At 46.3% G+C, this 57,671-nt stretch carries 53 protein-coding genes, 2 tRNA genes and 1 pseudogene (1 of these 56 running past the window's edge); 43 read left to right on the top strand and 13 right to left on the bottom strand.

Going from position 1 to position 57,671, the window contains the following annotated elements; translation table 11 throughout:
* Both AC06L3_RS03170 and AC06L3_RS03165 read left to right on the top strand, forming a co-directional pair.
* Window positions 1-759, top strand: partial view of an MFS transporter gene (locus AC06L3_RS03170; RefSeq protein ID WP_475669173.1) — the 3' portion only. 534 nt of this gene lie to the left of the window's left edge; 759 of the gene's 1,293 nt are visible here — the last part of the coding sequence; its start codon lies beyond the left edge, outside the window; it ends in the stop codon at window positions 757-759.
* A gap of 1 nt (window position 760) precedes the next feature.
* On the top strand, window positions 761-1,729 hold the full coding sequence (locus AC06L3_RS03165) for an ROK family protein (RefSeq protein ID WP_475669172.1): 969 nt from the start codon (window positions 761-763) through the stop codon (window positions 1,727-1,729).
* Window positions 1,730-1,759: 30 nt separating this feature from the next.
* Here the strand turns inward: AC06L3_RS03165 and xerA are convergent, their stop codons facing one another.
* Genes xerA through AC06L3_RS03150 form a run of 3 tightly spaced genes read right to left on the bottom strand, consistent with a single transcriptional unit; the run spans window position 1,760 to window position 4,112 of the window.
* Window positions 1,760-2,710 (bottom strand): site-specific tyrosine recombinase/integron integrase, encoded by a 951-nt coding sequence (gene xerA / locus AC06L3_RS03160; protein WP_475669171.1) that lies wholly within the window; start codon window positions 2,708-2,710, stop codon window positions 1,760-1,762.
* An 8-nt stretch (window positions 2,711-2,718) separates the two neighbouring features.
* Window positions 2,719-3,384, bottom strand: coding sequence for an endonuclease III (nth, locus tag AC06L3_RS03155; RefSeq protein ID WP_475669170.1), 666 nt, complete (start codon window positions 3,382-3,384; stop codon window positions 2,719-2,721).
* The gene (locus tag AC06L3_RS03150) at window positions 3,381-4,112 is read right to left on the bottom strand and encodes a cell division ATP-binding protein FtsE (RefSeq protein ID WP_475669169.1); all 732 of its coding nucleotides are present in this window, start codon (window positions 4,110-4,112) and stop codon (window positions 3,381-3,383) included. Before AC06L3_RS03150 ends, nth begins: the two co-directional genes overlap by 4 nt.
* Before the next feature lie 310 nt (window positions 4,113-4,422).
* Here AC06L3_RS03150 and gyrB point away from each other — a divergent pair, with 310 nt between their 5' ends.
* The 10 genes from gyrB to AC06L3_RS03100 all read left to right on the top strand — a co-directional run bounded on the left by gyrB (window position 4,423) and on the right by AC06L3_RS03100 (window position 15,046).
* Entirely contained in the window at window positions 4,423-6,462 is a 2,040-nt protein-coding gene (gene gyrB, locus AC06L3_RS03145) for a DNA topoisomerase (ATP-hydrolyzing) subunit B (protein ID WP_475669168.1), read from the top strand.
* A 3-nt stretch (window positions 6,463-6,465) separates the two neighbouring features.
* The gene (locus AC06L3_RS03140; RefSeq protein ID WP_475669167.1) at window positions 6,466-7,578 is read left to right on the top strand and encodes a peptidoglycan DD-metalloendopeptidase family protein; all 1,113 of its coding nucleotides are present in this window, start codon (window positions 6,466-6,468) and stop codon (window positions 7,576-7,578) included.
* Window positions 7,579-7,607: 29 nt separating this feature from the next.
* Window positions 7,608-8,876 (top strand): aminotransferase class I/II-fold pyridoxal phosphate-dependent enzyme, encoded by a 1,269-nt coding sequence (locus AC06L3_RS03135; RefSeq protein ID WP_475669166.1) that lies wholly within the window; start codon window positions 7,608-7,610, stop codon window positions 8,874-8,876.
* Window positions 8,877-8,892: 16 nt separating this feature from the next.
* Window positions 8,893-9,720, top strand: a complete 828-nt coding sequence (locus AC06L3_RS03130; RefSeq protein ID WP_475669165.1) for an SDR family oxidoreductase — start codon at window positions 8,893-8,895, stop codon at window positions 9,718-9,720.
* 12 nt (window positions 9,721-9,732) lie between these two features.
* The gene (locus tag AC06L3_RS03125; RefSeq protein ID WP_475669164.1) at window positions 9,733-10,671 is read left to right on the top strand and encodes a D-2-hydroxyacid dehydrogenase; all 939 of its coding nucleotides are present in this window, start codon (window positions 9,733-9,735) and stop codon (window positions 10,669-10,671) included.
* Window positions 10,655-12,463 carry a translational GTPase TypA gene (gene typA, locus AC06L3_RS03120; RefSeq protein WP_475669163.1) on the top strand — a complete coding sequence of 603 codons (1,809 nt, stop codon included), beginning with the start codon at window positions 10,655-10,657 and terminating at the stop codon, window positions 12,461-12,463. The genes AC06L3_RS03125 and typA overlap by 17 nt, the downstream gene beginning before the upstream one ends.
* 56 nt (window positions 12,464-12,519) lie before the next feature.
* A complete protein-coding gene (locus AC06L3_RS03115) occupies window positions 12,520-13,068 on the top strand; it encodes a YceD family protein (RefSeq protein WP_475669162.1) in 549 nt (182 codons plus the stop codon).
* Window positions 13,069-13,087: 19 nt separating this feature from the next.
* Window positions 13,088-13,276, top strand: coding sequence for a 50S ribosomal protein L32 (rpmF, locus tag AC06L3_RS03110; RefSeq protein ID WP_475669161.1), 189 nt, complete (start codon window positions 13,088-13,090; stop codon window positions 13,274-13,276).
* Window positions 13,277-13,295: 19 nt separating this feature from the next.
* Window positions 13,296-13,367: transfer RNA gene (locus AC06L3_RS03105), tRNA-Arg, on the top strand.
* A gap of 416 nt (window positions 13,368-13,783) precedes the next feature.
* Window positions 13,784-15,046, top strand: coding sequence for an ATP-binding protein (locus AC06L3_RS03100; protein WP_475669160.1), 1,263 nt, complete (start codon window positions 13,784-13,786; stop codon window positions 15,044-15,046).
* Window positions 15,047-15,175: 129 nt separating this feature from the next.
* On the opposite strand, the gene AC06L3_RS03095 is transcribed toward AC06L3_RS03100, so the two are convergent.
* Both AC06L3_RS03095 and preA read right to left on the bottom strand, forming a co-directional pair.
* A complete protein-coding gene (locus AC06L3_RS03095) occupies window positions 15,176-16,189 on the bottom strand; it encodes a glycoside hydrolase family 18 protein (RefSeq protein WP_475669159.1) in 1,014 nt (337 codons plus the stop codon).
* A 3-nt stretch (window positions 16,190-16,192) separates the two neighbouring features.
* Window positions 16,193-17,653 (bottom strand): NAD-dependent dihydropyrimidine dehydrogenase subunit PreA, encoded by a 1,461-nt coding sequence (gene preA / locus AC06L3_RS03090; RefSeq protein WP_475669158.1) that lies wholly within the window; start codon window positions 17,651-17,653, stop codon window positions 16,193-16,195.
* Window positions 17,654-17,850: 197 nt separating this feature from the next.
* Between preA and AC06L3_RS03085 the strand changes: the two genes are divergently transcribed.
* Both AC06L3_RS03085 and AC06L3_RS03080 read left to right on the top strand, forming a co-directional pair.
* Window positions 17,851-17,970: an antibiotic biosynthesis monooxygenase family protein gene (locus tag AC06L3_RS03085; protein ID WP_475669157.1), complete on the top strand. Its 120-nt coding sequence runs from the start codon at window positions 17,851-17,853 to the stop codon at window positions 17,968-17,970.
* Window positions 17,971-17,981: 11 nt separating this feature from the next.
* Entirely contained in the window at window positions 17,982-18,158 is a 177-nt protein-coding gene (locus AC06L3_RS03080) for a Dabb family protein (protein WP_475669156.1), read from the top strand.
* A 3-nt stretch (window positions 18,159-18,161) separates the two neighbouring features.
* Here the strand turns inward: AC06L3_RS03080 and guaA are convergent.
* The 3 genes and pseudogenes from guaA to AC06L3_RS03065 all read right to left on the bottom strand — a co-directional run.
* A pseudogene (gene guaA / locus AC06L3_RS03075) lies at window positions 18,162-19,100 on the bottom strand (glutamine-hydrolyzing GMP synthase); the annotation flags it as partial.
* A 74-nt stretch (window positions 19,101-19,174) separates the two neighbouring features.
* Window positions 19,175-20,434, bottom strand: a complete 1,260-nt coding sequence (locus AC06L3_RS03070) for a glycoside hydrolase family protein (RefSeq protein WP_475669155.1) — start codon at window positions 20,432-20,434, stop codon at window positions 19,175-19,177.
* Between the two features lie 20 nt (window positions 20,435-20,454).
* Complete coding sequence (locus AC06L3_RS03065; RefSeq protein ID WP_475669154.1) at window positions 20,455-22,701, bottom strand: monovalent cation:proton antiporter family protein; 2,247 nt, start codon at window positions 22,699-22,701, stop codon at window positions 20,455-20,457.
* 120 nt (window positions 22,702-22,821) lie between these two features.
* Here AC06L3_RS03065 and AC06L3_RS03060 point away from each other — a divergent pair, with 120 nt between their 5' ends.
* The 4 genes from AC06L3_RS03060 (at window position 22,822) to AC06L3_RS03045 (ending at window position 29,187) form a co-directional block, all read left to right on the top strand.
* Window positions 22,822-22,989: a 4Fe-4S binding protein gene (locus tag AC06L3_RS03060; RefSeq protein WP_475669153.1), complete on the top strand. Its 168-nt coding sequence runs from the start codon at window positions 22,822-22,824 to the stop codon at window positions 22,987-22,989.
* Between the two features lie 151 nt (window positions 22,990-23,140).
* Complete coding sequence (gene secA, locus AC06L3_RS03055) at window positions 23,141-26,488, top strand: preprotein translocase subunit SecA (RefSeq protein WP_475669152.1); 3,348 nt, start codon at window positions 23,141-23,143, stop codon at window positions 26,486-26,488.
* Window positions 26,489-26,536: 48 nt separating this feature from the next.
* Window positions 26,537-27,937 (top strand): dihydrolipoyl dehydrogenase, encoded by a 1,401-nt coding sequence (lpdA, locus tag AC06L3_RS03050; protein WP_475669151.1) that lies wholly within the window; start codon window positions 26,537-26,539, stop codon window positions 27,935-27,937.
* 11 nt (window positions 27,938-27,948) lie between these two features.
* Window positions 27,949-29,187 carry a M64 family metallopeptidase gene (locus AC06L3_RS03045; RefSeq protein WP_475669150.1) on the top strand — a complete coding sequence of 413 codons (1,239 nt, stop codon included), beginning with the start codon at window positions 27,949-27,951 and terminating at the stop codon, window positions 29,185-29,187.
* A 12-nt stretch (window positions 29,188-29,199) separates the two neighbouring features.
* Here AC06L3_RS03045 and AC06L3_RS03040 read toward each other — a convergent pair whose 3' ends face one another.
* Genes AC06L3_RS03040 through AC06L3_RS03030 form a run of 3 tightly spaced genes read right to left on the bottom strand, consistent with a single transcriptional unit; the run spans window position 29,200 to window position 31,565 of the window.
* Window positions 29,200-30,099, bottom strand: coding sequence for a hypothetical protein (locus AC06L3_RS03040; RefSeq protein WP_475669149.1), 900 nt, complete (start codon window positions 30,097-30,099; stop codon window positions 29,200-29,202).
* Complete coding sequence (locus AC06L3_RS03035) at window positions 30,100-31,056, bottom strand: glycosyltransferase family 2 protein (protein WP_475669148.1); 957 nt, start codon at window positions 31,054-31,056, stop codon at window positions 30,100-30,102.
* 5 nt (window positions 31,057-31,061) lie between these two features.
* A complete protein-coding gene (locus AC06L3_RS03030; protein WP_475669147.1) occupies window positions 31,062-31,565 on the bottom strand; it encodes a DUF4199 domain-containing protein in 504 nt (167 codons plus the stop codon).
* Window positions 31,566-31,645: 80 nt separating this feature from the next.
* Between AC06L3_RS03030 and thrS the strand changes: the two genes are divergently transcribed.
* From thrS to deoC, 11 genes are all read left to right on the top strand, one after another.
* Entirely contained in the window at window positions 31,646-33,583 is a 1,938-nt protein-coding gene (gene thrS / locus AC06L3_RS03025; protein ID WP_475669146.1) for a threonine--tRNA ligase, read from the top strand.
* 51 nt (window positions 33,584-33,634) lie between these two features.
* On the top strand, window positions 33,635-34,255 hold the full coding sequence (infC, locus tag AC06L3_RS03020) for a translation initiation factor IF-3 (protein WP_475669195.1): 621 nt from the start codon (window positions 33,635-33,637) through the stop codon (window positions 34,253-34,255).
* A gap of 55 nt (window positions 34,256-34,310) precedes the next feature.
* Window positions 34,311-34,505 carry a 50S ribosomal protein L35 gene (gene rpmI / locus AC06L3_RS03015; RefSeq protein WP_475669145.1) on the top strand — a complete coding sequence of 65 codons (195 nt, stop codon included), beginning with the start codon at window positions 34,311-34,313 and terminating at the stop codon, window positions 34,503-34,505.
* Between the two features lie 86 nt (window positions 34,506-34,591).
* Window positions 34,592-34,936 (top strand): 50S ribosomal protein L20, encoded by a 345-nt coding sequence (gene rplT, locus AC06L3_RS03010; protein ID WP_475669144.1) that lies wholly within the window; start codon window positions 34,592-34,594, stop codon window positions 34,934-34,936.
* Window positions 34,937-34,942: 6 nt separating this feature from the next.
* Entirely contained in the window at window positions 34,943-36,286 is a 1,344-nt protein-coding gene (gene lepB / locus AC06L3_RS03005) for a signal peptidase I (RefSeq protein WP_475669143.1), read from the top strand.
* A gap of 73 nt (window positions 36,287-36,359) precedes the next feature.
* Window positions 36,360-36,602 carry a 50S ribosomal protein L28 gene (gene rpmB / locus AC06L3_RS03000; RefSeq protein ID WP_475669142.1) on the top strand — a complete coding sequence of 81 codons (243 nt, stop codon included), beginning with the start codon at window positions 36,360-36,362 and terminating at the stop codon, window positions 36,600-36,602.
* A 12-nt stretch (window positions 36,603-36,614) separates the two neighbouring features.
* The gene (rpmG, locus tag AC06L3_RS02995) at window positions 36,615-36,800 is read left to right on the top strand and encodes a 50S ribosomal protein L33 (protein WP_475669141.1); all 186 of its coding nucleotides are present in this window, start codon (window positions 36,615-36,617) and stop codon (window positions 36,798-36,800) included.
* A 19-nt stretch (window positions 36,801-36,819) separates the two neighbouring features.
* A complete protein-coding gene (locus AC06L3_RS02990; RefSeq protein WP_475669140.1) occupies window positions 36,820-36,981 on the top strand; it encodes a DUF4295 domain-containing protein in 162 nt (53 codons plus the stop codon).
* Window positions 36,982-37,081: 100 nt separating this feature from the next.
* Window positions 37,082-38,044 carry a signal recognition particle-docking protein FtsY gene (gene ftsY / locus AC06L3_RS02985; RefSeq protein ID WP_475669139.1) on the top strand — a complete coding sequence of 321 codons (963 nt, stop codon included), beginning with the start codon at window positions 37,082-37,084 and terminating at the stop codon, window positions 38,042-38,044.
* A 19-nt stretch (window positions 38,045-38,063) separates the two neighbouring features.
* Complete coding sequence (gene pheT, locus AC06L3_RS02980) at window positions 38,064-40,547, top strand: phenylalanine--tRNA ligase subunit beta (RefSeq protein ID WP_475669138.1); 2,484 nt, start codon at window positions 38,064-38,066, stop codon at window positions 40,545-40,547.
* A 3-nt stretch (window positions 40,548-40,550) separates the two neighbouring features.
* Window positions 40,551-41,345 (top strand): deoxyribose-phosphate aldolase, encoded by a 795-nt coding sequence (gene deoC, locus AC06L3_RS02975; RefSeq protein WP_475669137.1) that lies wholly within the window; start codon window positions 40,551-40,553, stop codon window positions 41,343-41,345.
* A gap of 34 nt (window positions 41,346-41,379) precedes the next feature.
* Here the strand turns inward: deoC and AC06L3_RS02970 are convergent, their stop codons facing one another.
* Entirely contained in the window at window positions 41,380-42,246 is an 867-nt protein-coding gene (locus AC06L3_RS02970; protein WP_475669136.1) for a hypothetical protein, read from the bottom strand.
* 1 nt (window position 42,247) lies between these two features.
* On the bottom strand, window positions 42,248-42,859 hold the full coding sequence (locus AC06L3_RS02965; protein ID WP_475669135.1) for a polysaccharide deacetylase family protein: 612 nt from the start codon (window positions 42,857-42,859) through the stop codon (window positions 42,248-42,250).
* A 77-nt stretch (window positions 42,860-42,936) separates the two neighbouring features.
* Between AC06L3_RS02965 and AC06L3_RS02960 the strand changes: the two genes are divergently transcribed.
* The 14 genes from AC06L3_RS02960 to AC06L3_RS02895 form a co-directional block, all read left to right on the top strand.
* Window positions 42,937-43,515 carry a DUF4296 domain-containing protein gene (locus tag AC06L3_RS02960; RefSeq protein ID WP_475669134.1) on the top strand — a complete coding sequence of 193 codons (579 nt, stop codon included), beginning with the start codon at window positions 42,937-42,939 and terminating at the stop codon, window positions 43,513-43,515.
* A gap of 6 nt (window positions 43,516-43,521) precedes the next feature.
* Window positions 43,522-44,304: a radical SAM protein gene (locus AC06L3_RS02955; protein ID WP_475669133.1), complete on the top strand. Its 783-nt coding sequence runs from the start codon at window positions 43,522-43,524 to the stop codon at window positions 44,302-44,304.
* An 89-nt stretch (window positions 44,305-44,393) separates the two neighbouring features.
* The gene (gene dacB / locus AC06L3_RS02950) at window positions 44,394-45,872 is read left to right on the top strand and encodes a D-alanyl-D-alanine carboxypeptidase/D-alanyl-D-alanine endopeptidase (protein ID WP_475669132.1); all 1,479 of its coding nucleotides are present in this window, start codon (window positions 44,394-44,396) and stop codon (window positions 45,870-45,872) included.
* 37 nt (window positions 45,873-45,909) lie between these two features.
* On the top strand, window positions 45,910-47,112 hold the full coding sequence (locus AC06L3_RS02945) for a pyridoxal phosphate-dependent aminotransferase (RefSeq protein WP_475669131.1): 1,203 nt from the start codon (window positions 45,910-45,912) through the stop codon (window positions 47,110-47,112).
* A 145-nt stretch (window positions 47,113-47,257) separates the two neighbouring features.
* Window positions 47,258-48,748, top strand: a complete 1,491-nt coding sequence (locus tag AC06L3_RS02940; RefSeq protein ID WP_475669130.1) for a glutamate racemase — start codon at window positions 47,258-47,260, stop codon at window positions 48,746-48,748.
* An 8-nt stretch (window positions 48,749-48,756) separates the two neighbouring features.
* Window positions 48,757-49,350 carry a 3'-5' exonuclease gene (locus AC06L3_RS02935; protein WP_475669129.1) on the top strand — a complete coding sequence of 198 codons (594 nt, stop codon included), beginning with the start codon at window positions 48,757-48,759 and terminating at the stop codon, window positions 49,348-49,350.
* A gap of 7 nt (window positions 49,351-49,357) precedes the next feature.
* Entirely contained in the window at window positions 49,358-50,575 is a 1,218-nt protein-coding gene (locus AC06L3_RS02930; RefSeq protein ID WP_475669128.1) for a class I SAM-dependent rRNA methyltransferase, read from the top strand.
* A 20-nt stretch (window positions 50,576-50,595) separates the two neighbouring features.
* Window positions 50,596-51,021: an ATP-binding protein gene (locus tag AC06L3_RS02925; protein WP_475669127.1), complete on the top strand. Its 426-nt coding sequence runs from the start codon at window positions 50,596-50,598 to the stop codon at window positions 51,019-51,021.
* Between the two features lie 8 nt (window positions 51,022-51,029).
* Window positions 51,030-52,055 carry an ABC transporter substrate-binding protein gene (locus AC06L3_RS02920; RefSeq protein WP_475669126.1) on the top strand — a complete coding sequence of 342 codons (1,026 nt, stop codon included), beginning with the start codon at window positions 51,030-51,032 and terminating at the stop codon, window positions 52,053-52,055.
* Complete coding sequence (locus AC06L3_RS02915) at window positions 52,039-53,988, top strand: SpoIIE family protein phosphatase (RefSeq protein WP_475669125.1); 1,950 nt, start codon at window positions 52,039-52,041, stop codon at window positions 53,986-53,988. The genes AC06L3_RS02920 and AC06L3_RS02915 overlap by 17 nt, the downstream gene beginning before the upstream one ends.
* A gap of 22 nt (window positions 53,989-54,010) precedes the next feature.
* Window positions 54,011-54,313, top strand: a complete 303-nt coding sequence (locus tag AC06L3_RS02910; RefSeq protein ID WP_475669124.1) for an STAS domain-containing protein — start codon at window positions 54,011-54,013, stop codon at window positions 54,311-54,313.
* A 23-nt stretch (window positions 54,314-54,336) separates the two neighbouring features.
* Window positions 54,337-56,883, top strand: coding sequence for a DUF5686 and carboxypeptidase-like regulatory domain-containing protein (locus AC06L3_RS02905; RefSeq protein ID WP_475669123.1), 2,547 nt, complete (start codon window positions 54,337-54,339; stop codon window positions 56,881-56,883).
* A gap of 50 nt (window positions 56,884-56,933) precedes the next feature.
* Window positions 56,934-57,007 (top strand) — tRNA-Cys (locus AC06L3_RS02900).
* Window positions 57,008-57,383: 376 nt separating this feature from the next.
* On the top strand, window positions 57,384-57,671 hold a 288-nt coding region (locus tag AC06L3_RS02895; protein WP_475669122.1), incomplete at its 3' end, for an N-acetylmuramoyl-L-alanine amidase.

Raw genomic sequence — 57,671 nt, 5'->3', positions numbered from 1 at the left:
TCTTCAGCAACACCTGCAATGTTCATTGCAATGGGCATCTTTGCACTGGCATTCATTGTGCTTTCAACAATGAGCATCCCTGAGCCTTTCATTGTAAAGAACGAGAAGAAGGACGTGAACGACAAGCACAGTGCATGGAGCTTCCGTCATTTTGTTTTCGGAGCCGTTGCAATTTTCTTCTATGTAGGCATAGAGGTAGGTATTCCTAACATAGGCAACCTGTTCATGACAAACAGTCTTGGAATGGATGCAACAATAGCAGGCAGCATTGCCGGTACATACTGGTTCTGCATGCTTATTGGAAGGCTTGTAGGTGGCGTGGTAGCTTCCAAGGTCAGCAGCAAGGCAATGCTGAGCACTGCTTCACTGATAGCCATTGTATTCCTGCTTCTGGCAATCTTCATACCGGCAAACGTGAATGTTTCAATGCCTGTATTCCAGTCCAATATTTCATTCGGAATGGAGAACGTTCCTATCTGCGTTATGTTCCTTACACTCTGCGGCCTTTGCACCTCAGTCATGTGGGGCGGTATTTTCAACCTTGCAGTTGAGGGGCTGGGCAAATATACGGCAGCGGCTTCCGGCATTTTCATGATGATGGTTTGCGGCGGTGGCGTAATGCCTCTGCTCCAGGCACAGATTGCGGACTGGACCTCATACCTGAGCAGCTATTATCTGGTAATTGCAATGCTTGCATTCCTCTTCTGGTATGCAGTTGCAGGTTCAAGGAATGTTAACAAGGACATCAAGGTAGACTGATATGGAAGAGATAAAGACAAAAGAGTACGTGGTTGGCATTGACGTTGGAGGTCAGACCACAAAAATAGGTATCGTTAACAGAAGAGGCGAGATAGTCAAACAGAGCGTTATCAGCTCAATGTTCGGTGCCGGCGAGGCAGGCCTTTTCGAGGATGCGGTATGCAAGGCAATAAAATCACTGCTTGCCCATGCTGGCCTTGCAGCCGAGCAGATTCAGGGTATAGGTATGGGCGCTCCTGATGCCAATTATTACTCAGGAACAATTCATGATGCTGTGAATCTCGCATGGGCAAAAGGTATAACTGTGCCTATTGCTTCAGATATAGAGAAACGTATAAATATTCCGGTAACAGTCACCAATGACGCCAATGCCGCCGCAATAGGTGAAATGACCTACGGCGCCGCACGCGGTATGAAGGACTTCATCATGATAACGCTTGGAACCGGCGTTGGCAGCGGTATAGTTGTGAACGGCTCACTGGTTTATGGTCACGACGGTTTCGCAGGCGAGCTCGGCCACACCAAGATTATAAGGAACGGTGGAAGAATGTGCGGTTGTGGCCAGTGCGGATGTCTGGAGGCCTACACTTCGGCAATAGGCATTGCACGCACTGCAAGGGAGTGGCTGGAAATGAGCGATGAACCATCGCAGTTGAGAAATCTTTCGGAAATAACTTCAAAGGATATCTTTGTTGCTGCGGAGAATGGTGACAAGCTTGCTGTAAAAGTGTTTGAATATACCGGAAAACTTCTTGGGGAGGCATTTGCGAACTTCATACCTTTCAGCGCACCTGAAGCTATAGTTCTGTTCGGAGGTCTGGCAAGGGCCTGGAAGTACATTGAGAAACCTATTCTCGATGCCATGAACAGCAATGTGGTCTTCCTATGGAAGAACAAGGTGAGGTTGATTCATTCAACCCTCCCTGAGAGCGATGCCGCAATTCTTGGTGCAAGCGCTCTGGCTTGGTAGTCCTGAATTTGCGTTTGACTGAACTCCCGGCTATTTCAGCGGGTGATGCTCAAGGATATTCCTGTGCCACTGAGCTGTGCTTACGTGGGTGTAAATTTCGGTTGTAAGAATACTGCTGTGACCCAGCATTTCCTGAACGGCGCGCAAGTCCGCGCCGTTTTCTATAAGATGGGTGGCAAATGAGTGGCGGAATGTGTGCGGCGATATCTCCTTTGATATCCCGGCCTTTTCCGCCGCTTCCTTTATTATCAGAAACACCATTACACGGGTCAGAGCCTTGCCTCTTCGGCCAAGAATCAGTATGTCTTCATCAATGTTCCGCTTGCGCTTGCTCTGCCGGCAGGAACTTATTATCTGCCATCGCTGTGGAAAATAATTGTTTATGGCGCGGATGGCCGCTTCTCCCACAGGTACCAGACGCTGCTTGTTGCCTTTGCCTATGACTCGGATGAAGCCTTCCTGGAGAAAGAGATCCCCCAGACGCAGGCTTACAAGTTCGCTTACGCGCAGCCCGCAGGAGTATAGCAGTTCTATGATTGTGCGGTTCCTCTGGCCGTTCTCCGCACTGAGGTCGAAACTGTTCAGAATCCTTTCAATCTCTTCAACTGAAAGCACCTGCGGAAGGTATCGGCTTATCTTGGGAGAGTCAACTTTGTCGCAGGGGTTGTCGGTGAGTTCCAGCCACTTGAAGAACATTCTTATGGCGCTCAGCTGTCTGGCCTGTGTCCTTTTGGAAATGTTGGCGTCGGCCTTGCTCTTAAGGAAGTCCCTGATATGTTCGGGCGTAATCTGAATCCCGTCTTTTGCGGTTCCCGATTCAGCTACTGAAATGCATCCGGACTGGCGTTCTTTTCTCACAAATGAGAAAAACTCGTTGAGGTCGCTCCTGTAGGCGCTTATTGTGTTGGGCGATAGTGACCTTTCGAGCTTGAGATAGGTGCAGAAATCAGTTATGGTGTAGTTGGGATCAATCTCTTGCATAGGGCGGTTCAGCTGTTGATGTGCCTGTTTTCAGTAGCGTTTTTCTTTGCAAATTCGGGGCACCAGCCGCTCAGACCGCAGCCGTTGCAGTCAGGCTTGATGGCCTTGCAGACATAGCGGCCGTGGAGTATGAGCCAGTGGTGTGCATCGGCGCACTTTTCTTCCGGTATTATATTGTTGAGGTCATTCTCCACTTCAAGAGGATTCCTGCCCTCGCTCAGCCCCAGCCTGTGCGATACCCTGAACACGTGGGTGTCAACAGCTATCACCGGAGCCCTGAAGATAATTGAGGCAACCACATTGGCCGTTTTCCTTCCCACTCCGGGCAGCTTTTGAAGATCTTCCACTGCCGATGGCATTTCTCCGTTGAACTCGCTGCAGAGCTTCTGTGCCATTCCAATCAGATGCTTTGCCTTGTTATTGGGGAATGACACTGATTTTATGAGATCGTATACCTGCTCGAAACTTGCACACGAAAGCGCCGCCGCCGTTGGAAAGGCCTTGAACAGGGCGGGGGTTACCATATTTACCCGCTTGTCTGTGCATTGCGCCGAAAGAATCACGGCAACAATGAGCTGAAATGGATTCTCAAAATCCAGTTCGCTTTTTGCTCCCTGCATATTGTTTTCAAGCCAGCCAAGAATGTTCTCTATATTTTGTCTTGAATTTGTCATACCTGGAAAATCTCCTCAAGAATGGAATCGTCCAGTTCAAGGATATGTGTGTTCTCCACTGCCTTGAGCCGGCCTTGCTCGCACATGTAGAGCTGATGCGGATATTTGTTGGTCAACTCCATGTTGTGAGTGACCATTATGACCGCCGGCTGCCTCTGCTCGTGAATCTTCATTAGCAGCTGCATTATTTCATCGGTGGTGTCGGGGTCAAGATTGCCTGTAGGCTCATCGGCCAGAATCACAGGAGGATTGTTGAGCAGAGCCCTTGCAATCACAACCCTCTGCTTCTCGCCGCCTGAAAGCTGGTGCGGCATGTTTGCGGACTTTCCTTCCATTCCAACCATCGCCAGTACCTCATTCACCCTTTCCTTCATAAGTTTCTTCTCCTTCCAGCCGGTTGCTCCAAGAACGAACATCAGGTTCTCCTCAACGGTCCTGTCCATAAGAAGCTGGAAGTCCTGGAATACCACGCCTATCTGCCTTCTCAGGTAAGGAATGTCCTTCCTGCGGATTTTCCCAAGATTGTAGCCGCATATTTCTATCTCTCCGTTTTCAAAGGGGAATTCGCAGATCAGCGTCCTTATCAGCGAGCTTTTGCCGCTGCCTACCTTGCCTGCAAGATATATGAACTCGCCTTTGTCAAGCGTAAGTTCAACATTATGAAGTATTACTCCGCTGCCGTTGCGGATGTCTGCGTTGCTTATGCGTATCAGCTGTTTCTCTTCCATTGCCTTATGCTGTTTTGAAGCATTGTTTTCTTATTGGCAAAGATAATATCCGCAGGGTATAATTGCAAGCCGTCCGATTCTTAGGCGCCGCTTCTTGATGTATTTCAACAGCAGTTGAATAATGCAATATTTGCAATCCCAGATGTTGGATAAAAAATGGATTTTTGCTAAATTTGCACGATTTGAGTGCATTTTCTGACAGTGCGCTGCAAATCAATGAAACATCAGGAAATTGCGGAGGGAAGAAGTTTCGCAAGCCTATCGTAAGTTCCTGAAAGAAAATAAATTAAATGCTTGCGAAACTTGTGAAATGAGTGAAGTGGAAAATAACGCAGTAGATAAGCAGGGTAATTATGGTGCGGACAGCATTCAAGTGCTGGAGGGACTGGAGGCAGTGAGAAAGCGTCCGTCAATGTATATTGGAGACATTGGTGCAAGAGGTCTGCATCATCTTGTATATGAGGTTGTTGACAACTCAATAGATGAGGCCCTGGCTGGTTATTGCTCTGAAATAGATGTATATATCAATCAGGATAATTCAATAACCGTAAAGGATAACGGTAGAGGTATCCCTACCGGCATGCATGAGAAGGAGGGCAGAAGCGCCCTGGAGGTTGTTCTCACGGTGCTCCATGCGGGCGGTAAGTTCAGCAAGGACAGCTACAAGGTTTCAGGCGGTCTGCACGGTGTGGGTGTTTCCTGTGTGAATGCATTGTCGGTTCATCTCAAGGCGGAGATTCACAGAGAGGGCAAGGTGTTTGTTCAGGAATATTCAAAGGGCGTTCCATTGTATCCTGTGAAGGTTGCCGGCGAGGCTTCGGACACCGGAACAATCATAAGTTTCAAACCGGATTCCGAAATATTCACACAGTCAACAGTTTATGATTACTACACACTTGCGGCGCGCTTGAGGGAACTGGCTTTCCTGAACAAGGGCGTGCAGCTTTCAATCACCGACTTGCGCACCAAGGGCAAGGCCGATGGAGATGATGAGGAAGGCGCCAGCGTGAATGCGGAAAGTGCGGCAGGCAGCCATCAGGAAGGAGGCATTATGAAGGGAAGGCACGAGGTATTCTACTCCCAGAAAGGTCTTCTTGAGTTTGTACAGTACCTCGATGGCAACAGAGAGAAACTCACCGAGAACCCTATATACCTTGAAACGGACCGTACAGGCATTCCAATTGAGATTGCAATGCAGTACAATACCGATTTCTCGGAGAACATACATTCATACGTAAACAACATCAACACAATAGAGGGCGGTACCCATCTTTCCGGTTTCAGGCGCGGTCTCACTTCCACGCTCAAGTCTTATGCAGACAAGAACGGATTCCTTGCAAAGGCAAAGGTTTCCATTGATCCCGAGGATTTCAGGGAGGGCCTCACCGCTGTGATTTCAGTAAAGGTTGCAGAGCCTCAGTTCGAGGGCCAGACAAAGACCAAACTTGGAAACTCGGAGGTTATGGCAGCCGTTTCAGGCGCTGTGAGCAAGGCTCTGGAACAATATCTGGAAGAAAATCCTAAAGATGCAAAGAATATTGTAGAAAAGGTGATTCTTGCCGCTACGGCCCGTCAGGCCGCCAGAAAGGCAAGGGAGCTTGTCCAGAGGAAAACTGTGATGTCGGGAGCAGGCCTGCCGGGCAAGCTGGCCGATTGCTCGGACAGAAATCCAGAGAACTGCGAGCTCTTCCTTGTTGAGGGAGATTCCGCAGGTGGAACAGCCATCACCGGTAGAAACAGAAAGTTCCAGGCAATCCTTCCTCTCAGGGGAAAGATTCTCAATGTTGAGAAGGCAATGGAGCACAAGGCGTTCGAAAGCGAGGCTATCAGGAACATTTACACGGCTCTTGGTGTTACCATAGGTACTGAGGAGGACAGCAAGGCATTGAATCTCACCAAACTCCGTTATCACAAGGTTATCATTATGACCGATGCCGATGTTGACGGCGCCCATATTTCAACATTGATTCTTACATTCTTCTTCCGCTATATGCCGGACCTTATCAAGAGCGGTTACGTATATTGCGCCACACCTCCATTGTATATGGTAAAGAAAGGCAGCAAGGAGAAATATTGCTGGACAGAGGAGGAAAGGGCCGCACTTGTTGAAGAACTTGGCGGCGGTTCCGAGAAAGGAATGCATATCCAGCGTTACAAAGGTCTTGGTGAAATGAATGCGGTTCAATTGTGGAACACTACAATGGACCCTGAACAGAGAATATTGCGTCAGATAACCATAGAGAATGCGGCGGAGGCAGACAAGGTCTTCTCCATGCTTATGGGAGACGATGTTCCACCAAGAAGAGAATTCATAGAACAGAATGCAAAATATGCAAACATAGACGCATAGCCAATGAAAATGCATTCTACTACATATTTCAGAGGTTTTGTGTCCGTTCTGGTGTTCACGGCAATAGTCCTGGCTTCTCCGTGCTCGTTCGCTCAGACCGGCACCGGAGGCGGGAACACCATCTTGCGCATATTCTCCTCCCGTACACCTGCCAATGAAAAGCTGAGCGGCGAGCAGCAGAATGAGCAGGCCAGGCAGAAGAGAATACAGAGGGAGGAGGAGCGTGAACGCAGGAATCGGCAGGCGGAAGAAAGAAGGCGTTCGAGGAGAAGCAGGAATACTGAAGATCTTTCCGCATACGTTCCGCAGCCGCTTCCAATGTACGCAAAGATACCTTCATATATAGAAAGATGCGGCAATACGTTCGAATATCTCATAATGGATGAAGTTGAGGCAATGTCACTCGAGGATGAGCGCAATATTGATTTCACTCCACTCCCCGATGGATATGACGAACTTGATTCCACATTGGATCCGTTCAAGGCTTCACTGGCCGATACCAGGGACACTTTCAAGATAGACGTGCATTCTTTCTGTGTTCCCACATGCGGCCGCGTTACTTCCGAGTTCGGTTTCCGCCGGTGGAGACATCACAATGGAATAGACCTGAAGGTACATAGAGGCGATACCGTTTACTGTGCTTTTGACGGCGTAGTAAGAATCCGCCGTTATGACCGTAGAGGCTATGGCTATTTCGTGGTTGTAAGGCATACCAATGGACTTGAAACGGTTTACGGCCATTTCTCAAAATTCCTGGTACAGCTTGGCGATGAGGTGAAAGCCGGAACTCCTATAGGACTTGGAGGTTCTACCGGACGTTCAACCGGTCCACATCTGCACCTGGAGTTCAGGTACCTTGGAAATCCTATAAATCCTAGGGATATTGTTGATTTCGATTCAACTTATTCAATAAAGAACAGCACTCTGGTGCTCACAGCATCCAACTTCAAGTACAAGAAGGAACTGTCCAAGATAAAGTACTGGACTGTAAGGAAAGGCGATACCCTTGGAAGAATCTCAAAGCGAACGGGCGTTTCAATAAGCAGAATCTGCAAGTTGAACCGGATAAGCAGGAAAACGATTCTTCGTGTAGGCAGGAGATTGAGATATAATTAGTTGATTATTACAAATTTAAATATTATACTATGGATATTTTTGAAAGAATATTAAAGGATGACGGCGGTCCCCTTGGTCAGTACCGCAAACAGGCTCACGGATATTTTGCATTCCCTAAGCTCGAGGGTCTGAACGAGGGTGAGATAGGCCCGTATATGATGTTCAACGGACAGAAGGTTCTGGCCTGGACATTCAATAACTATCTCGGTCTGGCAAATGAACCTGAGGTTAGAAGAATAGATGCCATGGCAGCTGCAAAATGGGGTCTTGCCTATCCAATGGGCGCACGTCCTATGAGCGGTCACACTTCTCTTCACGAGCAGTTCGAGAGGGAGCTTGCAGAGTTCGAGTGCAAGGAGGATGCATATCTTTTCAATTTCGGTTATCAGGGAATGATTTCGCTCATAGATGCTCTTGTAACACGCCACGATGTCATTGTTTATGACTCCGAGGCTCACGCCTGCATCATGGATGGCGTAAGGCTTCACATGGGCAAGAGGATAGTTTATCCTCACAACGACATAGAGCGTTGCGACAAGGCTCTTGCCAGAGCAACCAAGATAGCTGAAGAGGAAGGTGGCGGAGTCCTTCTCATCACGGAGGGCGTTTACGGTATGACCGGAGCTCTTGGCAAACTTGACAAGATTGTTGAACTCAAGAAGAAATACAATTTCAGAATTCTCATTGATGACGCTCACGGTTTTGGTGTAATGGGCCCTCACGGAAGAGGTACCTCGGAGCACTTCGGAGTAATGGACGGCATTGACCTGTATTTCGGAGCATTTGCAAAGGCAATGGCTCAGATTGGAGGATTTGTTGCTTCCCACAAGTATATAATCGATTATTTGAGATATAATCTCCGTTCTCAGATTTACGCCAAGTCACTTCCTATGGCATTGGTTGAAGGCGGTCTCAAGAGACTTGACATGATACGCAAGGGCGACGAGCGCCGTGCCCAGCTGTGGAAAGTAACCCGCGCCCTTCAGGACGGTTTGAGGAAGAGAGGCTTTGATATCGGTGCCGCCGAGGCATGCGTCACACCTGTATTCATGAAGGGTGAGGTTGCAGAGGCAACAGAGGTTCTGATTGACCTTCGCGAGAACTATCATATCTTCTGCTCCGCAGTTGTTTATCCTGTTGTTCCAAAGGATGTGATAATGTTCAGGCTCATTCCTACCGCAATGCATAACCTGGAGCATGTTGAATACACACTCAATGCATTCGAGGAACTTCAGAAGAAGATCAGCGCCGGAGCCTACAAGGGTGCAAAGGAAGTAAGGAACATGTCAATAGAGTAGTTCTGCCATGCAAAGTATGAAAGGAAAGATTGCTGTTGTTACCGGTGCCTCTTCAGGCATCGGTCTGGCAACAGTAAAGGAGTTCGCCGCACAGGGCGCATACGTTGTCCTTGCTGCCCGCAATGTTGACAAGCTTGAGGAAACCGTTGACACTCTGCGCAAGGCGTACGGCCCTATGGCCAACGGCAAGGAGGGCTTCATTGCGGTAAGGACAGATGTGAGCAGTGAGGAGGACTGCCGTAATCTCATGGAGCGCACGGTGGAACATTTCGGAAGAATAGACATCCTGGTAAACAATGCCGGCATATCAATGCGAGCAATGTTCAAGGATCTGGACCTTTCCGTAATCCGCAGGCTTATGGACACGAACTTCTGGGGAACTGTCTATTGCACGAAATACGCTCTTCCTTACCTTCTTGAAACAAGAGGTTCCGTTGTGGGCGTCATTTCTATCGCCGGCTTCAAGGGACTTCCTGCACGTACCGGATATAGTGCATCCAAGTTCGCAATCTATGGCTTCCTTGATACTTTGCGGGTAGAGCATCTTCACGATGGCCTCCATGTGATGATTTTCGCTCCGGGTTTCACAGCATCCAACATAAGGTTCACTGCATTGGTTGCCGACGGAAGCCAGCAGGGAAGAACCCCGAGGGAGGAAGGTGAAATGATGAGTGCGGAAACCGTTGCCCACAAGATGGCCCTTGGAATAATGAAACGCAAGGCGCAGATCATTCTGACTCCTGTAGGCAAGGCAACCGTTCTGCTGAATAAAATATGCCCCGGACTGCTTGACCGTCTGGAGTACAACTATATGAAGAAGGAGCCTGATTCTCCTTTGAAATAATACTGTCAATAAATGAAAATAGTTTTTCTTGACGCTCATACTCTTGGTTCGGACATAAGTCTTGCACCTATTGCTGCTTGCGGAGAACTGGTATGCTATGATCATACCTCCGACGAGCAGGTATTCGAGCGAATCACGGATTGCGAGGTCCTTATCGTGAACAAGATACAGATAAGGAAGGCGCAGATAGATGCAGCCCCAAAACTCAAGCTTATCTGTGTGGCTGCCACAGGTATGAACAACATTGACCTTGAGTACGCCGCTTTGAAAGGTATTCCTGTGAAGAATGCAGTTGATTATTCAACCAACAGCGTCACCCAGGTGACTTTCAGCATTCTGTTGTCGCTGGCAGGACAGATTCCTCACTTTGACAACTGGGTCAAGAGCGGTTCATACAGCAACTCGAATTCTTTCACACATCTCTCAAAGGTTTTCTGGGAGCTTAAGGGAAAGAGATACGGAGTCATAGGGCTTGGTAACATAGGCAGCAATGTGGCCCGTATTGCCAGGGCTTTCGGCATGGAAGTATATTACTATCCTACCAGCGGCAAGGCACACAGCAGCGAATTCCCGGCTCTCAGCATGGAGGAGCTTCTCTCAACCTGTGATGTGGTGTCCGTTCACGCACCGCTGAATGACAGGACAAAGAATCTTGTCACATACGAAAAGTTGCAGCTCATGAAGAAATCCGCCTATATACTGAACATGGGTCGCGGCGGTATCATTAATGAAGCGGATTTGGTAAAGGCTCTGAATGATAATCTGATAGCCGGTGCCGGCGTTGATGTTTACACTTGCGAGCCTCTCCCTGAAACATCACCATATTTCAATATCGAAGACAAATCCAAGATTATTTTCACTCCGCATATAGGATGGGCAAGTGCAGAGGCTAGGGTGATTCTGGTTGAAAAAATAGCCCGCAATATAGAAGAGTATGCAGCAAAACATTAGAAATATTGCTATTATAGCTCACGTTGACCATGGCAAGACCACATTGGTTGACAAAATGATTCTCCATGCGCAGCTCATGCGTAATGCCGAGAAACTTGGAGGTCTGATTCTGGACAACAACGATCTTGAAAGGGAGCGTGGAATCACCATCCTTGCAAAGAACGTGAGCGTCCCTTATAAAGGAAACAAGATCAACATCATTGATACTCCGGGCCATGCCGATTTCGGTGGCGAGGTTGAGCGCGTGCTCAACATGGTTGACGGTGTGCTTCTGCTTGTTGATGCATTCGAAGGCACCATGCCTCAGACCAGGTTCGTTCTTCAGAAGGCAATAGAACTTGGCAAGAAGCCGGTTGTTGTTGTGAACAAGGTTGATAAGCCTAACTGCCGTCCCGATGAAGTCAACGAGCAGGTGTTTGACCTTATGTTCGCTTTGAATGCAACGGAGGAACAGCTTGACTTCAAGACTATGTTCGGAAGTGCAAAGCAGGGCTGGATGTCTGAGGACTGGAAGCAGCCAACCACCGATATCACGCCATTGCTTGACTGTATTCTGGAACAGATTCCTGCTCCGCTTCAGGAAGAAGGAACAACGCAGATGCTTATTTCATCTCTTGAGTATTCCCCATACGTTGGCCGTATTGCCGTGGGCAGAGTTAAGAGAGGCTCCATTAAGGCTGGTCAGCAGATCACTCTGTGCAAGAGGGATGGCTCAATGGAGAAATCAAAGGTAAAGGAACTGATGATTTTTGACGGCCTTGGCAAGAAGAAGGTTGAAGAAGTGTTCAGCGGTGACATTTGCGCTGTTGTTGGTATAGAAGGATTTGAAATAGGTGATACTATAGCTGATTTCGAGAATCCTGAGGCTTTGCCTCCAATCAGCGTTGATGAGCCTACAATGAGCATGCTTTTCTGTATCAACGATTCACCTTTCTTCGGACAGGACGGAAAATATGTTACATCAAGGCATTTGAAGGAGCGTCTGGAGAAGGAGCTTGAGAAGAACCTTGCGCTTCGCGTCAAACCGGGTGCCGGTGCCGATTCCTTTGTGGTTTCCGGACGAGGAGTGCTCCATCTTTCAGTACTCATTGAGACAATGAGACGTGAGGGCTTCGAGCTTCAGGTCGGACAGCCTAAGGTGATTGACAAGAACATAGATGGTGTGAGATGCGAGCCTATTGAGCATCTTACAGTAGATGTTCCTGATGAAATGGCAGGCAAGGTGATTGAAATCACAACACGCCGCAAAGGCGCCCTCCTGCACATGGAACACAGAGGTGATGACAGAACACACCTTGACTTTGACATTCCTTCACGCGGTATCATGGGCCTGAGAAGCAATCTGCTTACAGCAACACAGGGTGAAGCCATTGTTGCGCATCGTTTCAAGGCATACGAACCTTACAAGGGCGAGATTGAAATGAGAACCAACGGATCACTGGTTGCCATTGAAACAGGTCTGTCAATAGCCTATTCAATGGACAAGCTTCAGGACAGAGGAAGATTCATCATTTTCCCTGGTGAGGAGATATATGCCGGCGAGGTTGTTGGCGAACATACAAGAAGCGGGGATCTGTGCGTAAACATCTGCAAGACAAAGAAACTTACCAACGTACGTGCGGCGGGTTCCGATGAAAAAGTGATGCTTCCTCCACCATTGCAGTTCTCTCTGGAAGAAATGCTTGAGTATATTCAGGAAGACGAGCTGGTTGAGGTCACCCCTAAGCATTTGCGCATCAGGAAAGTCATTCTCGATGAAACCGAAAGAAAGAGAAGGAAACTTTCTTTGTAATTAAAACTAAAAATGTTACCTTTGCACGCTCATTGTAGAGGTACTGGATTTTGATTATGGAAGATTGCAGGATTCAGATCAAAGGATTGAAGGACGGAAAACACGTTTTCACATTTCCTCTTGATGAGAAGTTTTTTGAAACATTTGACAATAGCCTGATTCTGAAAGCTCAGTTGCTCTCAACTGTGGAATTGGAGAAGAGCAAGGATTGGATGAACCTGTCATTCTGCATAAACGGTACGGTTGATGTACCCTGTGACAGATGTCTTGATCCGGTTACATTGCCAATTTCCTGCAGCGATTCACTTCCTATAAGGGAAATCAGAAGTGAGAGTGATGCTTTCAATACCGATATCGTGGCCATTGAACCGGGAGCTGAGGACGTGGATTTGAGCCAGTTGTTCTATGATTATGTTTGCATAAACATACCTTTGGTAAGAGTTCATCCCAATGGCGCTTGCAATGAGCAGATGATTGAGAAACTGAATCAGCTTTGTGGTAAACAGAAAAGCGGCGGGCGGCCTCAGGAAGCAGAGGGGATGATTGATTCCGTGGATTCTCCATTTGCAGCCTTGAAGAACCTGCTTAATGATAAGGAAATATAACTATTAAAAATATTTAGAGATGGCACATCCGAAACACAAACTTTCAAAACAGCGTAGAGATAAACGTAGAACTCATGATAAAGCAGTGGTTCCTACATTGGCTACCTGCTCAAACTGTGGTGCAACTGTAATGTATCATCACGTTTGCCCTGAGTGTGGTTACTATCGTGGCCGCCTTATAATCAACAAGGAAGAGAGCGCTAAATAAGTTCTCTCCTTTTATTGATGGTCCCGTAGTTCAACGGATAGAATGGAGGTTTCCTAAACCTTAGATGGCGGTTCGATTCCGCCCGGGACTACAAGAAAGCCAGCCGGTTTCGGCTGGCTTTTTTTGTTTGGTGCAGATTACCCTCCACTCCTGAATGTTCCACACCACACTCTGGCGATGGTGAGTGTGGACGATGAAATTTGGTTTAGCATATAGAAGCATATTGATTACGTTATTTTCCACAGTCCGATAAAGACCTGTCCATGGAAACCTTGCCGGAGATGAAAGGACTGACCCACAGCGTCGGTTCCCGGGGCCGTTTGGTATACAAGGGCTGAGAATTTTTCAGAGCTCTCCGCTTTTGCGAAAAATATCAGAAATAATTTGAGGAGAGTGCAATTTGCACTGAATTCAGGGTGCTGGAAGATAGATTTTCCAGTCATAATCTTATATGTTCTAATTTGCTTTTCGGGATTTATTGTATATTTGCAGTAAAAACCGAATAGAATGGGCGAATACGTAAAAAGAGAAAGATATCTTCAGCGGCTAGTTGACAGAAGAGACAATGGCGATTTAAAAATAATCACCGGTCCGAGAAGGTCCGGCAAGTCATTTCTGTTAAAGACAATATTCCGTGATTATCTCATTAGCCATGCTGTGCCACCGGAAAACATTATCATCGTTTCTTTGGATGAAGATGATGAGAATAATCAGAGCGAACTTGTAGACAAAGAACTGCTGAAGGCGTATATCTATGAACGGATCCTCTCCAATGAAAGTAATTACTATGTATTCCTTGATGAGATTCAGGAGATTGAAGGTTTCGAGAAAGTCGTCAATGGTCTGAATGCTAAGGAGAATATTGATGTGTATATCACCGGTAGCAACTCGCATCTGTTGTCCAGCGACATCAATACAATCTTCCGTGGCCGTGGTGACGAGGTGCATGTCGAACCTTTCTGCTTCAAGGAATTCTGTGAGGGAAGGTCGGAACCTAAAAATGAGTTGTGGAAGGAGTTCTATACCTATGGCGGTCTTCCTGCTCTCCGCAAGCGAAAGACTCCCCAGCAAAAGGTGACATACCTGCAGCGCCTGTGGGAAAAGACCTATATAGCGGATGTCAGCGAGCGCCACAAGATCAAGAATAGCGTGGCATTGGATGCCCTGGTGAACCAGCTATGTTCATCGATAGGATCCTTCTCCAATCCGAATAACATATCGAACACGCTGCTGAGTGTTCAGCATTGCAAAGTAGACGCAGAGACTGTGTCAAGTTATATCGGATACCTTGAGGATGCCTATCTCTTCCGTGGTTCCAGGCGGTACAATATCAAAGGGAAGAGGTATTATGAATCCCTGAAAAAGTATTACTGTACGGATATCGGGCTTAGAAATGCCAGACTGAACTTCCGTCAGCAGGAAATCGCTCACATTATGGAGAATGTCATATACAACGAATTGTGTTCACGCGGCTATCTCGTCGATGTGGGAATGATTGAGTCCCGTGAGTTTGTCGATGGGAAGCAGGAATACAAGCAATATGAGGTTGATTTTATTGTGACAGACGGGATGAGGAAATACTACATCCAATCTGCGTATTCAATTCCGGATGAAGACAAGATGAGGCAGGAATTGAAATCATTCAGAAAGATAGACGACTCATTCCAGAAGATTGTGATCATGGGTGACGATATAGCCACATACACGAATGATGAAGGTATTATATTTATGGGACTGATGCAGTTTCTCGAGAATGATGCGATTCTATAATAAGCCAATACACCTGCCTGCCACCAACCATGATCGTTTAACGTCCCTCGCCATTCGACAAGATGATTCTGATGGAATACAATTGTGTAGGTATGGTAATCGTCAAGATTGACGTGCTGGAACATTAAGTTATTCCACCAGCGAATGCATTATGCGGGTGAGGGTGAGGTTTTGGTCATCGAGACTGTAGTCCCAGTTCATTATGCCCAGCAGTCCGTGTTCCTTGATATAGTCACATTTGATGCGCAGGGAGCGGGCGTTTTCAAAGCCGAATACGAATTCACCGTTGCTGTCCGATATATATGGAGCGTGGGCTGACTTGTCCCATTGTTCGGTATAGCCTTCGGGAATCGGGTAGATGTTCTTGAAGTCCATGCTTTTCCTGAAACTGTCCACTCCACGTCCGTAGAAGGGAACTCCCATAACAATCTTATTGGCAGGAACGCCGGCTTTGATGTGGTCCTGGACCGATCTGTCAACGGACCATTCCCCTGTGTGCTCGGAAGGGTAGAGGGCGCAGTGGAAAACCGCGCCGAACTCCATATCGTAGGACATTATGTTCACATAATCAACATATTCCATTATCGAGGGAAAATCAATGTATTTCGGATCGCAGCAGCTTGCGAGTGTGAGAAGTCTGTCGGGTCCAAGGAATTTCCGAAGATCCGCCATCAGCAGTGTAAAATTGGACTTGTCATCGGGTGAGCTGGAGATGTGCGCACCCTCGCCGTTGCCGGGGTACTCCCAGTCTATGTCAATGCCATCGAGGTGGAAGCTGGAAACTATTCTTGCGCAGTCCTGGCAGAAACTTTCCCTGAACTCCTTGCTGGCGGCCATTTCACTGAAGTTTCCGCTGCCCCAGCCTCCTATGGAGAGAAGGACCTTCAGCTCCGGATTGATTTCTTTCAGAGCAACTATGTCCTTCAGTCGCTGTTCATTACGCAATTCAACTCCATCAAAGCTGGGCTTAACATTGCCAAAGGCGTAGTTGATGTGAGTGAGCAGGGTGGGGTCAGGCATCACATCTGTCCAGGCTGTGACATATGAGGCCACTACTTTCTGAGCCATCAGCGCAGCAGGCGAAAGAATCTGTATGATTCCCGCCAACATGGCGATAGCAATACATTCAAGAGTCCTTTTCATTCACTATGCCCTTTTAACTATTCTTATAGCAGAGCCTATTGCCTGAGTAGGGCATACCAGACGGCAGAGGTGACAACCCACGCATTTCTGGCCGTTCAGATGAGGCTTGCGGTCCTGACCAAAGGATATTGCCTGATGGCCTGCATCGTTGCAGGAGATGTAGCAACGGCCGCAGCCCATGCATTTATTGAAGTCCCATTTAGGGAATACCATCGTGCGTCGGTCCAGTTCATCGGCATGGCAGAATGTGTGGATTTCGCTTCCAATAAGATTGTCCAGCTTTTCAATGCCATTTTCAAGCATATATGTCTGCAAACCAAGTTTGAGGTCTTCAATGATTCTGTATCCGTACTGCATAACCGATGTGCAGACCTGAACGTTCTGGCATCCCAGCTGAATGTATTCAAGGGCGTCGCGCCAGGTTTCGATTCCACCTATTCCGCTTAGTTGCAGATGCTTGCCTTCCTTTTTCATTAGCGGATTGGTAACTATTTCAAGAATATGTCTCTGTGCAATAGGCTTTATGGCCTTGCCGGAATATCCGCTTATCGTTCTCATGCCATTGACCTTTGCTGATTCATCCATTGTTATGGATTTGATGGTGTTGATTGCCGCAATCCCATCACATCCTGAAAAGTATGCAGCCATTGCAGGGGAGGACATGTGCGTTATGTTCGGAGTCATCTTTGCAATTACAGGAATCTTTACATTGCTCTTCACATACCCGCTGAAAAACGCAACCAGTTCAGGATTCTGTCCAACATCGGAGCCCATTCCTTCGTGTGACATCTGAGGACAGGAGAAATTGAGCTCAACCATATCTGCTCCGGCAGCCTCGGCTCTTTTGGCCAGGTCAACCCATTCGAAAACCCTTTGCCCCATTATGCTGGCAACAATGACTTTGTTGGGATAATTGTCCTTGAGCCTGCGGATTATGGAGAAATTCTCCTCAGCACTCTTTTCACTGAGCTGCTCCATATTCCTGAAGCCTACAAACTGTGTGTTTCCCTTGCTTACTGCGTCGAATCTTGGCGATACCTCCTTGATTTCGGAGTATGTTATTGTCTTGTATACTACTCCGGCCCAGCCCATGTCAAAAGCACGGGAAATCATTTCATAGTTCGTGCATACTGCAGATGAGGCAAGGAAGAACGGATTTTCACAATGTACTCCGCAGAAATCAATTGAAAGATCAGGCAAGTGTTGCGCTAAAGGCTTGGCTTCAGCCTTTGAAAGTTTTGCCAGTTCTTTTATGCGTATGTGCCTGTCTGGATTAATGCAGGCTGTTTCGCATGGTGCATTGCATTCCAGACAATCATTGCCAAGCCAATTGAAAGCGTTGGATTCGTTGCTGAATTTTATGGCCCTTATTGCTCTGGCCGGGTGGAACCCTTTCGGGCATGCACTGTTGCAAGGCGATTCAACGCACAACAAGCAGTTGTCAACTTCATTGTGGATATTCATCAATACTATAGTTTTATAAAAACTCTTAAAGTTACTAAACTTCTTTCATTTTTATTGAAAAAATTGCGTATTGCAATCCTTGGTCTCGAAAATTCAGTGTGAGCTGGTTTTGCTCATTCCGGGCAAATGTGGTACATGGATAGGATTTATGCTTTGATTAGCTTAATTTTGCATATTCAACAATTAATATTGAAACTATGGTAAAGCATATAATCCTTTGGACATTGAAAAGCGAGCTTTCCGAGCAGGAGAAGGAACAGGTGAAGAAAGAAATAAAGGAAGGCCTGGAGGGCCTCAAGGGAAAGGTCCCGGGCTGATTGATATAAAAGTGAACGCAAGCGGCCGCATAGCAAGCTCCAATGCGGACCTGATGCTTGACTGCACCTTGGAGAACGAGGATGCACTCAAGGTTTATGCAACTCATCCCGCTCATCTTGCCGTTGCAAACGGGAAGGTACGTCCTTTCACTGCAGCACGCGCCTGTCTGGATTTTGAAGTAGAATAAGGATTATTCCCACTCGATGGTTGCCTGAGGCTTTGATGAGATGTCGTATACAACTCTGTTCACTCCTTCCACATTGGCAATGATGTCGTGCTGTACCTGATCCAGAAGTTCCCAAGGAAGGTGAACTATCTGAGCTGTAACTGCATCCTTGCTGTTTATTGCCCTGAGAGCTATGACGTTGTCGTATGTTCTGCGTCCATCTGTAACACCGGTGGTCTTTACAGGAACGAAAATAGCTGCAGCCTGCCAGATCTTGTCGTACCAGCCTGCATTGCGCAATGCCTTGATCCAGATTGCGTCGGCCTCCTGGAGAATGTGAATCTTCTCAGGTGTGAGCTCGCCAAGACATCTTACACCAAGACCAGGTCCCGGGAAAGGATGGCGGCCGAGAAGCTTGCCGTCGATTCCGAGCTCGGCGCCCACTTCACGTACTTCGTATTTGTAAAGATACTTCAAAGGCTCAACCAGTCCAAGGTGCATCTCTTCAGGAAGACCTCCTACATTGTGATGACTCTTGATTGTGCCTTTTGCTGAATGTGATTCCGCAATGTCGGGCCAGATTGTTCCCTGTGCAAGCCATTTTGCATCCTTTACCTGCATTGCCTCTTCATTGAAAACGTCGATGAAGGTCTTGCCAATGGCTTTTCTTTTGAGTTCAGGGTCTGTTATTCCCTTGCATGCTGCAAAGAAGCGGTCTGCCGCGCGTACGCCCTTTACGTTCAGCCCCATACCCTTATACTGTTCAAGCACATCCTCGAATTCATTCTTTCTGAGCAAACCGTGGTCAACGAAAATGCACTGGAGATTGCTCCCTATTGCCTTGTTGACCAGAACAGCGGTGACTGTTGAATCAACTCCGCCTGAAAGGCCGAGAATAACAACGTCTGAACCTACCTGCTCCTTGATTGCAGCTACCTGCTCTGCAACGAATGATTTTGGATTGAGTTTGGAATTGTCGTACATATAGTATCAAAAATTAATTGGTTGTTAGCGTATGGAATTTTCAAGCCGCAAAATTAATTATTTTTTTCACTGCTTCTAACTTTTGTTACAAGTTCTTTAAGCATGTCCCATCCACCTTCCCTGCGAGCAAAGCCGTCAAGGGAGAAAATGCATATTCCGTCAGAACCTCCTTTGAGAGCGCATTCGGCGCAATTGTATAAGGTGTCTATTCCCATTCTTGGGTTCAATGCCATACCTGAACGCAGAACAGCAGGATTGTTGTTTGCCTTCAGGCCTTCAACACCCTCGCGTGTTGCTGTTTCAATCCATTCATCAGGGAATGCGTATGCGCGGTTGTATATCATAGGCATAAGTATGTCAACGTTTCTGAAGTTCACCCAGTCCTGGCGTACAAGTTTCTTGGATTCCTCAGGAGAAGCGAACACCGCTGCGGATGATATCTTGCCGCAAGCCTTGATTTCAGCTGCTATCTCACTTGTCATATCTGCAAGCGAACTCCATCTGAATTCCATCCACTCTTCATTGGCTGTAGGGTCTTCCAGCTCAAGGGGATCGATGCCTGTCTGCTCCTTGAACTTGTTCCTGCATACATCGCAGTAGCAGAAGTCCCAGGTTGGATATACCTTGTCCTGAACCACGCCTCTGCTTTCATGAAGTCCGTAAGGAAGTATTGCATCCGGATATCGGATGAAGTCCATGTGCACTCCGGCTACACCATCAATCTGAGCAATCTCCCTTGCCCGGGCCTTGAGATATTCAGTAACGCCGTCGTGGTTAGGGCAGAGGAAACGGTAGTGCTCCCTGTTGTATAATTTGATGTCGGCTGTGCTTTCACCAAGGCCGTTTATTGCGTACCAGTCCTTGTGCAGGTTGCGCAGGAGCATTTCTCCGCGGTTGGCTGTCCACATCCATGCGTGGAGCTCAATGCCATATTTCTTTGCAAAAACGGCTGCGCGTGTCATGATGTCAATGGCTGCGCTGTCGCGGAAAATGGATGGATCGTGAATCCAGCTGGTGTCTTCTCCTGCAGCTGCCATCTCCTTGGCTGTGGTGAGACCTGATGCCAGGGCTGCACTCTTGATAAGCAATGAACTGTCGCCAAGGTATGAAGGGATGCCGGAATGGCATTCAAGGAAGATGGCGTCTATGCCGCAATCCGAGGCATGTTGGAAATATGACTCCAGCAAAGAGTCTGAAGATGCTCCCCTTATGCCCATCCAGGCATGGACTTTGATGTGTTCAGGTTTGCTGCCTGCGCAGGATGCCGCAATGACCGCTATTGCCAATGCAACGATACTGAAAATCTTTTTCATAGAGTTTATATTTATTGTGTTTATTTATACCATGATATTACACTGCGCAGACCGGCGAACCATACGGAATCTCCTTCATTGAACACGAAGTCTGCGGAAGGGTTGGTGATCAGATCACCGCCACGCATGATGCTTATGACCATACATCCTTCGCTTCTCATGGGAAGATCGCTCAATTTCTTGCCGCTCATGTACGACAGGTTGCCCAGAGTATGATTCTCAACCGTGAATTCCTCGTTAGACGTACCATCCTCCTGCTGTTCGTTCTGTTTGCTCATAAGCTCTATGAAGTTGCTCAACTGCCAGCTTGTGCCTACTGCAAGAACAAAGTCACCCGGATAGAGAGACTCGTTCCCTGATGGAATCACAATGGATCTGGAACCTCTTTGTATCTTGATTATGTTCACGCCTGTGATCTTGAAGAAGTCCATGTCCGACAGACTCATGCCTGTGTATGCAAAATCCGAATGTATCTGTATTCCCTGAATGTGCACGTCGTAGTGGGAGAGTTTGTCATTGATGAGGCTTTGCACCGGCTTTGCTTTCCTGGACATCTCTTCCTTCTCCTTGAGGTTCTCAAGGAACCTTCTTTCTATCCTTGTGACTTTTCTGGCGTTTCTTCTGGCCAGTATGATTATGATGAACAGAGCTCCCAGAATTACCAGAATATTCCAACTGGCCATTTCATATCGCCACATTACTATGGAAATGACGAAATATGCAGCAAAGAAAATACGCAGGAATATAAGGGCGAAAATAGGAATCCTGTTCCGTCTGTTCTTTATTATGAGGGCAGCCCCCTGCTCCCTTATTTCTTCACCGCTGATGGCCATTCCTATTACGAAAGGAGCCATTATTGCAAGAGCGGCAGCCACTTCTATCACATGCTGAGCCCTGACTGACAGGCCTGGAAGGAGAACTTCGGAAATCATAGGGAAGAATTCCGTTATGGCCAGTGAAAGGGCGGTGAGAACCACTGCATACAAACCGATTCTTATCAGATAGCTTTTTATTGCCTTGCGCCACAGACTCTTTTCCTGTTCATTCATTGACGAACTTTCTTTCCTGTTCAGGCGATTGAGCCATTTCTCCGGAAGTTTCCTGTTAAGGAAAGTCAGTGCGGGATCGGCTGCCTTTATCATGTACGGCGTTGTGAAGGTGGTTATCACGGACACCGAAATGATTACGGGGTAAATGTAATCGCTCAGCACTCCAAGGCTGCAGCCCAGACCTGCAATGATGAATGAAAACTCTCCAAGCTGAGGGAGGCTGAATCCTATATGAACTGCAGTGTCAAGGGACTTGCCGGAAATCAGTACACCGCAGGTTGAGAACACGAGTATGCCTGCCATTGCAACTAAAGTAATGGCAAGGATTACCGGCCAGTAGTCAATGATGACTGAAGGGTCAACCATCATTCCAACTGAAACGAAGAATATGGCTCCGAAAAGGTTCTTTATGTTGGTTATGGTGTGACTTATCTGTTCTCCTTCCAGGGTGGAGGAAAGTATGGAGCCCATTATGAATGCTCCCAATGCTGAGGAGAAGCCTGATTTATTGGCAAGAAGCACCATGAGGAAGCACAGCCCAACACTTGTTATGAGCAGAATTTCATCGGAGAGGAACTTCCTGGTCCTCTTGAGCAATGAAGGAAGCAGGTAGATTCCAATCACGAAGCAAAGTATGAGGAAAAACATAAGTTTGGCCAGAGAATAGGCCATGTCCGTTCCGGAAACCTTGTGCGTAAGGGCCATGGTTGAGAACATGACCATCATGAGAACGGCTATCAGATCCTCCACAACAAGTAACCCGAACACCGTTGCGGCGTAAGGTTTGTCCTTTATTCCCAAGTCATCGTATGCCTTGATGATTATTGTTGTTGAACTCATTGACATCATTCCACCAAGGAATATGGATTCCATCTCGGTCCACCCAAGCACCGAGCCGAGCATGAATCCAGTGAGCAGCATACCTATGCAGATGGTTCCTGCCGACAGGAAGGCAGGCTTCCCGACACTCAGCAGTTTCTTGAAACTGAATTCAAGACCAAGACCGAAAAGCAGGAATATGATACCTAGTTCGGACCATTCGTGCACGGATTCGGGGGAGAACTGCGGAATCAGACCGAGATTCGGACCTACTATGAAACCTGCAATTATATAGCCAAGGATGAGAGGCTGCTTGAGCGCTTTTGAAATGATGGTGAATATACCGGCTGCAATCAGAATTGTAGCAAGCTGCGTGACCAGATTGAGTTCCTCGGACATAAATTTGTATTTGCATACAAAGATAATTTAAATATCCTTTATATTTTTGCCTATTGATAAGTTTTGCTATATTTGCACCCGTTTACTGAACGTTATTAATAACAAATAAAAATTTAAATTATGGCTTACAAAATTTCTAACGATTGCGCTGCTTGCGGAACTTGCAAGAACGAGTGTCCTGTTGGTGCTATTTCTGAGGGCGATATCTACAAGATTGATCCGGCTATGTGCACAGAGTGCGGTACATGCGCTAACGCTTGCCCTATGGGCGCTATCTCTCTCGAGTAGTTTTTCCACACGCAGAGATAAAAGGGAACGGGTTCATAAAGGAATCCGTTCTTTTTTTGTATATTTGTGTCTTAATATGCATCAAAATGCGCAGATAGCTTGTGATATTTTGATATTTTATTGATTATTAATTAGTTAGAGATTTTTTTATATGGCATCTTTTATGGGCTTGCTGTCAAAATTGTTTGGCACAAAAGCGGAACGGGACATCAAACTGATCCAGCCTGTTCTGAAGAAAGTGATTGACGAGTATAACCGCGTTGACAGGCTCTGCAACGACGACCTGCGTTATGAGACGGTTAAAATGAAGGAAATAATCGCACAAAGGATAGCAAAGAAGGAATCCGAGAAAAAGGAATACAGGCATAAGCTCGAGGACCTTACGATTTCGGCTGATCTTAAGGAAGAATATGCAACCAAGGTTGACAAACTCACCAAGGAGATAGACGAGCAGATTGAGGAAGTTCTTGCCGAGGTTCTTCCTACCGCCTTTGCGGTGATGAAATCAACTGCACGCAGGTTCAAGGAGAATGAAAGCATCGAGGTAAGCGCAAGCGAATTTGACAGAAGCCTTGCGGTGAATCACGATTTCGTTGAAATCAACGGAGACAAGGCCATCTGGCACAACCATTGGACAGCCGGCGGCAACAATATAGTATGGGACATGGTACACTATGACGTTCAGCTCATAGGCGGTATTGTGTTGACCCGCAGCCGCAAGAATCCTGCCAAGAAGTATGGAGAGCGCGACCGTGAAGGGTGCGTGGCCGAGATGGCAACAGGAGAGGGCAAGACACTTGTTGCTACACTTCCGGTGTTCCTGAATGCGCTTGCAGGAAAGGGCGTGCACGTGGTTACTGTGAACGACTATCTTTCAAAACGTGACTCCGAGTGGATGGGACCTCTGTACCAGTTCCACGGACTCAGCGTTGACTGTATAGACAAATATGACCCTAACCGCGAGCAGGACAAGAGAAGGGCCGCATACAGGGCTGACATTACTTTCGGTACCAACAATGAGTTCGGCTTCGATTATCTGCGTGACAATATGTGCACCAATATTAACGACCTGGTTCAGCGCAAGCTTCACTATGCAATTGTGGATGAGGTTGACTCAGTCCTCATTGATGACGCCCGTACACCGCTCATCATTTCAGGTGCCGTTCAAAAATCCGATGACCAGCAGCAGTTCGTGGATTTCAAACCATACGTTGAGAAACTTTACCTGAAGCAGAGGGGAGAGGTTGGCGTAATCCTGAACGAGGCAAAGAAACTCATTGCAGAAGGCAAGAAGGATGAAGGCAGTGTGAAACTGCTCAGGGCTTACAAGGGACTTCCTAAATACACTCCTTTGATCAAGTATCTTTCCGAGCCGGGAATCAAGCAGCTCCTTCTTGATACCGAAGGCCTGTACATGCGTGAGAACAACAAGTACATGCATATAATCACTGATGACCTTCTTTTTGTGATAGAGGAGAAGCACAAGAGCGTGGAGTTCACCGATAAAGGTAACGATTACATTGCCTCGCTTGTGAACGATGACAAGTTCTTCATACTCCCTGATGTTGGAGCGGAAGTGGCGGAGATTGAAAAATCCAATCTGGAGCAGAACGAGAAACGCGTGAAGAAGGACGAGCTCATTGCTGACTACGCTCTTAAGTCAGCGAGAGTTCATACAATGACCCAGCTGCTCAAGGCATACACCATGTTCGAGAAGGATGTTGAGTATGTGATTGACAATAATGAGATAAAGATTGTTGACGAGCAGACAGGACGTATCCTCAGCGGACGCCGCTATTCAGACGGTCTGCATCAGGCTATTGAGGCAAAGGAAGGCGTGAAGGTTGAGGCCGCCACCCAGACACACGCAACAATCACCTTGCAGAACTATTTCAGAATGTACCATAAGCTTGCTGGTATGACCGGTACCGCCGAGACCGAAGCAGGTGAGTTCTGGAAGATTTACAAACTTGAGGTGGTTACAATACCTACCAACAAGCCTGTAAGAAGAAAGGATGAGGATGACCTCATTTACAAGACCAAGAAGGACAAATACAATGCTGTCATAAACAAGATTCTGGAACTCAGGGCCCAGGGCCGTCCGGTTCTTGTTGGTACAACTTCGGTTGATGAATCCGAGAAATACTCGAAGATCCTGTCGATGCGCGGAGTGAAACACAATGTGCTCAATGCAAAGCAGCACGCACGCGAGGCCCTTGTTGTAGCCGAGGCCGGTCGGGAAGGAGCCGTTACCATTGCAACCAACATGGCCGGCCGCGGTACCGATATCAAGCTCGGACCCGGAGTGGAAAAGGCGGGAGGTCTTGCCATTATAGGTACCGAAAGACACGACAGCCGCCGCGTTGACCGCCAGTTGCGCGGCCGTGCAGGAAGACAGGGTGACCAGGGTTCATCAATTTTTTTTGTGAGCCTGGAGGATAATCTTATGAGACTCTTCGGTTCAGACAGAATAGCAAAGATAGTTGACAGAATGGGATTCAAGGAAGGCGAAATGCTTCAGCATTCAATGCTTTCAAGTGCTATTGAAAGGGCGCAGAAGAAAGTTGAGGAGAACAACTTTGGAATACGTAAGCGTCTGCTTGAATATGACGATGTAATGAACTCCCAGAGAAAGGTCATTTACAACCGCCGCCGCAACGCACTTTACGGTGAAAGGATTGACGTTGACCTCAAGAACATGATACAGGACTTTGCTTATACAATATCTTCAGGCAGAGACTCCGACTTCGATGATTTCAAGTTCGAGCTAATGAGAGAAGTTGCCGTTGAACTAACATTCGATGCGGCATTTTTCTCCAAGGCTTCCGATGATGAGCTGGCTGCAGCTATCGTAAAGGATGTGAAGGACGCAATAGACAGGAAGACGAATTCTCTGATAGGCCAGATATTCCCTTACGTGAAGGCTGTGAAGGAACGTTTCGGAGACAAGTTCGCAAACGTGGCATTCCAGATAACGGACGGCGTGAAGCCTAAGTTCCCTCTTTACGTGAACATCGAGCGCGCACTCGAGACACAGGGCGGGGAGATTGCAAGGGCAATCATCAAATCCGTTGCACTTTATACCATAGATGAGTACTGGAAGGAACATATCCGTGCCATGGACGAACTCAAGCAGTCCGTCCAGAATGCTTCCTTCGAGCAGAAGGATCCGCTCCTTATATATAAGTTTGAGTCATTCGAGCTTTTCAAGACCATGCTCGAGAACATAAACCGCGACGTTTTATCCGCGGCAGTAAGAGCGCAGCTTCCTCAGCGTGAAGGCCAGGAAAGCGAGCAGGCTCCGATGAGCGCCGGTCAGGAGTATCGTAGAAGGAACGATATGAGCAAGATGAGCACCAGCCGCAGCGAACTCTCCACCAACGGAGAGCAGAGCCGCGCCCACGAGCCTGTAAGGGTGGAGAAGAAAGTGGGAAGGAATGACCCTTGTCCTTGCGGAAGCGGCAAGAAGTACAAGAACTGCTGCGGAAAGGGCGCATAGTCCGCTTAAGGAAACAGAATTGAAATAATTTATATATTTTTTACAGCGATGGAAAATTTTGACATTATAGTTATTGGAGCCGGCCCGGGTGGATATGTAGCAGCCATCAAGGCCTGCCAGATGGGTATGAAAACAGCTGTGATCGAGCGCAGCGAACTTGGAGGAATCTGCCTTAACTGGGGCTGCATTCCAACCAAGGCTCTTTTGAAAAGCGCACAGGTTTATAATTACACCAAACATCTTGCAGACTACGGGCTCGTTGCTTCTGAAGAGAGTTCAATCACTCCCGATATAGAGAAGATAGTAGCCAGGGAGCGCGGCGTAAGCGCAACCATGAACAAGGGAATAGAGTACCTTTTCAAGAAGAACGGCGTGAACCTCATCAAGGGAAGCGCATACATCAAGTCCAAGGATGTCGTTGAGGTTACCGATTCAGAAGGTGTGAAGACTGAGTATCAGGCTGGCCATATCATCCTGGCAACAGGAGCAAGGGCCAACCAGCTTCCTTTCGCACCTATCGACGGTAAAAAAATAATCTCCTACAGAGAGGCATTGGTGCCTGAGAAGCTTCCTGCAAGCCTTGCAGTGATAGGCAGCGGCGCCATAGGCAGCGAACTTGCATTCTTCTATTTCTCTATGGGTGTTGAGGTTCATCTTATAGAGTATATGGACCAGATAGTTCCTACCGAGGATGCTGATGTTGCCGCCCAGCTGAGCAGAAGCCTGCGCAAGGCAGGAATGAAGGTTTACGTTTCAACCAATGTGAAGCAGGTTGATGCCACCGGTGAGAAATGCGTTCTTACAATAGAGGACAAGAAAGGTGAGAAAACCATCGAGGTGGAGCAGGTTCTTTCTGCAGTGGGTGTTGTTCCTAACACGCAGGGCCTGGGCCTGGAGGAACTTGGCGTTGAAATGATGCGCGGCCGCATTGTGGTTGACAAACATTGCAGATCAAATGTGGATACCATCTATGCAATAGGTGACATCATTCCTACACAGGCTCTGGCACACGTTGCTTCTGCAGAGGCCATTCTTGCAATAGAGAGCATTGCGGGACTTGATCCAAAGCCAATCAACTATGCCAATATCCCGGGAGCTATCTATACAACGCCTGAGATAGCATCAGTTGGAATGAGCGAGAAGAAAGTCAAGGATGCTGACATTGCTTACAAGGTTGGCAAATTCCCGTTCACAGCAAGCGGAAAAGCCACCGCAGCTGGCGAGAAGGATGGTTTTGTGAAACTTATCATTGATGAAGCAACTGATGAGATACTCGGCGCTCACCTCATTGGTGCGAACGTTACCGAAATGATAGGCGGTATTGTACTGGCTCGCAATCTCGGAGCAAAGGCATCGGATGTAATGAAGACCATATTCCCTCATCCTACCATGAGTGAGGCGATAATGGAGGCAGCCGAGTCATCTTCAGGTCACGCAATCCACATTTAATGCATTCCGTAATGAAAAGATTCTGCATCCTAGTATCATTGATGCTCGCTGCGGGCTCCTTGTTTGCACAGAACACTTCTGACAAACTCAATCTGAGCCGCACTCTCAGAGTGGACTATATCTTTACAGGTACAGACAAGACATGCAGCATTTCAGTTGACGAGCTCCGTTCTCTCAAGGGCTGGGCCGGAAGAAGAGTTAACATGCAGAACGTTCCTGTAAAAGGTAATGGCGCTGCGTTCATGCGCGATACAAGCGGTCAGGTAATTTATGCAACTTCTTTCTCTACTTTGTTCCAGGAATGGCAGGCAACAGAGGAGGCAACCCGTTTGCACAAGAGTTTTGAGAATGTGTTCCTTTTCCCTATGCCCGCCGAACCGGTTGACATTACAGTGGAACTTTACGATTTCTTCAACAACGTTGCCGCAACATACACCCACAGGGTACAGCCTTCCGATATACTCATCAGACCTGCTGACAACAAAGTGGAGTATAAGTATATAGGTGAAAGCGGTTCTCCTGAGGAAAGGATAGACGTGGCCATCGTGGCTGAAGGATATACCGAGCAGGAAATGGATGTCTTCTACGCAGATGCTCAGTCCGCCGTTGATGTCCTCCTTTCTCATTCTCCGTTCAAGGACTATGCAGACAAGTTTAATTTCATTGCAGTTGCACTTCCTTCCAAGGACAGCGGAGTGAGCATTCCAAAGCAGGGCTTGTGGAAGAATACTGCCTTGAGCTCGAATTTCGATACATTCTACATGGACAGGTATCTCACAACTTTGAGATTGCGTGATCTGCACGATGCCCTTGCAGGTATTCCATATGAGCATATAGTGATTCTGGCTAATACCGACAATTACGGCGGTGGAGGCATATACAACAGCTATACTCTCACAACTGCTCACAACAAATGGTTCAAGGAAGTTGTGGTGCATGAATTCGGCCACAGTTTCGGTGCACTTGCCGATGAATATTACTATGATGACATGTTCGTTGAGTACTATTATCCAAACGTTGAGCCATGGGAGAGGAACATCACCACAAAGGCCGACTTTTCAAGCAAGTGGGAGAATATGATGGGCAAGAATGGTGTTGGTCTGGTTGAAGGCGGTGGTTATCAGTCCAAGGGCGTATGGAGGGCATGTGAAGACTGCCGTATGAAATCCAACAAAGCTCCTGATTTCTGCCCTGTGTGCCAGAAAGCAATAGAGGATATGATTCTTTTCTATACCAAATCCCTGAAATGATTCAGGGATTTTTTATTTCCTCATATATTTGAGAATGTCTATGCTGTATGACAATCCTATTCTGTACTGGTCGAACGGCCACTCCTTGAATCCGTGCTGGTAATAAATGAAAGGTGACCATCTCCCTATGTGGAAGTTCAGACGGCCTTTCAAACCCCGTGGCATGTCACCTCTCCCGTCCTTGCCCTTATACTGGCCATAAGCCATTACAAGACTGGTTATCGGGTGTTTCAAAGTCAGCTGGGCTCCATAGCCAAGGGCATCGTTCTGCTGGCCGTTCCCGACTTGCCAGCATACGAAATTCAAGGAAGCCGCAGGCCTTACAGACCAGTTCCTGTAAACTTTGAAATCCTTTCCCGTTGAAAGTTCAAAGTAGTAGCCCGGGGCATCGTAATGTCTGGCCCTTTCATAATCATCGCCGGTGGCGGTCTGTATTGCAGCTCTGAGCGCTATTGCCGGCCTGTAAACCGATTCCTTGAGCAGCTGCATGTCAAGGCTGAAATACAAGCTTCCGGTATCGGAGGATTTCAGAGGCTCGGAAGGATCCACAGATCTGGCTTGCCTTACGTATATATTATCTCTGTAGAATTCCTGAAATTCTCCCCAGATGGATACAGAGGCCCTGTTTGACCATAGAGGAACGTGAACGCAGTAGGTTGGTGCATTGGTATAGTCCTTGTGGTCACTGCCGGCCAGTCTTCCTACAATGTGGTCAAAACCGATTTCCGCATATAAATTGCTGCAAATGCTTCCGTCAAGCATGTCAGGGATCTGGAATGCGTACGGACCGAAAAACTCGGGGGCGGCCAGCAGTTGTTTGAAAGGTTCGCGGTTCTGGGCATTTGCGCAGATTGTGATCAGCAGTGCTGCCAATACCGTAACGGAATGTCTCTGTATTGAAGTGAGTGGCATTTATCTTATTCTCTGACTGATTTGATAATTGTTCCTGTCCTCCCTCCCCCTGCTTACGAGTTCGGCAATGAATCCAGTAAGGAACAACTGGATTCCAATGATTAGTGCAACAAGCGCCAGATAGAAAAGAGGCTGGTCCGTGACGGCTCTGAATCTCAAGCCCGCCGACTGGGCACTTATTTTCTGGATGATCAATATGACGGCAATGACAAAGCCTGCTATGAAAGTGAGCGTGCCCAGCACACCGAAAAGGTGCATGGGCTTCTTTCCGAACTGCTGGAGGAACCACAAGCTGAGCAGATCAAGATATCCGTTTACAAAACGCTCAAGACCGAACTTGCTTTTGCCGTATTTCCGCACGTGATGGCATACTTCCTTTTCTCCGATTCTTGTAAAGCCCGCCTTCTTTGCCAGATACGGAATATATCTGTGCATTTCACCATATACTTCAATGTTCTTGACCACTTCGTTCCTGTACGCCTTCAGTCCGCAGTTCATGTCATGCAGCTTGAGACCTGTTACCTTTCTGGCGGTTGCATTGTATATCTTTGAAGGGAGGTTCTTGGTAAGTTTATTGTCGAACCTCTTCTTCTTCCATCCGCTTACAAGGTCATAGCCCTGCTGCCTTATCATGTTGTAAAGAGCAGGAATCTCATTCGGATCATCCTGGAGGTCGGCGTCCATTGTGATTACAACTGCGCCCTCGGCTGCTTCGAAACCGCAGAAGAGGGCGGCGGACTTGCCATAGTTCCTTCTGAATCCTATGGCCCTCACAGCTTCATATTTTTCCGCCAGGGACTGAATCACGTTCCATGAATTGTCGGTGCTGCCGTCGTTCACCATTATGATTTCATAATCCACGCCCATTCCTGTAGCGCTTCTGTCTATCAGGCTTACCAGTTCCGGGAGGGATTCAGCCTCGTTGAACAACGAAATGACTACGCTCAGATCTTTCATTCTTTTCAATCGATTTTGAAGCTTTCCTTCTTGCAGAAAGATGCAAGTATTGAAGAAAGTATCAAGCCATAGATCACGCAGTAAACGAGGGTGGAGAACAGGACGATTACAGGCAAGTTGTCAGAAATGGAAGCGAATGTGTCCATAATCTGTGAATTTCCCTGCTCCTCGAACCTTTCCATGGCTTCCTGCATTGCCTGCTGGAATGTTTCCTTGTTGATGAATGCCACGCTGGCCCATCTTGTCACTGCAACTATCATTGAAGAGAAGGTGCAGGTGATGAATCCGAAGGAAACGCCGTTTCCGTAAGTGAATTCATCAAAATTGGCCGCCCATTCCTTTATGAATCTCAGAAGCAGCCAGATGCTTGCGCTGAATCTCAGAACCCATAATATTACCGAAATCAGTGTGCCCGGCTGATAAGTGTCCTGGATGAGGAAAGTTATGACAGTTGGAAGTGAAAGATATAAACCGTACAATGCCGCCGCATTTATCCTGCTTGAGTTCATGGCTGATAATATTTTGTATTACATTGCAAAGGTATAATAAAAATTAATAACTTTGCACGTTAAAATATACCAGTTCGATTATGATAAACATTACTTTCAAGGACGGAGGCGTACGCCAGTATGAAAGCGGAGTCACCGCTTTGCAGATTGCACAGAGCATCAGCCCTCGTCTGGCATCAGACGTTCTCTCCGTTACCATTAACGGCAAACTTGATGATATAGCAAAACCTATTACGGAAGACTCAACCATAGTTCTTCACAAGTGGGAGGATGAAGAGGGCAAGAAGGCCTTCTGGCACTCTTCATCACATCTTATGGCGGAGGCTCTCGAAGCTCTTTATCCGGGAATCAAGTTCGGTATAGGACCGGCTATAGACAACGGATTCTATTATGACGTGGACCTTGGTGAGAGAACAATCACCGAGGCGGATCTCAAGAAGATTGAGGATAAGATGATTGAACTTGCACGTACAAAGGAGACCTTTGTCAGAGTTGAGGTTCCAAAGGAGGAGGCAATGGCAAGATTCACCGAAAAAGGCGACCAGTACAAGTGCGAACTTATAAGGGACCTCCAGGATGGTACAATCACTTTCTATACCAATGGAAATTTCACCGATCTGTGCCGCGGCCCTCATATCCAGAACACTTCAATAATAAAGGCTGTAAAGCTCACTTCCATTGCAGGTGCCTATTGGAGAGGCAATGAGAAGAACAAGATGCTTACTCGTATCTACGGAATAACATTCCCTAAGAAGAGCCTTCTTGACGAATATCTTGCATTGCTTGAAGAGGCTAAGAAGAGAGATCACCGCAAACTTGGAAAGGAACTTGAACTCTTTACGTTCTCATCAAGAGTAGGAGCAGGTCTTCCATTGTGGCTGCCAAGAGGCGCCGCCTTGAGGGAGAAGCTTGAAATGTTCCTCAAGAAAGTCCAAAAGGAGTATGGGTATCTGCCAGTGATCACTCCTCATATAGGCCAGAAGGAACTTTATGTGACCAGCGGCCATTATGCTCATTATGGTGCTGATTCGTTCCAGCCTATTCATACTCCTCAGGAGGGTGAGGAATTCCTTCTCAAACCAATGAACTGCCCTCATCACTGCGAGATATACAGATCGAAACCGAGATCATACAAGGATCTCCCTGTAAGACTCGCCGAGTTCGGAACGGTTTACAGATATGAGCAGAGCGGTGAGCTCCACGGTCTTACACGAGTACGCGGATTCACACAGGACGACGCCCATCTCTACGTAAGGCCTGACCAGCTCAAGGAAGAGTTTGAAAAGGTGATAGACATTGTACTCTACATCTTCAAGACCTTGAAGTTCGAGGAATACACAGCTCAGGTTTCACTCAGGGATCCTGACGATCATGAGAAATACATAGGTACCGACGAAAACTGGGCAAGAGCGGAAGCCGCCATTGTTGAGGCTGCTCAGGAGAAGGGCCTCAATACCGTTGTTGAGTACGGTGAAGCTGCATTCTACGGACCGAAGCTTGACTTCATGGTGAAGGATGCCATTGGAAGGAAATGGCAGCTCGGTACCATCCAGGTGGATTACAACCTTCCAGAAAGATTCGACCTCGTATATACAGGTGCGGATGACAAGCCTCACAGACCTATCATGATTCACAGGGCTCCGTTCGGTTCAATGGAACGCTTCGTTGCCGTACTGCTTGAGCATACAGGTGGAAAATTGCCATTGTGGCTTGCTCCTGACCAGGTTGCAGTGCTCCCTATAAGTGAAAAATATAACGAATTCGCTAAAAAAGTTTGTAATTTGCTGAATAATTGCGATATTCGCACGCTTATAGACGACAGGAACGAAACTATAGGAAAACGTATAAGGGAGAACGAAATGAAGAAACTTCCTTATCAGCTTATAGTAGGCGAGAAGGAAGAGGCAAACGGCTGTGTATCAGTCAGAAAACAAGGTGGAGAAGATTTGGGCTCAATGACATTGGATGAGTTCAAGGCCTATTTCGGTAATGAAATCAATTCACTTTTGAGCAAATAGGCTCAACAGTGTTTATATAATTGTTTAATATTAATATAGGAGGATACTTTTATAGCAACACCATTTAAACCGCGTCCAGGGGGATTCAGAAAACCTAACCCAAGCGGTCCCCAGCAAAACGGCAACAGAAACAATGCCGCCCAGACGCAGAAGAAAAACGACTCAACAAGAGTGAATGAAGAAATCCGATGCCCTCAGGTAAGGGTTGTAGGGGAGAATGTTCCTGCACAGGGAATATATTCCACACAAGAGGCATTGAGAATGGCTGTTGAGCAGGAGTTGGATTTGGTTGAAATCTCTCCGAATGCAGATCCCCCTGTATGCAAGATACTTGATTACCAGAAGTATCTTTACCAGCAGAAGAAAAAGGCAAAGGAGATGAAATCCAATGCCAGCAAGGTGGTTATCAAGGAGATCAGATTCGGGCCACAGACAGATGAGCACGATTTCCAGTTCAAACTGAACCATGCAAAAAGCTTTCTTCAGGACGGTTCAAAAGTAAAGGCATATGTCTTCTTCAAAGGACGTTCAATTCTGTTCTCGGAGCAGGGTGAAAAACTTCTTCTCCGTTTTGCAGTTGAACTTGAAGAGTTCGGCAAGGCTGAGCAGATGCCTAAGCTTGAAGGAAAAAGAATGATTATGATGATTGCGCCAGTCAGCAAAAAGAAATAGCCTTTCATCAGAATCCATACTGTTTAACAAATTATTAACTTTAAAATTTTTAGCGATGCCTAAAATGAAGTCCAATGCCGGTGCCAAAAAGCGTTTCGAGCTTACCGGGTCGGGTAAAATCAAAAGAAAACATGCCTATCATAGTCATATCCTGACTAAGAAGACAACCAAGCAGAAAAGAAATCTTTGCCACTTCTCAACAATTGCAGAGGTTGATGAGGCAAGAGTAAAGAAACTTATTTTAGCTTAACAACATTATTATTAACCGAGAGTTCAGCAGAGCAAAGTTTCTCAATCAAGAGGAGGAGAACGCTGACCCTCAAAAAACAGTAGATTATGCCAAGAAGCGTAAATTCGGTAGCATCAAGAGCACGCCGTAAAAAAATTCTTAAACAGACCAAGGGTAATTTCCTTGCAAGAGCTAATGTCTGGACAGTAGCAAAAAATACCTACGAGAAAGGTTTGACCTATGCTTACAGGGATCGTAAGAACAAGAAGAGAACTTTCCGTGCATTGTGGATTGTAAGAATCAATGCAGCAGCCAGAGCACACGGAATGAACTATTCACAGTTCATAGGCAAACTTGCCAAGAACAATGTAGGTCTTAACAGAAAAGTTCTTGCAGACCTCGCAATGAATAACCCTCAGGCATTTGAGGCAATTATCAACTCTGTAAAATAGTGTTCTTTGAAATTCGCCTTTTTACATAACAGGTGGTTCAAATTCTCCTTCTGGGGCCTTCTGTATGTCCTTTGGGTGATATGGCTCGGGAATTTCTGGTGGCTTGCTGGCCTTGCAGTGATTTTTGACATTTTCATAACAAGGAAGATACAGTCTCTTTTTGTAAGAAAGGGCTCTCAGGCTCCGAAAAAAAGGAGCGCACTGGTTGAATGGATAGATGCAATAGTGTTCGCTGTGATAGCGGCAACATTCATAAGAATGTTCTTCATTGAGGCATACACCATTCCTACCGGTTCCATGGAGAAAACACTGGCTATAGGAGACTATCTGTTCGTAAGTAAACTGTCATACGGACCAAGAGTCCCTGTTACTCCGGTTTCAGTTCCGCTTGTGCACAACGTAATGCCGTTCTCCGGCAATGAATCCTATTCAACTGTAATTCAGAATAATTACAGGAGATTGAAAGGTTTTTCGAAGGTTAGAAGAAATGACATTGTTGTGTTCGGTTTCCCACACGGCGATACTGTCCTCAAACGTATTCCTGCAGATGACTACTACAGGGTGGTACGGGACAACAACGGCAACAGGGATTTTGTAATAAGGCAGTACGGGCCAATAGTAGTCAGACCTCTTGACAAGTTGGATAATTATGTAAAGAGGTGCGTGGCCATAGCATCAGATACACTGGCAGTAGTCAACGGACAGGTTTATGTGAATGGTGAGAAATCGGCCGATTTCCCGGGAGTTCAGAAAATCTGTAACGTTTATACAAAGGGTGGAGCAATCAATCCGGTCAGGATGGAGGAACTGGGTATGGATTTCAGGAATTGGTTCTTTGACAGCAGCCTTCCGGGCTATTCGGCAGTGACCATGTCCAACGAGGAGATTGAAGCAGTTTCCCGTCTGGATGCCGTTGCCGATGTTCAGGAACTGGTATTTGAAAGTCTGGGTGAAGGACCCGAAGACATTTTCCCGTTCTCCGGCAAATACAAGTGGACAGTTGACAACTTCGGACCACTTTGGGTTCCGGCAGCCGGATCCACCGTGAAGCTTGATATGGAAAACCTTCCTCTGTACAGGAGAATAATCGAATCTTATGAGGGAAACAGACTTGAAGTGAAGGATGGCGCAATCTTCATAAACGGAGAGGAAAGCGGGAGCTATACTTTCAAGCAGGACTATTACTTCATGATGGGTGACAACCGTCACAATTCCCTTGATTCCAGATACTGGGGATTCGTTCCTGAAGACCATATAGTAGGCAAGCCCTGGATGATATGGTTCTCGTCGGATGCTTCAAAGGCGTTCCCTTCCAGCATACGATGGAAGAGATTGTTCAGCTTCATATAAAATTTGTAATTCTTAAAAAAAAGAGTGATATTTGCAGCTCGATAGTTTTGAATAATAATAAAATACAATAATAATGGCAAAGATTTGTCAAATTACAGGCAAGAAAGGAATGAAAGGAAACAATGTTTCCCATTCCAAACGCAGAACCAAGAGGGAGTTCGCTTTGAACCTCAGAACAAAGAGGTTCTGGTTGGAGGAGGAAGGCAGATTCGTAACACTTAAAGTTACAGCAGCTGGAATCCGTAATATAAACAAGAATGGTCTCGCAGAATCTATCAGGAGAGCAGAGAACAATGGTTTCATCAAAATGGTGTAAATATATTTGGATATGGCAGCAAAGAAAGGTAACAGAGTACAGGTGATACTCGAATGTACAGAGCAAAGAGAGAGTGGCGTACCAGGTATGTCCAGGTATATTACCACTAAGAACAAAAAGAACACAACCCAGAGGTTGGAGCGTAAAAAGTATAATCCTTTCCTTAAGAAAGTGACTGTACACCGTGAGATTAAATAACAATTAAAAGTAGAGCGAGATGGCTAAAAAAGCGGTTGCTACATTTAGTGGTGACAAATCACAATCAAAGAACATTACCAAATGTATCCGTATGGTAAAGTCTCCAAAGACTGGTGCATACGTTTTTGAAGAGGAAATGGTTCCAAACGCAGAAATCAAGGATTTTTTCAACAAGAAATAATTCAGTGGCATAAATGTCTGGGAGCCGGTCAAGAAATTGACCGGCTCCCTTTTTTTCTATATCGGAGTTTTGTAATTTTGCAGATTAAATTTGATGGATTATGGCTTTTTTCGGATTATTCTCAAAAAATAAAGAAGAGCAGAAGGAATCACTTGACGCAGGTTTGCAGAAAACCAAGGCCGGTATCTTTGAAAGAATCAAGAGGGCTGTTGCCGGCAGGAGCGAGATTGATGACAACATGCTCGACGCTATTGAGGAGGCGCTTGTAGCTTCGGACATAGGAGTTGACACCACCCTTGAAATCATAGAGAATCTTCAGGATCGTGTTGCTTCGCAGAAGTATATGAATGCATCGGAATTGAACTCCATACTCAAGGAGGAAATAGAGAAGTTGCTTGATATTAACGGAGAGATAGAGAATGCCCCGGCAGCTGTATTTGATTTTTCAAAGAAACCGTACGTAATCATGGTTGTTGGTGTGAATGGAGTTGGCAAGACCACCACAATAGGCAAACTTGCAGCAAGGCTTGCCGCTGATGGAAAGAAAGTTGTTCTCGGTGCTGCCGATACCTTCCGTGCGGCTGCAGTGGACCAGCTTGTTATCTGGAGCGAGAGAGCCGGAGTATCAATAGTAAAGCAGGAGATGGGTTCCGATCCTGCTTCGGTAGCGTTCGATACTCTCAAATCCGCAGTTGCGCAGAATGCCGACGTAGTGCTTATTGATACTGCCGGCAGACTTCATAACAAGATCAACCTTATGAACGAACTTACCAAAATCAAGAATGTCATGAAGAAGGTTGTTCCAGATGCACCGCACGATGTGCTTCTTGTTCTTGACGGTTCAACTGGCCAGAATGCTTATCAGCAGGCCAAGGAATTTACAAGGGCCACCAGCGTTTCGTCCCTGGCCGTTACCAAACTCGATGGGACAGCCAAAGGCGGTGTTGTAATTGGCATAGCGCACAAATTCAAGATACCTGTAAAGTTCATAGGCGTTGGTGAAAAGGTTGAGGACCTGCAGGTCTTTGACAAGAAAGCATTCGTGGATTCATTATTCGATTGAAACAATAATACTTACATATATGGATATTTCTTATAACTGGTTAAAGGAATACGTTGATTTCAATCTCCCTGCAAGCGAGGTTGAAAGGATTCTGACATCAATAGGACTCGAGATAGAGGGATGTGAAACAAGAGAGGAGATACCGGGAGGCCTTGCCGGAGTGGTTGTGGCCGAGGTTCTTACCTGTGAGCCCCATCCGGATTCAGACCATTTGCACGTTACAACGGTTGACTACGGAGCCGGTGAGCCTCTTCAGGTTGTATGCGGAGCACCGAACGTTGCCGCAGGCAAAAAAGTGATGCTCGCCACACTCGGCACGGTACTCCATTTCAGCGATGGTACCGAACTGAAGATGAAGAAGTCAAAGATACGCGGAGTGGAAAGCTTTGGAATGCTCTGCGCTGAGGATGAACTTGGAATCGGCACCAGTCACGATGGTATCATGCTGCTTGATGAGAGCGCCATTCCCGGAACCCCTGCAAAGGAATATCTACAGCTAAAGGAAGACACTGTCTTCACCATAGGACTCACCGCAAACAGAATTGATGCCGCAAGCCATATAGGCGTGGCAAGAGACCTTAGCGCATATCTCAGATACAACAATCTCGGAGGCCTTATGAAATACCCGTCGGTAGAGGAATTCGAATCATTCACTGGCGATAGTTCATCAAATTATTCTCCTGTAAAGGTAAGTGTGAATGCCGGCACAACGGCTCCAAGGTACAGCGGCCTTACCATCAGCGGTGTAAAGGTTGGACAGTCTCCTGACTGGCTCAAGGCAAGACTGCTCTCAGTGGGTCAGAGACCTATCAACAGTGTGGTTGATATAACAAACTTCGTGCTTCAGGAAATGGGCCAGCCTATGCATGCCTTTGATGCCGACAAGGTGAAAGGAAAGCATATTGTTGTTGATTTCTGTCCGGAAGGCACTAAATTCACCACTTTGGATGGAGTTGTACGAACATTGAGTGCTCAGGACCTTATGATCTGCAATGAGGAGGAGCCTATGTGCATGGCAGGAGTGTTCGGAGGCCTTGACAGCGGTGTTACCGAGGATACTGTAAATGTGTTCCTTGAGAGCGCCTATTTCAATCCGGTTTCAATCAGAAAGAGTTCGAAGAGACACGGCCTCAAGACAGATGCAGCTTTCCACTATGAAAGAGGATGTGATCCGCTTGTTACAATATATGCATTGAAGAGGGCTGCACTTCTTATAAAGAGCATCTGCGGTGGTACTATCTGCGGTGATGTAGTTGATGTGATATCCGATTCCAGTGTGATGGAGCCAAAGAAAGTTGAAATCAACTATGACAGAATGCAAAGACTCATAGGCAAGGAAATAGGTGCCGATGCTATCAGAACAATCATGAAGAACCTTGACATGAACTTTGTAGAGGAAACCGGTGAAGGTGCACTTGTTGAAATCCCACCTTTCAGAGTGGATGTTTACAGGGAGTGTGACATTGTTGAGGATGTGCTCAGGATTTATGGCTATAACAACATTGAATTCCCTCAGACAATGAGCGCATCAATAAATACCGGCGTGAAACCTGATCCTGAGAAGTTCATGCGCAGCGCATCCAACTTCCTTGCAGCAGAAGGGTTCAATGAAATAATGAACAACTCGCTTTCAAAGTGCGATTATTACAAATCGTTGAAGACATATCCTGCTGACAACTGCGTAATGATAATGAATCCTCTGAGCAGTGATCTCAACTGCATGAGGCAGACTCTTCTATTCAGTGCGCTTGAAGTTGTAGCATACAATGTGAACAGGCAGACAAACAATCTCAGACTGTTCGAGTTCGGTCACGTGTACGGCTTCAATCCTGAAATCAAAGCGGAGGATGACAAGACAGTTCTCAAGCCGTATTCCGAGGAACAGCAGCTGTCAATAACCATTTCCGGTAATGGAATCACAGGCTGGCGCAACAGGACAGCGGGAGGAAATTTCTTCACTCTCAAGGCATACGTTGAGCAGCTTTTCAGCCGTTACGGCATAAATGTCAATTCTCTTGAAACAGCACCCGCACCGGCCGACCTGTTTGCGGAAGGAATGACATATATGGCAAACGGCAAGGAACTGGCCTCATTGGGACAGGTTGCGGCGCCAAGGCTGAAACAGCTCGGCCTTAAACAGCAGGTCTATTTTGCCCAGATCAGATGGGACGTTCTTTTCAAGCTTGTGAAGAGAGTCAAGGTGCAGTTCAAGGAACTGCCAAAGTATCCGGAAGTCAAACGTGACCTTGCACTGCTTATAAACAAGGATGTGAAATATTCAGACTTGTACAGAAGCGCATTCGGTGCCGAGAAGAAACTCTTGAAGAACGTTTCATTGTTTGATGTTTATACTGGTGACAAGATTCCTTCAGACAAGAAGCAGTATGCGTTGAGCTTCACCTTGCGTGATGAGGAGAAGACACTGAATGACAATGTGGTTGAATCTGTAATGAACAAACTTGTAAAGGCGTTCGAATTCAAGTTCGGAGCACAGTTGAGATAGATTATGAATGCATTGGAAACCTGCCTGTCCTGTGTGGATCTGACTTCGCTTCACACCCAGGATACACAGACAATCATAAAAGGCTTTACAGAGAAGGTCAACAGCTTTCATTCGCTTTATCCTGAACTGCCGCTACCTGCTTCAATATGCGTATATCCTAATTTCGGCAGGACAGTAAGAGAAACACTTTCCAAGGGAGCCGCCGCACAGGTGCAGGTAACCTGTGTGGCCGGAACTTTCCCTACATCTCAGAGCTGGACAGATGTAAAACTACTGGAGGCCCGTCATGCAGTGGAGGAGGGAGCCGATGAAATAGACATGGTTCTTGCGGTAGGAGAGTTCCTGGAAGGGAATGTGGAGAAGGCGCAGGAGGAGATCCGTCAGATGCGCAATACCATTGACTCCGCATCTGCAGGGAGGAAAATACTCAAGGTGATTCTTGAAACGGGTGCTCTCAAGACAGAGGAAAACATTGCCGCCGCTTCTTTCCTTGCCATGGAGGCCGGTGCTGATTTCATCAAGACTTCTACCGGTAAGATGGAGCCATCGGCTACTCCGGAGGCTGCCCGGATCATGTGCGGATGCATACGCGAATTCCATGAGAAGACCGGCAGAATGGTTGGATTCAAGCCTGCAGGCGGTATTTCCACTACAGAGGATGCCTTGCAGTACTATGGAATAGTTGAAAGCATACTTGGCAGCAAATGGCTCAATAAAAACTACTTCAGGATAGGAGCGAGCCGTCTTGCGAACAATCTTGTTTCAGAGCTCGTAGGTTCAAAGGTATCTTGCTTCTAGGCAGTCTTCCGTATGGCTATCGCCGGTGGAAGAATTAGAAGGAGAAGTAGTTTGTAATGGTGTTGAGCAGCAGAATCATTGAGAAAATGTAGAATAATGAGTCTGTCCTGCGATTGCTCTCGGAAGAGAATAGAATACCGGATGTCAAGGCAGCCGGTATTGCTATATAAAAGCCTAGGGGACCTCCGCCCATCCCTGAGTTGAATGCAAAGAAGAGAATCACAACGCTGGCAAAACATATCAGGGTTGCATGCTGCATGTTGTACATGCTGGATTCGCTCAAATAATTGTGATTGTTCTTCAGATGTACTGCAGGAATTATTGTGGCCAGAAACAGCAGATATGTAATAGGGTGCATGCTGGCGAAAGGTGTTGACAGGTGTGCCGCCTTGCTTATGAACGCTCTTGCGGTTTCCATGCTGTCAGATAAAAGGATTTCCCTGAACAGGATGCAGTACAGAATCGGACAGGTCAGAGCTGCCAGTACAACAACTATCCTTTTTGCATTCGTTTGTGCGAACATGCAGATAATCAGCATTAAAGGCGCCAGCCATAAGACGGAAGGGAACAGAAGGATTGACGCTCCGATTGTAAGCAACGGGAGAAATATTCTGCCTTGCGTGAAATACAGGACGGTGTAAATGATGAATACGGGTACTGTCTGCCAGAATTGGAATGTGGCATCGGTTGCGGAGGACAACGTGATGGCAAGAAAGATAAGAATGGTGATTTCCGCCTTGACATCCCGGGCGCATCTTGAAAGAAGGAGGATTCCAAGAACTGATGCAAGTTCAAGTGCGCAGAATATCAGCGCATCCGTCCTGAAATTGTTTATTATGAACAATATCAGTCCGAAAATGCAGAGTATGTACAGAATGGCCTTGCGTTTGTTCTCAAACATATCACAGTTCAATCTTTTTACAAATCAGTCCTTTTTCCTTGATAGCCTCCATAACAAGAGGGAGGGCGTAGAACATGTTGTTGGCGCTCTTTATGGAATTATGGAAGACAATGATGTCTCCCGGCTGAATATGCGGTATGACATTTCTGGCGCATCTTGCCCCTGAAATGGTACTGTTATAATCACGGCTGATTATGTTCCACATTATGATCTTGTATCTTTCAGCAAGCATTCTGGCCTGATTGATTCCTATTCTGGCGTAAGGCGGGCGGAACAGGTTGGAGCGGATTGTGTCGGCGGCAATGTCAATGTCCCTGATGTAGTCTCCGGTAGGCATGCCCCATCCTTTTACATGCGAATATGAATGGTTGCCAACGGCATGTCCTCTGTTCATTATCTCCTGATAAAGTTCCGGGAAGAGTTCAACGTTCTTTCCTATGCAGAAAAAGGTGGCTTTGGCATCATATTTGTCAAGCAGATCCAGAACCCAGGGTGTAACTTCAGGTCTCGGACCATCATCGAAAGTGAGGAATATGCCGTCCTTTTCATCCGGGAAATTCCAGATGAATGAAGGATAAAGTTTTTTTATGAGTCCGATTGGTTTGATTTTCATTGCTGGTGCTGCAAGCTTTGTGTCGCTGCCGGTGTTTTGGGTGGCAAAGATATAAAAAATTGCTAACTTTGCGTAATATGACAAGTTTGAAGAAAATATTCATTTCTCTGTTTATCTGCACATTATCGGTGCAGCTGTTCACCGCTTGCAACAAGGAGGTCACAATACCTAAAAAGGAGATGGCCAACATTCTGGTTGATATGTATCTGGCGGACTTCTACATTGAACGTCACAATATGCATTCAATCACTGATACCCTACTGGTTTATGACGGGGTGCTTGCAAAATATGGATATACATACGAACAGTACGAGGCCAGTGTCAGAAAATACATAATCAAGGACGATGAGTATATAAGAATCCACAAACTTGCTCAGGAAATAATCAGTAAGCGCAAGATTCTTGCCATAAAGCGTGCCTATGAAATGGGGAATGTCAATTCCGGGCCATTCTGGCTAAGCGATTCCGTGAGGAAATACAGTAGCCGGGAACTGCTTTATAAGGCTCAGTACAGGTCTTACAGGTGGCTTGCCAAGGTGAAGCCTAATGACACCATCGTTCCCGGTCTGGGCATCATTGCAGATACTTCTCTTGCAGATTTTCCATCTGATGTAAAATGGTGGCAACGCAATGTCAATCCGAATTTGAATAATTAATCCAACATGTCAACTATACTGTTCAATCATATTGTGTTCGGACCTATAATCAGCCGTAGATTGGGTCATTCCTTGGGTGTCAATCTTTTGCCTAAATTCGGGAAATGGTGTTCATTCGACTGCATCTATTGTGAATGCGGATGGAACAAGGATGGCAGGAAGGACAATGTGCTGCCTTCAAAGGATGATGTTAAGGATGCGCTGGAGGGCAGGCTCAAGGAACTAAAGGCTTCCGGGAATCCGGTTGATACCATCACTTTCAGCGGCAACGGAGAACCCACCCTTCATCCGGATTTCGCTGAAATAATTGATTTTACTCTTGCGGCACGTGACCGGCTTTATCCCGATGCCAAGGTTTCAGTTCTTTCCAATGCAACTCAGACTGGTCGGGAGGAAGTGCGCAAGGCGCTTATGAGAGTTGACAATCCTATACTCAAAATAGACTCTCCGCTTGAGGAGATGGCCCGTGCGATTGATAATCCGGCACCAGGATATTCACTTGATTCCACCATTGCGAATCTTAAACTGTTCAACGGCAATTTCGTTCTTCAGACCATGTTCCTCAAAGGCTGGGACAGAGATGGAAAGCTCCACATAGACTGCACGGACCCCGTGCATTGTCAGGCTTGGATTGAACTTGTAAGGGAATTGCGTCCGCGTGAAGTTATGATGTACACTCTCGACAGAGAGACTCCTCAGAAAGGACTTGAAAAGGTCAGTGTGCAGGAAATGGAACGAATCGCAGCTCCTCTGCTCGCAGAGGGTTTCAAAGTGCAGATAAGAGGCTGAGAAACCTCCTTCTTATTTTTGGCGAATATCAAATAATTGAGTAAATTTGTATGATATTATTGTTCTTGAAACACTAATTTAAAACTCATATGTATAAAAAAATCACTTCGGCTGTTTTGACCCTTGCAGCCTTTTTGTTGGTTTCTGCCAGTGCATTCGCTCAGGGCAGCGCCGCCAGATTTGTTAAGAATCAGCTTAAGACAGATTCGCTGTTCACTCATTCAGTAGTAGGAATCAAGGCTGTTAACGAGCACGGCAAAGTGATTGCCGAATGGAACAGCACAATGCCGCTTCTTACGGCTTCCACTATGAAAACTCTTACAACAGGTATGGGCCTTAAGTATCTTGGCAAGGACTTCAGATACGAAACCAAAGTGGTTTACAGCGGAAAGGTCAGCGATGGTATTCTCTACGGTGATCTTATAATTGTGGGCGGTGGTGATCCTACCCTCGGTTCAAAGGATACTCTCGCAACTCCGATTGACAAAGTGTTCGGCCAGTGGGCTGAAGGAATGAAGAAAGCAGGAATCAGCAAGATTACAGGCAATATTGTAGTTGATGACAGTTATTTCGTTCGCGAGCAGATGCCTGACAGCTGGAGCTGGGGCGATTTCGGCGAGGATTACGGTGCAGCGCCAAGCGGCCTGACATTCTGCGAGAACTGCCAGGAACTTGAAGTGATTCCAGGTGAAAAGGAAGGCGACCCTGTACAGGTTAATCAGGTATATCCCGTTGTTCCGGGACTCAAGATTGTAAACAAACTTACAACAGGTGGCGAAAAGGACGGCAACGAGGCTGCATATTATGTACAGGATTTTGCACGCTGTGTTTCTTACGAAGGACAGTTCGGCCGTGCAAGGAAAGTTTACCATCCTCTTCAGTCATGCAGATTCCCACAGCTTGCGTGCGGTAACGAATTCGCAAAATTCCTCCTTGCAAAAGGCTTCCAGTTCAACGGAGAAATAGTTGATATCACTGAATATGCAAAACAGGATTATGCAAATGAGGCCGTTGAAGTAGCAAAGACATATTCACCTGAACTCTGGAGAATTGTTCTGGTAACAAACAGAATAAGCCAGAACCTCTACGCAGAGACAATCTGCAAGACAATAGGCAAAGTCCTTGCCGGTGAAGGAAGTTACTACGCAGCTCTCAAGAAAATGCATGAACTTTACAAGGAGAACGGATTGAGCATATTCGGTTTCAGACAGGCAGATGGAAGCGGTCTTTCAAGAAAGGATCATGTATCACCAGCATTCTTCTGCAACTATTACAACATGATGGCAAAATCGGACGTGTTCCCTGAATTCTTCCTTTCACTTCCTGTTCCGGGACACGGCGGTACGCTCAAGAGCGTTCTCAAGGATGAACCAGCAAAGCTGAAAGAAAGGATTCACGCAAAGAGCGGTTCGCTCAACGGAGTAAAATGCTACGCAGGATATGTTCAGGCAGGCAAGAAGAACGGCCTGATCAGATTCGCAATACTCACAAACAATTACTGCTATCCTACATCGGCCGTGCAGCCTAAGATAGAGGGTTTCATGAAGGCATTGGCTCAAGAAGACTAATCAATAACAACATAAACATTTTAAATCATATTTCAATATGCTTAAACTTTCAGATAAGGCCATTGCAATGCCTTCATCACCAATCAGAAAACTTGTACCTTTTGCGGACGAAGCAAAAAAAAGAGGCGTAAAGGTTTATCATCTTAACATCGGTCAGCCTGACATCGAGTCTCCTCAGTGCGCTCTTGACGCAATCAGGAACATTGACCTCAAACTTCTTGCATACGCAAATTCAGCAGGAAACGAGTCTTACAGAAAAGGTCTTGCAAAATACTACAACAATATCAACATCAAGGTTGATTATACAGACATTCTGGTAACAACATCCGGCAGTGAGGCTGTTGAACTTGCTCTCAAGGCTGTCTGCAACCCTGATGATGAGGTTATAGTAATGGAGCCTTTCTACACCAACTACAATGCATTCGCACTTCAGAACGGTGTCAAGCTCGTTCCTATCCATACATCAATTGAGGACGGTTTCAAACTCCCTCCTGTAGAGGAATTTGACAAACATATCACCGAAAGGACAAAGGCTATTCTCATCTGCAACCCTGGTAACCCTACCGGTACCCTTTATTCAAAGGAGTCACTCCTCAAACTGGGCGAGATAGTTAAGAAGCATAACCTGTATCTTCTTACTGATGAGGTTTACAGGGAGTTCTGCTATTCAGACACTCCTCACTTCTCATGTGCAGAGATTCCTGGATGTGAAGAGAATGTAATCCTTCTTGATTCAGTTTCAAAACGTTACAGCATGTGTGGTGCTAGAATAGGTTGCATTGTCACACGTAACAAGGAGTTGTTCAAGGCTCTCATGAAATATGCTCAGGCAAGACTTTGCTCACCTGTTGTGGAGCAGATTGCAGCTGAGGCTGCCCTCAACACTCCAAAAGAGTATTTCGCTGCTGTGAAGGCCGAGTATATTCACAGAAGAAATGTGATGGTTGACCTTCTCAACAAGATTCCTGGTGTTTTCACTCCTACACCTCAGGGCGCTTTCTATACCATTGCATCACTTCCTGTTGACAACGCAGACAAGTTCGCTCAGTGGTTGCTCGAGGAATTCGAATACAACAAGCAGACCGTTATGGTAGCTCCTGCTGCCGGCTTCTACGCTACACCTAACACCGGTTTGAACGAGGTAAGACTTGCTTACGTTCTCAAGGTTGAGGATATTGAGGCCGCTATCAAGTGTCTTGAGGAAGCTCTCAAGGTATATCCTGGCAGAACAAACAAATAATATAGTTTGTAAATATATTCCAAGAAACGTGTTTCCGGCCCGGTGCTGGAGACACGTTCTTCTATTTATGGCCTATTAATTGCTTTATTTGCCCAAAAAAAATTAAATTTGCAGATTAATGGTTTTATTGGATTAATATCGGTTTATGAAACGCTTCATCTGGATTTTATGTCTTCTGGCTTTCTGCACTGCATGCTCTCCTGAGAAGGAGCAGGCATCTGAGGTTGAAATAACCCCTATCATGCACAAGGCTCTCAATGATTCAACATCTATCTTCTATGCAGATTTCAAATCATTCCCCGTTGAGAGGAATCTTCTTCCAATCGGTGTGTTCGACAGCGGAACAGGCGGGCTTACGGTCCTTGAAGTGATGCTGGAACTGGATGAGTTCGACAATGTCACAGGGGAGGCAAAGCCGGACGGCATTCCTGATTTCGTGGGCGAGAAATTCCAGTATCTCGGCGACAATGCCAACATGCCATACGGCAACTATTCATCGGAGAACAAGGATATGTTCTTCAGGGAACTGGTTGTGAAGGACGCATTGTTCCTGCTTGGTCAGAAATTTCATAACGGTTTCATGGACAGGGAAGGCTCTGAGCTGAAGGAATCCTGCAAGATACTTGTCATAGCCTGCAATACAGCAACTGCATACGGCCTTACCGATATCAAGAACCTTCTTGAGCTCAGCGGCACTGGCATCAGGGTCATAGGCGTGATAAACGCAGGTGTCAACGCACTGTTCTCCCAACTTGGTGATAGTCAGGACTCTTCTGCAGTTGGAGTTCTTGCAACCAAGGGAACGATAGCTTCAGGAGCATATCAGAGAACCATTGAAGAAATGGAGGCCAGACTCTCCTATAAAAGCAAGCTGACCGTAGTGAACCAGCCATGCGCAGGTTTTGCGGAATCAGTTGACACAGATCCTGATTTTGCGGACGCAAGCCGCAAGGAAGTGAGGGATTCCTACCGCGGACCTGTTCTTGGCAATACGCTCAACGATATAAGGGAGGATCTGCTTCCTGTTTATCATTTCGCATCTGAAAACGGAGAACTGCTCACATCTCAGACAGACAGTTCAAAAGTAATGCAGCTCAATGCTTCATGCAATTATGCAAGGCTGCATCTTGTAAACCTGATAGAAAGATACAGGGAAATGGGCGGCAGGGCTCCTATGAAACATATCATTCTTGGATGCACCCATTATCCTTTCCTTCTTGACACGCTCAAGAAAGCTGTTCAACAGATAAGGGAATACACTGTTGATGGCGTTGCAGTATATGCAAAGCTTCTTCCAGAGAACGTCAATTTCATTGATCCTGCAAAATTCACGGCAATTGAGGCATACAATGCATTGAGGGAGGACAAGCAACTGGCATTGTCCTTGGAGGATACACAGGTGTCGGCATTCATTTCGATTCCGGTATATGGTCTGCTTCCTGACCAGCTGACTGAGAACGGTGAACTTGCATACGATTTCAAATATGGCAGGGAGTATGGTACTGAAGACATTACAACGGTTAAGGTTCCATTGCTTCCAAGATATATGAGTCAGGACAATATAAACAGGCTTGCCAGCCTTGTACCTGTTTCATATTCATATATTTTCGGGCAGAAAAGTAAACTTGCAGAATAGAAGGACTTATGGGGTTTGCGGCAAGCATGAGCAATGAGGAGATAGAAAAGCTGCCTTTTGCTGCCTTTGGCGGCGAAATCATAGTTGTTGACAATGCCAAAGGGCGCTGCTATGCTCAAGCCATAGAATATCTTTCGGCTCAGAAAGTATTGGGATTCGATACCGAAACAAAACCTTGCTTTGTTGCAAGGCATCCAAGGAACATGCTTGCGCTTCTGCAGTTGAGCGGTCCGGACAAGGCTTTCCTTTTCAGATTGCCTAAAACCGGAATTCCGCAGGAACTGGCCGCCATTTTATCAGATGACAGAATCCTTAAAATAGGGGCGGCTGTGGATGATGATGTGGCAGGACTTAGAAAATACAACGATTTTTCCGGCAAGGGTTTTGTTGATTTACAGACGGTTGTGGCGGAATACGGTATTGAGCAGAAAAGCGTGAAGAGAATGGCGGCTATCATATTGGGCGTGAGAATATCAAAGTCTCAGCAGCTTTCCAACTGGGAGAGTTCTGTGCTTTCATCGGCTCAGCAGCGCTATGCTGCCATTGATGCATGGATATGCCTGCAGATGTGGAATAAACTGTCGGCAGTGAAAAATTTATAGGGGGAATATGCGGCAGATGACTCAGATAGTTTTGAGAAAAGGGCGTGATGCTTCCTTGAAAAGATTCCATCCATGGGTCTTTTCCGGGGCCATTGCATCTGTAAGAGGAAAAGTTTCCGAGGGAGATATGGTTGATGTCATATCTTCCGAGGGGCAGTTTCTTGGCAGAGGACATTGGCAGGAGGGGTCTATCAGTGTACGGGTTCTTACATTCAAAGATGAGGCTGTTGACGCATGTTTCTGGGAGAAGAGAATCTCACAGGCATTCCAGGCAAGAAACAGGATGCCTTTGCTGAAAGATGCCGCAAATCCTACTGACGCATACAGACTTGTTCACGGAGAGGGAGACAATCTTCCCGGCCTTGTGATAGATGTTTATGGCAACGTGGCTGTAATCCAGGCGCACAGTGCCGGTATGTTCCTTCAGCGGGAGGAAATATCCAATGCTATCAGGAAAGTGCTTGGAAAAGGAATAGGTGCCATATATGACAAAAGTGAGGCAACCGCCCCTTTCAAGGCCGGTCTTGATTTGAGGGACGGTTATCTGTGGCGTCAGGATGGCGTTGAAGATTCTCAATCGCGGATGGTTCTTGAGAACGGATACAAATTCATAGTTGACTGGGTGTGCGGGCAGAAAACGGGATTCTTCCTTGACCAGCGCGAAAACAGAATGCTCGTTGGCAGGTATGCGCAGGGCAAACGTGTTCTCAACCTGTTCTGCTATACTGGCGGTTTCTCAATCTATGCTCTGGCCAATGGAGCCTTGAGCGTTGATTCAGTTGACAGTTCGGCCACCGCAATTGAAATGCTGGAGAATAACATTGCCGCCAATTTCAATGAACAGATTGCTTCAAGGCACAAATCGTATACGGAGGATGCAATTGATTTCATGAAGAATTCGCCCGATGGCGGATATGACTTGATAATTGTTGATCCGCCTGCATTCGCAAAGCACCGGGGAGCACTGGACAATGCCTTGAGAGCGTACAGGAGGCTTAATGCATCGGCAATTGAAAAAGTTGCTGAATCAGGGATAGTCTTTACTTTCAGCTGCTCGCAGGCCGTTGACAAGCAGGCCTTTGCGCTTGCGGTATTCTCTGCGGCGGCTCAAGCGGGCCGAAAGGTCAGAATCATAGGAAGACTTACACAACCGGCGGACCATCCGGTTAGTATATATCATCCCGAGGGAGAATATCTCAAAGGACTTGTACTATATGTAGAATAGCAATATTGGAGGATTTCAATATGAACGGAAATATGATGAACGCTGAATCTTTCAGATTCTGCCCGATTGCAGGAGAGCAGGCAAGAATCATTGAATGGATTCTTTCAGGTCTCGAAGGAATAGTGGACGACAATGTCTTCTTCAATGTGAATCTTGCTGTGGAGGAGGTTGTTGAAAACGTTGTATCCTATGCATACGAAAATGGAGACGGTTTCCTTGAAGCAAGCAAGGAAATCACAGGCGACGGCATTCTTCGTATTGTAATAAAGGACGGTGGCGTTAAGTTCAATCCTTTGGACAAGGATGATCCGGATATAACGCTTTCCGCTGAAGAAAGAGAAATAGGGGGTCTGGGAATATTCCTTTGCAAAAGCCTGATGGACAAGGTATATTACAATTATGAGAATGGTTGCAATGTACTTGTTATGGAAAAGAACGTAGCTTGATCTGCATCATGTACAAGAGTTTGTTGAGACATATCGCTTTTCATCTTGCACTATTGTGCGTTGCAGTATCTTCAATTAAACTGTACGCTCAGCAGGAGTCTGCTCAGTTGGCAGGAGCAGGAGGTCTTGCCAAACTGACTTTCATGCCTAACTGGCGTCCGCAGTCTCAGTTTACAGGCTACTATATAGCCAGAATCAAAGGTTTTTATGCAGAGGAGGGACTGGATGTTACAATAAGACATCTACCTCAGGGTTCAACATATTCTGCACTGGACTGTTTGAACGAAGGGACGGTTGACATTATTTCAAATCTGTTGATAACCTGTATGACAGGAGCTTCAAAAGGATATGACATTGTGAACGTATTGCAGACATCACAGCATAGTTCTCTGGTGTGCGTGGCTCAGGATTCGGTAGGCAGGCTTGAAGACCTTGCAGGAAAGAAAGTGGGCATCTGGAGAAGTGAAAACGGCGAATGCGCTGAGTCCGCTTTCATGGAACGGAATGTCAAGATCAACTGGATTCAATTCATACGCGATATCAATCTCTTCATATTCAAGGCAGTTGATGCAATATTGGCGTACTCATATTCAGAGTATCTGGAAATCCTTCTTTCAAAAGGCGATATTCCCGAGAATCACGTATTGCATTTTTCGGATTTTGGCTACGATTTTCCTGAAGACGGACTGTATGTGAAGAGTTCATTCCTCAAGGATAACAGAAAAATTGTGGAGGCTTTTGTGAGGGCTTCGAAAAGAGGCTGGGAGTGGACCGCCGAACACAAGGAGGAAGCCATTGACCTTGTCTGCCATTATTTGAAGCCGTTCCAGACGGGAACAAGCAGATACTTTCAGTCACTTATGCTTGATGAGGTGCTGAGGCTGCAGGTGAAAGATGGTGAACGCAGTTTCAAGACTATTGGCATGGATGAATTCAATTTGCTGAAAACTAAATTGTTGAAGGGCGGTATGCTTGACAGCGACATTGATTATAATAAATTCACAGTTGATTTGCTTAATGGCGGGAATAAATAAAATAGCAGATAAGATCAATCTGTTTGGATTGATAAGACAGAACTTGGTTATCAGGTTGAGTTTCTTCATCCTGATAATAGCAGTCTGTGTATTCCTGCTCAACAATTTGTTTTTCTGGACCATTTCCACAAAAGAACTGCTGCAGTCCGGTAATACTAACGTGCAACAGAAACTCAGCATTGCCATTGCAGGCGTCGATCATGATCTTCATGCAGTTGAGACAGCTCTTGACAACGTCAAATGGGTGGTTGAAGAAAGTCTCGAAGATGAGGAGCGCCTGTACGATATCACTCGTAAGGTTGTTTCCGAGAATGAGGAGATAAGCGGTTGCGCCATTGCTTTTGCTCCATATTTCCATAAGGAGGAATTGTTCTTCTCTCCATATTCATATGTCAATTACAGAGGTGAGATAGTTTCAAAGCAGTTGGGAAATATAAATAACAACTACCATTTTCTGGACTGGTATCAGATACCTGCACTGCTTAAGGAACCTGTATGGAGCGAACCATATTTTGACGAAGGCGGTGCCAATATGCTCATGTCAACATACTCTCTGCCACTGATTGACACAAATGGGAACGTATATGCAATATTCACCGCCGATCTTACGCTGAGCACGATTACAGAACTTGTATCCAACATCAAGCCTTATCCTACGTCATTCGCTTTCCTTATCAGCCGGAATGGAACCTTCGTGGCACATAAGGACTCATCCTATATCTTCACACATACGGTCTTTTCCGCCGCAGCTGAGGAAAAATCAAAGGACCTTTTTGCAGTAGGCGAGAAAATGCTTGACGGGCAGAAAGGCATTTATACCACTTACACTTATCAGGGTGATGACAGCTGGTTCATAACCTACGGCTCATTGAAGAACAAATGGTCCCTTGCAATCCTAAGTGATTATGACTATGTCCTTGATGGCATCAAGCATCTTACCTGGGTTTCTCTCGTCTTTGTGATAATGTTCGCAATAATCCTTTTCTCGGTTATCAGGCGTATGATGAAGAGACAGCTCAGACCATTGGTTAAATTGAGCGATTCCGCCCTTAGGATAGCAAAGGGAGATTTCCATGCAGAGCTTCCTGAAATAGACACCCACGATGAAATGTCGAGGCTCAAGGACAGTTTCGAGTACATGCAGAAGTCTTTGGTGACATATATCGATGAGCTGAAAAGGACCACAAGTACAAAGGAAAGAATCGAGAGTGAACTTCGTATTGCTTCCGATATACAGAGACAGATGGTGCCATCTGTTTTCCCGCCTTTCCCTGAAAGGTCGGATATTGACGTTTTTGCCATTCTCAACCCGGCAAAGGAGGTTGGAGGCGATCTTTATGACTATTTCATAAGAGATAACAAGTTCTATTTCATAATAGGCGATGTTAGCGGGAAGGGAGTGCCGGCTGCTATTTTTATGGCAATTGCCAGAAGTGCATTCAGATACGTGGCATCTTCCGAAGAGAATGTTGCCAGAATGATGGGCAAACTCAACGACAGTATAACGGAAGGCAATCCTACCAATATGTTCATCACCATGTTCATAGGAAAGATAGACCTGATGACAGGAGAGTTTGAATACTGCAATGCAGGCCACAATCCTGGCGTAGTGATGGACAGCACAGGCAATGCGGAGTACCTTGAACTGAAGAGCAATCTTGTTGCCGGAGTCATGAACGGATTCAAGTATTCCGGTCAGAGCTCACACATTGAGAAAGGAAGCACTTTGCTTTTCTACACCGATGGTGTGACTGAAGCTGAAAACGCAGCCAAGGAATTATATTCAGAAGAAAGACTGCTTTCATTCTGTTGTGGCAAGAAATTTGCTGATAGCGAGGAATTCATAAATTCGCTCTTTGCCAATGTAAGGACATTCGCAGACGGGGAGGAGCAGAATGACGATATAACCATGCTGGTCATTAAATTGAAGTAATAACAATTTAAATAATAATAATATGGATGTAACTATTAAAAATGAAGGAGCTGTTTGCTTCGTTACATTGAACGGAAGGTTGGATACAACCAATGTTCAGAGATTCAATGAAGATATCATTCCTGTAATGAATTCAGATGCCAGGGAGATTGAACTGGACTGCTCAGGCATGTCCTATACCAGCAGCCAGGGACTGCGTTCTTTCCTTACTCTTCAGAAGAAGATTGAAAGCAAGGGCGCTAAAATGGTTTTGAAGAATATGCAGCCTAATGTGAAGCAGGTGTTTGACATTACCGGTTTTTCAAATATCTTCAAGATAATTTAATTCAGACGTAACTTTCTTTTCAGATGGCTTTTGTAAAGGGGAAGCCTGTTACCTTTGCTTTTCTGTTGCTTATGTTCAGCGCCCAGCTGGCATTTGCGCAGATAACAAAGATAAAGGGTCGTGTCACAGATTCGCAGACAGGGGAGGGAATACCTTTTGCCGGAGTGTATTTCAAGGACTCCAAGGTTGGTGTATATTCTGACCTTGATGGTTATTATACACTGGAAACAAGGAATCTCACTCTCAAGACTCTGTGTGTGTCAATCCTTGGTTACGAAAGTCTTGAAATGGATGCCAATGTAGGTAATTTTGCCAAGTTGGATTTCAAGCTCAATCCTGTAATCAGCAATCTGAGCGCCGTTGTAGTAAAACCTGGCAACAGTTACATGAAGTCCATTCTTCGCAAGATAGATGAAAATAAAATCAATAACGATCCAAAGAATCTTCAGGATTACAGTTGTGATGTCTATACAAAGATGGAGCTGGACATAACCAATCCGCGTGAACAGATAACCAACAAGAGAATCGTTCAGAATTTCGGATTTGTCTTTGATTATATAGATACCTCCGTTGTAAGCGGACAGCCATATCTTCCTGTCCTGATTTCTGAAAGTGCAGGAAAGAAGTACCATTCTCTGGACCCTGAGATGGACAAGGAGGTTCTTGAGGCATCAAGAGTTTCCGGTTTCGAGGATAATTCAAGCATGTTGCCTTTCACAGGCAGTATGTATCTCAAAGTGAATTTCTACGACAACTACATAAATGCCTTCAATCTTGATGTGCCATCGCCGTTGTGCGCGCATGGTATGATGTATTACAACTACTTCCTCATAGATTCAATTCAAATTGATGGAAGGAAGACTTATGTGATACGTTTCCATCCGGGTAAAAATATCAGTTCCGTGGCTTTTGACGGGGAAATGCAGATTGATGCTCAGGATTATGCTATGAGAACCATGCATGCAAAACTCAAGAAGAATGCCAATGTGAACTGGGTCAGGGACTTTGTAATGGATGTGGAACACAGGAAACTCAATGATTCCACTTGGTTCTATTCCAAGGAAAAGATGTATGCGGATTTCTCCGTTACCATGAATGACTCATCAAAGATGCTGTCCTTGCTGGGTAACAGGGAGATTGCTTTCACCAATCCTGTGCTTGACAGAAGCGCTTTTCCCGATGAGAATGTGACACGGCACAGGGGCAGGGTGATGATGAACAATGGAGGAGTTGCACGTCCGGAGGCGTTCTGGGACAGCATAAGACCGTATGCGCTTTCACAGAAGGAGAAGAATATTTACACAATGGTTGATTCAATAAAGAACGTTCCCTTGTACAGGAATATATACACGGCCATAACAACCATTGTTACCGGATATTACGACAGAAAATTTCTGGGTTACGGACCTTATAACAAGCTGCTTTCTTTCAATAACCTGGAAGGATTGAGACTTCAGCTCGGACTGAGAACAACCAAGATGTTCAGCAGGAAGGTCAGGTACACTGTATTCGGTGCTTACGGCTTCAAGGACAAGGATATCAAGGGCGGAGGCACAATCGAATACATGCTGGGTACGGAGCCTTTCAGAAAACTTACTTTCAATGCTTTTCACGATGTTAGGCAGCAGGGACTCTCGGCCAGCCAGTTCTCGGAAAGCAGCATATTCGTGTCCATACTTTCAAGGGGTGGTCAGAAACGAAGCATGGTGAACGAGCTGAGTCTTGATTATGAACACGAGCATACGCCCGGATTCACCAGCATTTTCTCCGTTTCTCACAAAAGGATATTCTCGAACAGATATGTTCCTATGATTGCTCCGGATGGGACTGCGTTTCACAGCGTTGCATCCAACAACATTCATTATGCCGCAAGGTTCTCCTTTGACCAGTCCTTTGTAAGAGGTGTGTATGTGAGAACATACGTTCCCTCAAGAAGGCCTGTGATAACTCTTGACCTTATCGGCGGTGTCAAGGGAATTGCAAGAAACGACTTCGAGTTCTTCAGACCTGAATTGTCCTTCATTGTATCTCCTCCTATACCGCCATTTGGCACTTCAACTTTAAGAATAAATTCAGGAACCATTATTGGCAAGGTTCCGTATCCGTTATTGAAGATTCACGAAGGTAACGGCACTTATTTCCTTGACAGGAATGCCTTCTCCTGCATGGACTTCTACGAATTCGCATCCGATACCTGGGTGTCCCTCTTATATGAGCACAATTTCAACGGCTATTTCCTTGGAAAGATTCCTTTGCTGAAGAAACTGAACTGGCGTGAAGCCCTTACTGTTAAGGCGGCATACGGAACGCTTCGTGACGAGAACGACGGATGCATAGGGCAGGACGGCATGCTCATCAATACCAAGGCAAATCCCTATCTGGTTTTCCCTGAAGGAATGGAGGAACTCAAAACGCCTTACGTAGAGATAGGCGCGGGAATCACCAACATTTTCAGGCTGTTCAGGGTTGATGCTACCTGGAGACTCACGCACAGACATAAATTCAAGGACGGAGTCAGGACGAATGCTCATAACTTCTCCGTAACATTCGGCTTTGAATTCAAGTTCTAAAATAAATTTGCAAAATATAGAATAATAACCTACTTTTGTATTCCCAAAACGGTGCTATGGCCGAGTGGCTAGGCATCGGTCTGCAAAACCGAGTACAGCAGTTCGAATCTGCTTGGCACCTCCAGCAAATGCCTCTGAGATATCTCAGGGGCATTTCTCGTATAAAAACCCTCCTAAATCCCTCCTATAATTTTAAAAAGGCCCGAGAACATCGCTGCACTCGGACCCGTACGAATTAATAACGACCGCCTAATGGCTGTTATCATTATGACGCAAAATTACTGAAAATATTTGATTCCTCCATCTCTGGAGAACATTTCAGTATAGTCCGGTAGTTCCGTCGGACTAGCGTCCGCCGGAATGTCGGAAAGCGTACCCGGCCTCCGAGATATGGAGGTCTCTCCGGCCGACACTTTCCGCCACCCTTGCGGGCTGCCTCTCGCAAATTATCACTATCTTCGTTGTTGGAATCGTTGAGCTGTGTATAACACCACAGCAAAATGAAAATCTTTATCGACAATGGACACGGCCAGTTCACGGCCGGCAAACGCAGCCCGGACGGGCAATTCAGAGAGTATCACTACAATCGCATCGTCGCACGCCGTATCACATCAAGACTCAAGGAACTTGGCTATGATGCAGAGCTCCTTGTTCCGGAGGATGACGATGTATCTCTCACCGAACGTTGCCGCCGTGTAAACGCCTGGTGTCTGCTCCACGGGAAGAAGAATGCAATCTGCGTCAGTATCCACTTCAACGCCCACGGAAACGGCCACGAATGGACTTCT

Source organism: Candidatus Egerieousia sp. (assembly GCF_056211015.1).
This window is presented reverse-complemented; position numbering and strand designations above follow the sequence as displayed.

Coding starts and splice junctions, on each gene's coding strand:
- lpdA (WP_475669151.1), top strand. CDS start 26,537: ATGGAAAATTTTGACATTATAGTTATTGGAGCCGGCCCGGGTGGATAT.
- AC06L3_RS03070 (WP_475669155.1), bottom strand. CDS start 20,434: ATGAAAAAGATTTTCAGTATCGTTGCATTGGCAATAGCGGTCATTGCG.
- preA (WP_475669158.1), bottom strand. CDS start 17,653: ATGAATATCCACAATGAAGTTGACAACTGCTTGTTGTGCGTTGAATCG.
- xerA (WP_475669171.1), bottom strand. CDS start 2,710: ATGCAAGAGATTGATCCCAACTACACCATAACTGATTTCTGCACCTAT.
- rpmG (WP_475669141.1), top strand. CDS start 36,615: ATGGCAGCAAAGAAAGGTAACAGAGTACAGGTGATACTCGAATGTACA.
- rpmI (WP_475669145.1), top strand. CDS start 34,311: ATGCCTAAAATGAAGTCCAATGCCGGTGCCAAAAAGCGTTTCGAGCTT.
- rpmB (WP_475669142.1), top strand. CDS start 36,360: ATGGCAAAGATTTGTCAAATTACAGGCAAGAAAGGAATGAAAGGAAAC.
- AC06L3_RS03115 (WP_475669162.1), top strand. CDS start 12,520: ATGGAAGATTGCAGGATTCAGATCAAAGGATTGAAGGACGGAAAACAC.
- AC06L3_RS02930 (WP_475669128.1), top strand. CDS start 49,358: ATGCGGCAGATGACTCAGATAGTTTTGAGAAAAGGGCGTGATGCTTCC.
- AC06L3_RS03140 (WP_475669167.1), top strand. CDS start 6,466: ATGAAAATGCATTCTACTACATATTTCAGAGGTTTTGTGTCCGTTCTG.
- AC06L3_RS03035 (WP_475669148.1), bottom strand. CDS start 31,056: ATGAAAGATCTGAGCGTAGTCATTTCGTTGTTCAACGAGGCTGAATCC.
- gyrB (WP_475669168.1), top strand. CDS start 4,423: ATGAGTGAAGTGGAAAATAACGCAGTAGATAAGCAGGGTAATTATGGT.
- AC06L3_RS03060 (WP_475669153.1), top strand. CDS start 22,822: ATGGCTTACAAAATTTCTAACGATTGCGCTGCTTGCGGAACTTGCAAG.
- dacB (WP_475669132.1), top strand. CDS start 44,394: ATGTATAAAAAAATCACTTCGGCTGTTTTGACCCTTGCAGCCTTTTTG.
- AC06L3_RS03040 (WP_475669149.1), bottom strand. CDS start 30,099: ATGCCACTCACTTCAATACAGAGACATTCCGTTACGGTATTGGCAGCA.
- AC06L3_RS02910 (WP_475669124.1), top strand. CDS start 54,011: ATGGATGTAACTATTAAAAATGAAGGAGCTGTTTGCTTCGTTACATTG.
- thrS (WP_475669146.1), top strand. CDS start 31,646: ATGATAAACATTACTTTCAAGGACGGAGGCGTACGCCAGTATGAAAGC.
- AC06L3_RS02990 (WP_475669140.1), top strand. CDS start 36,820: ATGGCTAAAAAAGCGGTTGCTACATTTAGTGGTGACAAATCACAATCA.
- AC06L3_RS02955 (WP_475669133.1), top strand. CDS start 43,522: ATGTCAACTATACTGTTCAATCATATTGTGTTCGGACCTATAATCAGC.
- AC06L3_RS02920 (WP_475669126.1), top strand. CDS start 51,030: ATGTACAAGAGTTTGTTGAGACATATCGCTTTTCATCTTGCACTATTG.
- AC06L3_RS03125 (WP_475669164.1), top strand. CDS start 9,733: ATGAAAATAGTTTTTCTTGACGCTCATACTCTTGGTTCGGACATAAGT.
- AC06L3_RS02960 (WP_475669134.1), top strand. CDS start 42,937: ATGACAAGTTTGAAGAAAATATTCATTTCTCTGTTTATCTGCACATTA.
- AC06L3_RS02965 (WP_475669135.1), bottom strand. CDS start 42,859: ATGAAAATCAAACCAATCGGACTCATAAAAAAACTTTATCCTTCATTC.
- AC06L3_RS03065 (WP_475669154.1), bottom strand. CDS start 22,701: ATGTCCGAGGAACTCAATCTGGTCACGCAGCTTGCTACAATTCTGATT.
- deoC (WP_475669137.1), top strand. CDS start 40,551: ATGAATGCATTGGAAACCTGCCTGTCCTGTGTGGATCTGACTTCGCTT.
- rpmF (WP_475669161.1), top strand. CDS start 13,088: ATGGCACATCCGAAACACAAACTTTCAAAACAGCGTAGAGATAAACGT.
- AC06L3_RS02945 (WP_475669131.1), top strand. CDS start 45,910: ATGCTTAAACTTTCAGATAAGGCCATTGCAATGCCTTCATCACCAATC.
- AC06L3_RS03100 (WP_475669160.1), top strand. CDS start 13,784: ATGGGCGAATACGTAAAAAGAGAAAGATATCTTCAGCGGCTAGTTGAC.
- pheT (WP_475669138.1), top strand. CDS start 38,064: ATGGATATTTCTTATAACTGGTTAAAGGAATACGTTGATTTCAATCTC.
- AC06L3_RS02915 (WP_475669125.1), top strand. CDS start 52,039: ATGGCGGGAATAAATAAAATAGCAGATAAGATCAATCTGTTTGGATTG.
- ftsY (WP_475669139.1), top strand. CDS start 37,082: ATGGCTTTTTTCGGATTATTCTCAAAAAATAAAGAAGAGCAGAAGGAA.
- AC06L3_RS03135 (WP_475669166.1), top strand. CDS start 7,608: ATGGATATTTTTGAAAGAATATTAAAGGATGACGGCGGTCCCCTTGGT.
- AC06L3_RS02925 (WP_475669127.1), top strand. CDS start 50,596: ATGAACGGAAATATGATGAACGCTGAATCTTTCAGATTCTGCCCGATT.
- typA (WP_475669163.1), top strand. CDS start 10,655: ATGCAGCAAAACATTAGAAATATTGCTATTATAGCTCACGTTGACCAT.
- AC06L3_RS02970 (WP_475669136.1), bottom strand. CDS start 42,246: ATGTTTGAGAACAAACGCAAGGCCATTCTGTACATACTCTGCATTTTC.
- secA (WP_475669152.1), top strand. CDS start 23,141: ATGGCATCTTTTATGGGCTTGCTGTCAAAATTGTTTGGCACAAAAGCG.
- nth (WP_475669170.1), bottom strand. CDS start 3,384: ATGACAAATTCAAGACAAAATATAGAGAACATTCTTGGCTGGCTTGAA.
- AC06L3_RS02905 (WP_475669123.1), top strand. CDS start 54,337: ATGGCTTTTGTAAAGGGGAAGCCTGTTACCTTTGCTTTTCTGTTGCTT.
- AC06L3_RS03085 (WP_475669157.1), top strand. CDS start 17,851: ATGGTAAAGCATATAATCCTTTGGACATTGAAAAGCGAGCTTTCCGAG.
- AC06L3_RS03165 (WP_475669172.1), top strand. CDS start 761: ATGGAAGAGATAAAGACAAAAGAGTACGTGGTTGGCATTGACGTTGGA.
- AC06L3_RS03150 (WP_475669169.1), bottom strand. CDS start 4,112: ATGGAAGAGAAACAGCTGATACGCATAAGCAACGCAGACATCCGCAAC.
- AC06L3_RS03095 (WP_475669159.1), bottom strand. CDS start 16,189: ATGAAAAGGACTCTTGAATGTATTGCTATCGCCATGTTGGCGGGAATC.
- AC06L3_RS03130 (WP_475669165.1), top strand. CDS start 8,893: ATGAAAGGAAAGATTGCTGTTGTTACCGGTGCCTCTTCAGGCATCGGT.
- rplT (WP_475669144.1), top strand. CDS start 34,592: ATGCCAAGAAGCGTAAATTCGGTAGCATCAAGAGCACGCCGTAAAAAA.
- AC06L3_RS02935 (WP_475669129.1), top strand. CDS start 48,757: ATGGGGTTTGCGGCAAGCATGAGCAATGAGGAGATAGAAAAGCTGCCT.
- AC06L3_RS03030 (WP_475669147.1), bottom strand. CDS start 31,565: ATGAACTCAAGCAGGATAAATGCGGCGGCATTGTACGGTTTATATCTT.
- AC06L3_RS03045 (WP_475669150.1), top strand. CDS start 27,949: ATGAAAAGATTCTGCATCCTAGTATCATTGATGCTCGCTGCGGGCTCC.
- AC06L3_RS02940 (WP_475669130.1), top strand. CDS start 47,258: ATGAAACGCTTCATCTGGATTTTATGTCTTCTGGCTTTCTGCACTGCA.